This is a genomic window from Leisingera sp. NJS201 (assembly GCF_004535885.1).
In the GTDB taxonomy this organism is placed as follows: Bacteria; Pseudomonadota; Alphaproteobacteria; order Rhodobacterales; family Rhodobacteraceae; genus Leisingera.
Genome location: NZ_CP038234.1, coordinates 3,507,501 through 3,562,575 on the forward strand (window position 1 = coordinate 3,507,501; position 55,075 = coordinate 3,562,575).

General features: G+C 60.0%; 56 protein-coding genes, 1 tRNA gene and 5 pseudogenes (1 of these 62 running past the window's edge). 39 read left to right on the plus strand and 23 right to left on the minus strand.

The window, feature by feature from the left end:
• Positions 1-826 precede the first annotated feature (826 nt).
• Complete coding sequence (locus ETW23_RS17220; protein ID WP_134830744.1) at positions 827-1,552, minus strand: NAD(P)-binding domain-containing protein; 726 nt, start codon at positions 1,550-1,552, stop codon at positions 827-829.
• A gap of 1 nt (position 1,553) precedes the next feature.
• Positions 1,554-3,599: an NADH:flavin oxidoreductase gene (locus ETW23_RS17225; RefSeq protein WP_134830745.1), complete on the minus strand. Its 2,046-nt coding sequence runs from the start codon at positions 3,597-3,599 to the stop codon at positions 1,554-1,556.
• A gap of 139 nt (positions 3,600-3,738) precedes the next feature.
• On the opposite strand from ETW23_RS17225, the gene ETW23_RS17230 reads away from it, so the two are divergent.
• On the plus strand, positions 3,739-4,353 hold the full coding sequence (locus ETW23_RS17230; RefSeq protein WP_134830746.1) for a TetR/AcrR family transcriptional regulator: 615 nt from the start codon (positions 3,739-3,741) through the stop codon (positions 4,351-4,353).
• 129 nt (positions 4,354-4,482) lie between these two features.
• On the opposite strand, the gene fdhF is transcribed toward ETW23_RS17230, so the two are convergent.
• The 4 genes and pseudogenes from fdhF to ETW23_RS17250 form a co-directional block, all read right to left on the minus strand.
• On the minus strand, positions 4,483-7,257 hold the full coding sequence (gene fdhF, locus ETW23_RS17235; RefSeq protein WP_129369428.1) for a formate dehydrogenase subunit alpha: 2,775 nt from the start codon (positions 7,255-7,257) through the stop codon (positions 4,483-4,485).
• Between the two features lie 3 nt (positions 7,258-7,260).
• Positions 7,261-8,949: an NAD(P)H-dependent oxidoreductase subunit E gene (locus tag ETW23_RS17240; protein WP_134830747.1), complete on the minus strand. Its 1,689-nt coding sequence runs from the start codon at positions 8,947-8,949 to the stop codon at positions 7,261-7,263.
• 95 nt (positions 8,950-9,044) lie between these two features.
• Positions 9,045-9,952 (minus strand): annotated as a pseudogene (locus ETW23_RS17245) (LysR family transcriptional regulator).
• A gap of 53 nt (positions 9,953-10,005) precedes the next feature.
• Entirely contained in the window at positions 10,006-10,659 is a 654-nt protein-coding gene (locus ETW23_RS17250) for a winged helix DNA-binding protein (RefSeq protein WP_247676996.1), read from the minus strand.
• Positions 10,660-10,874: 215 nt separating this feature from the next.
• Here ETW23_RS17250 and ETW23_RS17255 point away from each other — a divergent pair.
• Together ETW23_RS17255 and ETW23_RS17260 are read left to right on the plus strand one after the other, a co-directional pair.
• Positions 10,875-11,138, plus strand: a pseudogene (locus ETW23_RS17255) (transposase); the annotation flags it as partial.
• A 177-nt stretch (positions 11,139-11,315) separates the two neighbouring features.
• Complete coding sequence (locus ETW23_RS17260) at positions 11,316-11,501, plus strand: hypothetical protein (protein WP_134830749.1); 186 nt, start codon at positions 11,316-11,318, stop codon at positions 11,499-11,501.
• Between the two features lies 1 nt (position 11,502).
• Here the strand turns inward: ETW23_RS17260 and ETW23_RS25440 are convergent, their stop codons facing one another.
• Together ETW23_RS25440 and ETW23_RS26155 are read right to left on the minus strand one after the other, a co-directional pair.
• A complete protein-coding gene (locus ETW23_RS25440) occupies positions 11,503-11,979 on the minus strand; it encodes an aromatic ring-hydroxylating dioxygenase subunit alpha (RefSeq protein ID WP_134830750.1) in 477 nt (158 codons plus the stop codon).
• Positions 11,980-12,082: 103 nt separating this feature from the next.
• Positions 12,083-12,879 (minus strand): annotated as a pseudogene (locus tag ETW23_RS26155) (IS3 family transposase); the annotation flags it as partial.
• A gap of 78 nt (positions 12,880-12,957) precedes the next feature.
• On the opposite strand from ETW23_RS26155, the gene ETW23_RS17280 reads away from it, so the two are divergent.
• A protein-coding gene (locus ETW23_RS17280; protein ID WP_134828802.1) for an IS3 family transposase occupies positions 12,958-14,087 on the plus strand; the annotation gives its coding sequence in 2 pieces (ribosomal slippage) (positions 12,958-13,192 and positions 13,192-14,087; 1,131 coding nt in all).
• Between the two features lie 128 nt (positions 14,088-14,215).
• On the opposite strand, the gene ETW23_RS17285 is transcribed toward ETW23_RS17280, so the two are convergent.
• Positions 14,216-14,509 carry a transposase gene (locus ETW23_RS17285; RefSeq protein ID WP_134830753.1) on the minus strand — a complete coding sequence of 98 codons (294 nt, stop codon included), beginning with the start codon at positions 14,507-14,509 and terminating at the stop codon, positions 14,216-14,218.
• 155 nt (positions 14,510-14,664) lie between these two features.
• Between ETW23_RS17285 and ETW23_RS17290 the strand changes: the two genes are divergently transcribed.
• The gene (locus ETW23_RS17290) at positions 14,665-14,883 is read left to right on the plus strand and encodes a hypothetical protein (RefSeq protein ID WP_134830754.1); all 219 of its coding nucleotides are present in this window, start codon (positions 14,665-14,667) and stop codon (positions 14,881-14,883) included.
• Positions 14,884-15,557: 674 nt separating this feature from the next.
• On the opposite strand, the gene ETW23_RS17295 is transcribed toward ETW23_RS17290, so the two are convergent.
• Positions 15,558-15,633 (minus strand) — tRNA-Arg (locus tag ETW23_RS17295).
• Between the two features lie 328 nt (positions 15,634-15,961).
• Here ETW23_RS17295 and ETW23_RS17300 point away from each other — a divergent pair.
• The 4 genes from ETW23_RS17300 to ETW23_RS26170 all read left to right on the plus strand — a co-directional run bounded on the left by ETW23_RS17300 (position 15,962) and on the right by ETW23_RS26170 (position 18,348).
• Positions 15,962-16,507 (plus strand): GNAT family N-acetyltransferase, encoded by a 546-nt coding sequence (locus ETW23_RS17300; RefSeq protein WP_254695058.1) that lies wholly within the window; start codon positions 15,962-15,964, stop codon positions 16,505-16,507.
• Between the two features lie 71 nt (positions 16,508-16,578).
• Positions 16,579-16,779: a hypothetical protein gene (locus ETW23_RS26160; protein WP_254695059.1), complete on the plus strand. Its 201-nt coding sequence runs from the start codon at positions 16,579-16,581 to the stop codon at positions 16,777-16,779.
• A gap of 2 nt (positions 16,780-16,781) precedes the next feature.
• Positions 16,782-17,222: an adenylate/guanylate cyclase domain-containing protein gene (locus tag ETW23_RS26165; protein ID WP_254695060.1), complete on the plus strand. Its 441-nt coding sequence runs from the start codon at positions 16,782-16,784 to the stop codon at positions 17,220-17,222.
• Between the two features lie 364 nt (positions 17,223-17,586).
• Complete coding sequence (locus ETW23_RS26170) at positions 17,587-18,348, plus strand: tetratricopeptide repeat protein (RefSeq protein ID WP_254695061.1); 762 nt, start codon at positions 17,587-17,589, stop codon at positions 18,346-18,348.
• A 74-nt stretch (positions 18,349-18,422) separates the two neighbouring features.
• Here ETW23_RS26170 and ETW23_RS17310 read toward each other — a convergent pair whose 3' ends face one another.
• The 5 genes from ETW23_RS17310 to torT form a co-directional block, all read right to left on the minus strand.
• A complete protein-coding gene (locus ETW23_RS17310) occupies positions 18,423-19,268 on the minus strand; it encodes a hypothetical protein (protein ID WP_134830755.1) in 846 nt (281 codons plus the stop codon).
• A gap of 148 nt (positions 19,269-19,416) precedes the next feature.
• Complete coding sequence (locus ETW23_RS17315; protein WP_164982665.1) at positions 19,417-20,715, minus strand: hypothetical protein; 1,299 nt, start codon at positions 20,713-20,715, stop codon at positions 19,417-19,419.
• A 24-nt stretch (positions 20,716-20,739) separates the two neighbouring features.
• Positions 20,740-22,104, minus strand: coding sequence for a TfuA-like protein (locus ETW23_RS17320; RefSeq protein ID WP_134830756.1), 1,365 nt, complete (start codon positions 22,102-22,104; stop codon positions 20,740-20,742).
• Positions 22,101-23,306 (minus strand): YcaO-like family protein, encoded by a 1,206-nt coding sequence (locus ETW23_RS17325; RefSeq protein ID WP_134830757.1) that lies wholly within the window; start codon positions 23,304-23,306, stop codon positions 22,101-22,103. The genes ETW23_RS17320 and ETW23_RS17325 overlap by 4 nt, the downstream gene beginning before the upstream one ends.
• Positions 23,307-23,448: 142 nt before the next feature.
• Complete coding sequence (gene torT, locus ETW23_RS17330; protein ID WP_134830758.1) at positions 23,449-24,501, minus strand: TMAO reductase system periplasmic protein TorT; 1,053 nt, start codon at positions 24,499-24,501, stop codon at positions 23,449-23,451.
• A gap of 92 nt (positions 24,502-24,593) precedes the next feature.
• Here torT and torS point away from each other — a divergent pair, with 92 nt between their 5' ends.
• Positions 24,594-27,521 carry a TMAO reductase system sensor histidine kinase/response regulator TorS gene (gene torS, locus ETW23_RS17335; protein WP_134830759.1) on the plus strand — a complete coding sequence of 976 codons (2,928 nt, stop codon included), beginning with the start codon at positions 24,594-24,596 and terminating at the stop codon, positions 27,519-27,521.
• On the opposite strand, the gene ETW23_RS17340 is transcribed toward torS, so the two are convergent.
• Positions 27,502-28,194, minus strand: a complete 693-nt coding sequence (locus ETW23_RS17340) for a response regulator (RefSeq protein WP_134830760.1) — start codon at positions 28,192-28,194, stop codon at positions 27,502-27,504. The two genes, torS and ETW23_RS17340, sit on opposite strands and share 20 nt — an antisense overlap.
• A gap of 186 nt (positions 28,195-28,380) precedes the next feature.
• Between ETW23_RS17340 and ETW23_RS17345 the strand changes: the two genes are divergently transcribed.
• The 4 genes from ETW23_RS17345 to ETW23_RS17360 all read left to right on the plus strand — a co-directional run bounded on the left by ETW23_RS17345 (position 28,381) and on the right by ETW23_RS17360 (position 33,429).
• Positions 28,381-29,328, plus strand: a complete 948-nt coding sequence (locus tag ETW23_RS17345) for an ABC transporter substrate-binding protein (RefSeq protein WP_129369391.1) — start codon at positions 28,381-28,383, stop codon at positions 29,326-29,328.
• Between the two features lie 69 nt (positions 29,329-29,397).
• Positions 29,398-30,429, plus strand: a complete 1,032-nt coding sequence (locus ETW23_RS17350) for a glycine betaine/L-proline ABC transporter ATP-binding protein (RefSeq protein ID WP_129369390.1) — start codon at positions 29,398-29,400, stop codon at positions 30,427-30,429.
• Complete coding sequence (locus tag ETW23_RS17355; RefSeq protein WP_134830761.1) at positions 30,426-32,390, plus strand: proline/glycine betaine ABC transporter permease; 1,965 nt, start codon at positions 30,426-30,428, stop codon at positions 32,388-32,390. The genes ETW23_RS17350 and ETW23_RS17355 overlap by 4 nt, the downstream gene beginning before the upstream one ends.
• Positions 32,391-32,394: 4 nt before the next feature.
• On the plus strand, positions 32,395-33,429 hold the full coding sequence (locus ETW23_RS17360; RefSeq protein ID WP_134830762.1) for a GlxA family transcriptional regulator: 1,035 nt from the start codon (positions 32,395-32,397) through the stop codon (positions 33,427-33,429).
• Positions 33,430-33,643: 214 nt separating this feature from the next.
• Here the strand turns inward: ETW23_RS17360 and ETW23_RS17365 are convergent, their stop codons facing one another.
• Positions 33,644-34,552, minus strand: a complete 909-nt coding sequence (locus tag ETW23_RS17365) for a LysR family transcriptional regulator (RefSeq protein ID WP_254695062.1) — start codon at positions 34,550-34,552, stop codon at positions 33,644-33,646.
• A gap of 121 nt (positions 34,553-34,673) precedes the next feature.
• Between ETW23_RS17365 and ETW23_RS17370 the strand changes: the two genes are divergently transcribed.
• The 3 genes from ETW23_RS17370 (at position 34,674) to ETW23_RS17380 (ending at position 37,250) form a co-directional block, all read left to right on the plus strand.
• Positions 34,674-35,639: a glutathione S-transferase family protein gene (locus ETW23_RS17370; protein ID WP_134830764.1), complete on the plus strand. Its 966-nt coding sequence runs from the start codon at positions 34,674-34,676 to the stop codon at positions 35,637-35,639.
• A gap of 62 nt (positions 35,640-35,701) precedes the next feature.
• Positions 35,702-36,514 (plus strand): hypothetical protein, encoded by an 813-nt coding sequence (locus ETW23_RS17375; RefSeq protein WP_134830765.1) that lies wholly within the window; start codon positions 35,702-35,704, stop codon positions 36,512-36,514.
• Positions 36,515-36,578: 64 nt separating this feature from the next.
• Positions 36,579-37,250 carry a DsbA family protein gene (locus tag ETW23_RS17380; protein ID WP_134830766.1) on the plus strand — a complete coding sequence of 224 codons (672 nt, stop codon included), beginning with the start codon at positions 36,579-36,581 and terminating at the stop codon, positions 37,248-37,250.
• On the opposite strand, the pseudogene ETW23_RS26175 reads toward ETW23_RS17380, so the two are convergent.
• Together ETW23_RS26175 and ETW23_RS17390 are read right to left on the minus strand one after the other, a co-directional pair.
• Positions 37,249-37,350, minus strand: a pseudogene (locus tag ETW23_RS26175) (ATPase); the annotation flags it as partial. The gene ETW23_RS17380 and the pseudogene ETW23_RS26175 sit on opposite strands and share 2 nt — an antisense overlap.
• A gap of 64 nt (positions 37,351-37,414) precedes the next feature.
• On the minus strand, positions 37,415-38,230 hold the full coding sequence (locus ETW23_RS17390) for a response regulator (RefSeq protein WP_134830767.1): 816 nt from the start codon (positions 38,228-38,230) through the stop codon (positions 37,415-37,417).
• Positions 38,231-38,322: 92 nt separating this feature from the next.
• Here ETW23_RS17390 and ETW23_RS17395 point away from each other — a divergent pair, with 92 nt between their 5' ends.
• Genes ETW23_RS17395 through ETW23_RS17410 form a run of 5 tightly spaced genes read left to right on the plus strand, consistent with a single transcriptional unit; the run spans position 38,323 to position 42,303 of the window.
• Positions 38,323-38,523, plus strand: coding sequence for a NepR family anti-sigma factor (locus ETW23_RS17395; RefSeq protein ID WP_129369383.1), 201 nt, complete (start codon positions 38,323-38,325; stop codon positions 38,521-38,523).
• Complete coding sequence (locus tag ETW23_RS17400) at positions 38,516-39,073, plus strand: RNA polymerase sigma factor (protein ID WP_129369382.1); 558 nt, start codon at positions 38,516-38,518, stop codon at positions 39,071-39,073. The genes ETW23_RS17395 and ETW23_RS17400 overlap by 8 nt, the downstream gene beginning before the upstream one ends.
• Positions 39,070-40,482 (plus strand): sensor histidine kinase, encoded by a 1,413-nt coding sequence (locus ETW23_RS17405; RefSeq protein WP_254695063.1) that lies wholly within the window; start codon positions 39,070-39,072, stop codon positions 40,480-40,482. The genes ETW23_RS17400 and ETW23_RS17405 overlap by 4 nt, the downstream gene beginning before the upstream one ends.
• A gap of 8 nt (positions 40,483-40,490) precedes the next feature.
• Complete coding sequence (locus ETW23_RS26180; RefSeq protein WP_254695064.1) at positions 40,491-40,841, plus strand: hypothetical protein; 351 nt, start codon at positions 40,491-40,493, stop codon at positions 40,839-40,841.
• Positions 40,819-42,303: a phospholipase D family protein gene (locus ETW23_RS17410; protein WP_134830768.1), complete on the plus strand. Its 1,485-nt coding sequence runs from the start codon at positions 40,819-40,821 to the stop codon at positions 42,301-42,303. The genes ETW23_RS26180 and ETW23_RS17410 overlap by 23 nt, the downstream gene beginning before the upstream one ends.
• Before the next feature lie 106 nt (positions 42,304-42,409).
• Here ETW23_RS17410 and ETW23_RS17415 read toward each other — a convergent pair whose 3' ends face one another.
• On the minus strand, positions 42,410-42,535 hold the full coding sequence (locus ETW23_RS17415; protein ID WP_129369379.1) for an entericidin A/B family lipoprotein: 126 nt from the start codon (positions 42,533-42,535) through the stop codon (positions 42,410-42,412).
• A gap of 10 nt (positions 42,536-42,545) precedes the next feature.
• Positions 42,546-43,034, minus strand: a complete 489-nt coding sequence (locus tag ETW23_RS17420) for a hypothetical protein (RefSeq protein WP_129369378.1) — start codon at positions 43,032-43,034, stop codon at positions 42,546-42,548.
• A 322-nt stretch (positions 43,035-43,356) separates the two neighbouring features.
• On the opposite strand from ETW23_RS17420, the gene ETW23_RS17425 reads away from it, so the two are divergent.
• From ETW23_RS17425 to ETW23_RS17435, 3 genes are all read left to right on the plus strand, one after another.
• Positions 43,357-43,851 carry an MgtC/SapB family protein gene (locus tag ETW23_RS17425; protein WP_247676854.1) on the plus strand — a complete coding sequence of 165 codons (495 nt, stop codon included), beginning with the start codon at positions 43,357-43,359 and terminating at the stop codon, positions 43,849-43,851.
• A gap of 174 nt (positions 43,852-44,025) precedes the next feature.
• A complete protein-coding gene (locus tag ETW23_RS17430; protein ID WP_134830769.1) occupies positions 44,026-44,193 on the plus strand; it encodes a NepR family anti-sigma factor in 168 nt (55 codons plus the stop codon).
• Positions 44,190-44,738 (plus strand): RNA polymerase sigma factor, encoded by a 549-nt coding sequence (locus ETW23_RS17435; RefSeq protein WP_129369376.1) that lies wholly within the window; start codon positions 44,190-44,192, stop codon positions 44,736-44,738. The genes ETW23_RS17430 and ETW23_RS17435 overlap by 4 nt, the downstream gene beginning before the upstream one ends.
• A 258-nt stretch (positions 44,739-44,996) precedes the next feature.
• Here ETW23_RS17435 and ETW23_RS17440 read toward each other — a convergent pair.
• Positions 44,997-46,016, minus strand: a pseudogene (locus ETW23_RS17440) (IS110 family transposase).
• Positions 46,017-46,266: 250 nt separating this feature from the next.
• On the opposite strand from ETW23_RS17440, the gene ETW23_RS17445 reads away from it, so the two are divergent.
• The 11 genes from ETW23_RS17445 to ETW23_RS26200 all read left to right on the plus strand — a co-directional run bounded on the left by ETW23_RS17445 (position 46,267) and on the right by ETW23_RS26200 (position 51,351).
• On the plus strand, positions 46,267-46,992 hold the full coding sequence (locus tag ETW23_RS17445; RefSeq protein WP_129369375.1) for a Crp/Fnr family transcriptional regulator: 726 nt from the start codon (positions 46,267-46,269) through the stop codon (positions 46,990-46,992).
• A 328-nt stretch (positions 46,993-47,320) separates the two neighbouring features.
• Positions 47,321-47,569: a hypothetical protein gene (locus tag ETW23_RS17450; protein WP_129369374.1), complete on the plus strand. Its 249-nt coding sequence runs from the start codon at positions 47,321-47,323 to the stop codon at positions 47,567-47,569.
• A gap of 171 nt (positions 47,570-47,740) precedes the next feature.
• A complete protein-coding gene (locus ETW23_RS17455; protein WP_129369373.1) occupies positions 47,741-47,902 on the plus strand; it encodes a DUF1328 domain-containing protein in 162 nt (53 codons plus the stop codon).
• Between the two features lie 55 nt (positions 47,903-47,957).
• Positions 47,958-48,239, plus strand: a complete 282-nt coding sequence (locus ETW23_RS17460) for a hypothetical protein (protein ID WP_134830770.1) — start codon at positions 47,958-47,960, stop codon at positions 48,237-48,239.
• A gap of 187 nt (positions 48,240-48,426) precedes the next feature.
• Positions 48,427-48,612: a PLD nuclease N-terminal domain-containing protein gene (locus ETW23_RS17465; protein ID WP_129369371.1), complete on the plus strand. Its 186-nt coding sequence runs from the start codon at positions 48,427-48,429 to the stop codon at positions 48,610-48,612.
• A gap of 125 nt (positions 48,613-48,737) precedes the next feature.
• A complete protein-coding gene (locus ETW23_RS17470) occupies positions 48,738-49,175 on the plus strand; it encodes a hypothetical protein (RefSeq protein ID WP_134830771.1) in 438 nt (145 codons plus the stop codon).
• The gene (locus ETW23_RS17475) at positions 49,162-49,563 is read left to right on the plus strand and encodes a phage holin family protein (protein ID WP_129369369.1); all 402 of its coding nucleotides are present in this window, start codon (positions 49,162-49,164) and stop codon (positions 49,561-49,563) included. The genes ETW23_RS17470 and ETW23_RS17475 overlap by 14 nt, the downstream gene beginning before the upstream one ends.
• Positions 49,550-49,903, plus strand: coding sequence for a hypothetical protein (locus ETW23_RS26185; RefSeq protein WP_254695065.1), 354 nt, complete (start codon positions 49,550-49,552; stop codon positions 49,901-49,903). Before ETW23_RS17475 ends, ETW23_RS26185 begins: the two co-directional genes overlap by 14 nt.
• A 5-nt stretch (positions 49,904-49,908) precedes the next feature.
• Positions 49,909-50,316, plus strand: a complete 408-nt coding sequence (locus ETW23_RS26190; protein WP_254695066.1) for a hypothetical protein — start codon at positions 49,909-49,911, stop codon at positions 50,314-50,316.
• A gap of 52 nt (positions 50,317-50,368) precedes the next feature.
• Positions 50,369-50,827: an AI-2E family transporter gene (locus ETW23_RS26195; protein WP_254695067.1), complete on the plus strand. Its 459-nt coding sequence runs from the start codon at positions 50,369-50,371 to the stop codon at positions 50,825-50,827.
• Positions 50,800-51,351: an AI-2E family transporter gene (locus ETW23_RS26200; RefSeq protein WP_254695068.1), complete on the plus strand. Its 552-nt coding sequence runs from the start codon at positions 50,800-50,802 to the stop codon at positions 51,349-51,351. The genes ETW23_RS26195 and ETW23_RS26200 overlap by 28 nt, the downstream gene beginning before the upstream one ends.
• A gap of 43 nt (positions 51,352-51,394) precedes the next feature.
• Here the strand turns inward: ETW23_RS26200 and ETW23_RS17490 are convergent, their stop codons facing one another.
• On the minus strand, positions 51,395-52,741 hold the full coding sequence (locus ETW23_RS17490; protein WP_254695069.1) for a mechanosensitive ion channel domain-containing protein: 1,347 nt from the start codon (positions 52,739-52,741) through the stop codon (positions 51,395-51,397).
• Positions 52,742-53,402: 661 nt separating this feature from the next.
• Between ETW23_RS17490 and ETW23_RS17495 the strand changes: the two genes are divergently transcribed.
• From ETW23_RS17495 to ETW23_RS17505, 3 genes are all read left to right on the plus strand, one after another.
• On the plus strand, positions 53,403-53,798 hold the full coding sequence (locus ETW23_RS17495) for a hypothetical protein (protein WP_254695070.1): 396 nt from the start codon (positions 53,403-53,405) through the stop codon (positions 53,796-53,798).
• A 256-nt stretch (positions 53,799-54,054) separates the two neighbouring features.
• Positions 54,055-54,252 (plus strand): CsbD family protein, encoded by a 198-nt coding sequence (locus ETW23_RS17500; RefSeq protein ID WP_134830773.1) that lies wholly within the window; start codon positions 54,055-54,057, stop codon positions 54,250-54,252.
• Positions 54,253-54,426: 174 nt separating this feature from the next.
• Positions 54,427-55,075 carry the 5' portion of a sodium:proton antiporter gene (locus ETW23_RS17505; protein WP_254695071.1) on the plus strand. It continues 500 nt past the right edge of the window, so only the first 649 of its 1,149 coding nucleotides appear in the window; the start codon lies at positions 54,427-54,429; its stop codon lies beyond the right edge, outside the window.

A 55,075-nucleotide genomic window follows, 5' to 3' on the forward strand; every position in this document is an offset into this window, starting at 1 on the left:
ACCTCTGCACATCACTGGTTGCTTTAACAAAACACTCAAACACGGGGGCTTGAGACGCCTTGCGATCCGACCCGGCTAGGAACCGGAACTGCAACCAATTATTCTCTGTCTGTTGTGCTTGGTTTCAAAAGAAACCGAAGCCGAACAAGACAGTGAAGCTGACACTCAATCATCGGAAGCGAACTTCCTATGAGCGTTGATATACAGACGTTGATCCATCGAAACGAACCAAACCGCCCACATATCTCTTCAGTTATCCATCAATGTCAAAGAGCAGCACCAAGAGGCCAAAAACAAGACCGATGCGCCAGTATTCCCCAGCGCGCCCGCCTGTCAGATCTATCAAAGTGCCTCAGTCTCTCCTGAGCGTCCGGCCGCCTCTCCAGCCCGTCCCACCGTCTCTCCGGTGTGTTTCCCGTCCCGTCCTGCGTTCCCGCCGTCCCGTCCGGTGTGTCTCAGCAGCATCTCGTCGCTGCCGGTGAAGGGGGTTCTAAGGTTAGACCAACAAACCCGCAAGCCAAAAAACAGCAAAAACCGAACTTTCCGAAGAGAAAAGATGAAAATAAAACAAAATCAACAACTTACATGCCAAAAAAGTCAGCAATACTGACCCGGATGCTGCGGCCGCAAACGCCTCGGAACACCCAAAACACCCCGCCACGGGACTTACCCACAGACCAGCCCAGCTTATCCACAGACCCGCCGCCAGGAATCACAGCAAATCACCCCGGAAAACGAGTCGCCACGGACAAAGCCCGAAAGAGAACAGCACAAAACAAAAAGACGGCCCAAACAGGACCGCCTTCCTATTCAATCAGTTTGCCCTTCAGCCTTCGAGGTTACTCAAACCCTTCGAAAGGCTGCTGCGAAGTCCGGCGTCCTCCATATGCAACCGCAGCCGCTGGTTATAGCCTCCCGGGGTGTTCAGTGCTTCGATCAGATCCGCGCAGCCCGAAGCCTGCAGGCTGGCCGACACCAGCATCCGCAAAAAGGTCTCGCCCTGCGCCTTGTCTGAGACCCGATCGCCGAGCCATTCCGCGGCATCCCCCACCAGGCGCGCCGCTGGTGAGAGCACAGCCTGAGCTGACAGATACGCATTCAGTTCTCCCTCATCCTTAAGCACAAAGATCTGATTGTCCGGCTCGAAGAGACTGCCAAGCAGCGCGGTATTCCCCAGCGCCATGACCGGAGAGCCGCCCTGTGCGATACCCGGAAAGGGGATCATAACTGCAACGGCTTCAGCCGGCGCGGTCAGTTCTGCCACGCGGCCAAGATCCGCACCGGCCATGAAGGAGACCACCTGCTGATCTTCGCGGAAGGCCAGCTCCTTCAGAATGCCCTCAGCAGACTCAGCCATCAAGCCGAGGAAGATCACATCGCTGGCGTCGATCACTGCCTGGTTTCCGGTAACGGTCACGTCCTCGAAAGCCTCAGCAAGCGCTGCGGACTGTGCCTTGCTGCGCTCCGAAACCGTAATCTGGTGGCCCTTGCCGGCCAGTCCCCGCACCACGGCAGAAGCAATGGTGCCGCATCCCAAAAATCCCAAACGCATATCAGATATCCTTCATCAGCCGCAGCGCATCATAAACCGCCGCATGGGTGTTGCGGGCAGAAACCGCATCACCGATGCGGAACAGCTGGAACTGCCCTTGCGGGTTGGAGAATATCTTCTGCGGCCGGCCCGCAATCAGTGCGCCTTGTTCGATCTCACCGCGATTGGACGACTGTTCCTTAAGGTCGAAGTACAGGTCATCCAGCGGCAGCGTCCCGTAGTTGAGAACCACCTGATCATAACCGGCCTCATACACATGACCGCTGTAGTCTGTCCCGATGGAGGCCGTCAGCTTATTGCCGGTCCGCGCTACCTCCAGCAAGCGGCGGGTCACGGTGAAGGTGACGTCCTTGTCCTGCAGCGCCCGCATGTAAGGCACCAGGTTCATCGCCATGATGTCCGGGGCAAAGGTCCGGTCAGGAGTCATCACCTCGACCCTAGCGCCAGCATTGGCGGCGATCTCTGCTGCCATCAGCCCAGGATGGTCGCCGCTCTCGTCATAAACCAGCACATTTGCGGCCGGTTTCACGTCACCGGAAATAATGTCCCAGGCAGAGACAATATGCGAAGCCTCGCCACGTGTTTCGAACAGTTCGGTGTTTGGCAAACCTCCCGTCGCGACAACAACCACATCCGGATTCAGCGCTGTCACATCTGCGGCCTCAGCCCAAGTGCTGAAGCGGAACTCCACGTCCCGCGCGGCGCATTGAGCCATGCGCCAATCAATGATCCCGATCATTTCTGCCCGGCGCGGGTTCTGCGCTGTCAGGCGGATTTGGCCGCCCGGCTCTGCCGCAGCTTCAAACACGGTGACATGATGACCACGCTCTGCCGCCACCCGCGCAGCCTCAAGCCCGGCGGGTCCGGCACCAACGATCACAATCTTCTTGCTGGCCCTGGCAGGCGCAAATTCATGCGGCATCGTCAACTCGCGGCCCGTCGCTGCATTGTGAATGCACAGCGCATCCCCCGATTGATAGATCCGGTCCAGGCAATAGGTGGCCCCCACACAGGGGCGGATCTCATCCTCGCGCCCTTCCATGATCTTCTTCACCACATGCGGATCAGCCATATGGGCGCGGGTCATGCCAACCATGTCCAAAAGCCCCGCGGCAACCGCATGGCGGGCAGTTGCCACATCCGGGATGCGGGCGGCGTGGAATGTGGGCATGCCGGTTGCCTTCTTCACCTCTCCGGCAAAATCCAGATGCGGGGCTGATTTCATGCCCTGAACCGGGATCACGTCGGTCATCGCAGGATCAGTATGGATGCGGCCACGGATCACGTTCAGAAAATCCACCATACCGCTGCCCGCCAGGCGCTTGGATATCTCAAGGCCTTCTTGCGGAGTGATGCCACCCTTCTGCGCCTCATCCGCCGTGTAGCGCAGACCGACGATGAATTCCTCTCCGACCCGGTCCCGCACGGCCTGCAGCACGTCCATCGGGAATTTCATCCGGCTCTCCAGCGTCTGGCCGCCGTATGGCCCGTCCAGATCATTGGTCAGCGGCGACCAGAACTGATCCATCAGATGGCCATAGATCTGGAGTTCGATCCCATCCATCCCGCCTTCTTTCATCCGCTCTGCTGCATCGGCGAAATCGCTGATGATCCGGGCGATATCCCAATCCTCAGCCAGTTTCGGAAAGGCGCGGTGCGCCGGTTCGCGGTGCCTGGACGAGCTGACAGAGGGCAGCCAGTCGCCTTTGTTCCAGCCAGTGCGGCGTCCAAGGTGGGTAAGCTGGATCATCACGGCGGCGCCATGTTCATGCACCTGATCCGTCAGGCTGCGGATCCACGGCACCACCTCGTCCTTATAGGCAAGGATATTGTTGAAGACCGGCGGGCTGTCCTTGCTGACTGCAGCAGACCCGGCGGTCATCGTCAGCGCCACGCCCGCCTTGGCCCGTTCCGCGTGATAGGCGGCATAGCGTGCCTTGGGCATCCCGTCTTCCGGATATGCCGGTTCATGACTGGTGGTCATGATCCGGTTGCGAAGCGTCAGGTGCTTCAGCTGATAGGGCTGCAGCAGCGGGTCCTTGGACATGATGCGGATCTCCTGGAACGATGTCTGGGCAAGCGCGGCATTGGCGAGTCGCCAACCATTCTTGACATATATGTCAATTAAACATTCATACCTGTCAAGAAAAGTTGCACCCGCCCTGCCCCGCTGTTATGGCTGCCACATGGACACTCAGGACATTACCCGCACCAGGCTGGGTGACGAAGACTGGCTATCAGCCGCTTACGAAGTATTGACCGAGAGCGGCGTGGAAGCCGTGAAAGTGATGCCACTGGCCAAGCGGCTTGGCGTGGCCCGCACCAGTTTCTACTGGCACTTCAAAGACCGCGAGGCGCTGCTGGAGGCGATGGTGCGGCGCTGGGAGGAAAAGAACACCGGCAACCTGATCGCCCGGTCCGAGGCTTATGCGGAAACCATTGCCGAGGCGCTCTTCAACCTGTTTGACTGCTGGATTGATGCTGACCTGTTCGACTCCCGGCTGGATCTGGCCATCCGCAATTGGGCGCGCAATGACCGTGACCTGCAGGCAAGGCTGGACCAAGCCGATACCCGGCGCGAGAAGGCACTAACAGAGATGTTCATCCGCTTTGGTTTCGACGCCGGCGTCGCACTGATCCGCGCCCGGGCGATGATCTACACCCAGATCGGCTATATCTCGATGCAGGTGCACGAAAGCACGGAATACCGGATTTCACTTATGCCCGGCTGGGTTGAGGTTTTCACCGGCGCGCCGCCGTCAAAGCGGGATCTGGACCGTTTTCTGGCCCGCCACAGCTGATGTAACTTACCGCTCGGAGCACAGGCCGGCCGCCTGCCTCAAATGTTCCGCTGGATAACCTCAAACGCAAAACGGGCGCAAAGCCATCAGCTCCGCGCCCGTTCTGATCTCGCTCACACGCGGCCGGGATTACTCGGCAGCGATCTGGCTTTCTACCTTCTCAACCCGGACAGCCGAGAACTTGAACTCGGGGATCTTGCCATAGGGGTCGATAGCCGGGTTGGTCAGGATGTTTGCTGCTGCCTCGACATATGCAAAGGGCACAAACACCATGTCCTCGGCAATTGCCCGGTCAGCCCGTGCCATAATCTCAATCGAGCCGCGGCGGGTGGACAAGCGCACCATCTCGCCCGGCTCCACGCCCATCGCCCGCAGGGTTTTGGGGTTGAGAGAACAGTTCGCTTCCGGTTCCACAGCGTCCAGCACCAGGGAGCGGCGGGTCATCGACCCGGTGTGCCAATGCTCCAGCTGGCGGCCGGTGGTCATGATCATCGGATACTCCGCATCCGGTGCCTCATCCGGCGGGATCACCGAGGCCGGAGTAAAGCGGGCGCGGCCTTCGGGACGCGGGAAGCCATCGCCGAACACAATCGCCTGACCCGGGTCGGTCTCATGCAGCGACGGATAGGTGATGGTCTCGGTCTCCAGACGCTCCCAGGTGATGTTGTTCAGGGACTTCATGTTCAGCTTCATCTCGTTGAAGACTTCGCTGACGTCCTTGTAGTCCCAGGGCAGGCCGATGCGCTGCGCCAGTTCCACGGTGACTTTCCAGTCCTCACGCGCCTCACCCGGAGGCGCCACTGCGGGACGAACACGCTGCACCTGGCGGTTGGTGTTCGACACGGTGCCGTTCTTTTCATAGAGCGCCGAGGCCGGCAGGATGATGTCGGCATAGTTCGCCGTCTCGGTCAGGAAGATATCCTGAACGATCATCAGCTCCAGCTTGGCAAAGGCATCGCGGGCGTGATCCGCATCCGGGTCGGACATCGCCGGGTTTTCACCCTGAATGTACATGCCCTTGATATTGCCGGCATAGGCCTGGTCAACGATCTCGGTCACGGTGAGGCCCTTCTCGTTCGAGAAGTCGCCGCCACCCCAGACATCGGTGAAGGATTTGCGCACATCATCCGACGTCACGGTCTGATAATCCGGCAGGAACATCGGGATCAGGCCCGCGTCGGACGCGCCCTGCACGTTGTTCTGACCGCGCAGCGGGTGCAGGCCGGCACCCGGCTTGCCCACATTGCCGGTCATCAGGGCCAGCGAAATCAGGCAGCGCGAATTGTCGGTGCCGTGAATATGCTGGGAGATGCCCATGCCCCAGAAAATCAAACCAGCATTTGCACCAGCAAAGATCCGCGCCACACGGCGCAGCTGGTCCGGTTCGATGCCGCAGATTTCCGACATCTTCTCGGGTGTGAACTGCTTCAGATGCTCTTTTTCAGCTTCCCAGTTCTCGGTCCAGCGGTGGATGTACTGGCTGTCATACAGTTCTTCCTCGACGATCACATGCATGATCGCGTTGAGCATCGACACATCCGCGCCAGGGCGGAACTGCAGCATCTCGGTCGCAAAGCGACGCATGCCGACACCGCGCGGATCCATCACGATCAGCTTGCCGCCGCGTTTGGTGAACTGCTTAAAGTAGGTTGCCGCCACCGGGTGGTTTTCGATCGGGTTGGAGCCGATGATGATCGCCACATCCGCGTTTTCGATCTCGTTGAAGGTCGCGGTCACAGCACCGGAGCCAACGTTTTCGATCAGCGCCGCAACCGAAGATGCGTGGCAAAGACGGGTGCAGTGATCAACGTTGTTGTGTTTAAAGCCCTGGCGGATGAACTTTTGGAAAAGGTACGCCTCTTCGTTGGTGCATTTTGCCGAGCCGAAACCAGCAACCGATTTCGGGTCTTCATCGCGCAGCTTCATCAGGCTTTTGCCAGCCAAATCCATCGCCTCTTCCCAAGTCGCTTCGCGGAAGTGGGTGGAGAGATTGCCCGGGTCGACATTCAGGCCCTTGGCCGGCGCATCGTCACGGCGGATCAGCGGCTTGGTCAGGCGGTGCGGGTGGTGGATGTAGTCAAAGCCAAAGCGGCCCTTGACGCACAGACGGCCTTCGTTTGCCGGGCCGTTGATGCCCTCAATATGCTTGACCTTGCCATCCTTGACCTTGAGCGAAACCTTGCAGCCGACGCCGCAGAACGGGCAGACGCTTTCGGTCTCGCTGTCATAGTCTTTCAGGTCGCCCTGACCTGCATCGTCCAGTACCGCAGAAGGCATCAGCGCGCCGGTCGGGCAGGCCTGCACACATTCACCACAGGCCACACAGGTGGACGCGCCCATCGGGTCGGCAATGTCAAATGTCGGATAAGCATCGTGGCCGCGGCCGGCCATGCCGATCACGTCATTGACTTGAACTTCGCGGCACGCGCGGACGCACAGACCGCAGGAAATACAGGCATCCAGGTTCACTGACATCGCCACATGGCTATCATCCAGCAGCGGGATGCGGCCCTCTTCCAGCTTGGGGAAGCGGCTTTCAGTGACGCCGTTCAACTCGGCCATGTCCCACATGTGGGAGGACTTGTCGTGCGCCTCTTCCTTCTTTGGCTGGTCAGCCACCAGAAGTTCCATCACCATCTTACGGGCATTCTCAGCCCGCGCGTTATTGGTGGTGACAACCATGCCATCAGCAGGCTCGCGGATACAGGAGGCCGCCAGCGTGCGCTCGCCTTCGATCTCGACCATACAAGCCCGGCAGTTGCCGTCCGGACGGTAGCCCGGCTGCGGCTTGTGGCACAGATGCGGGATCTTCAATCCGCGGCCGTTGGCGACTTCCCAGATGGTCAGGCCTGCGTCTGCCGTGACCTGTTCGCCATCGAGTGTGAAAGTGATTTTATCGCTCATGGCTTATACCTCCTCGGGGAAGTGTTTGATAGTCAGGCGGATCGGGTTGGGTGCTGCCTGGCCCAGACCGCAGATCGAGGTATCGACCATCGCGGCACTCAGCTCTTCCAACAGCCCCTGATCCCACTTCTTTTCGCCCATCAGCTTCACAGCTTTCTCGCAGCCCACCCGGCAGGGGGTGCACTGGCCGCAGCTTTCATCTTCGAAGAAGCGCAGCATGTTCAGCGCCGCATCGCGGGCCGAGTCCTTGTCGGACAGAACCACAACAGCGGCGGAGCCAATAAAGGTGCCATGCGGCTGCAACGTGTCAAAGTCTAGCGGGATGTCGTGCATCGACGCAGGCAGCAGGCCGGAGGACGGGCCGCCCGGCTGATAGGCCTTGAAGGCGTGGCCATCCAGCATTCCGCCGCAGGCCTCGATAACATCGGTGATGGTGGAGCCGGCAGGCAGCAGATGCACACCTGGGTTCTTCACCCGGCCCGACACGGAATAGCTGCGCAGGCCCTTGCGGCCGTTCTTTTCAACCGAATTCAGGCACTCCGGCCCTTCGCGGTTGATCTTGCAGACCCAGTACAGGGTTTCGACGTTATGCACGAGGGTCGGACGACCGAAGACACCCACCTGCGCTACAAACGGCGGACGGTGGCGCGGCTCGCCGCGCTTGCCTTCGATGGACTCGATCATCGCGCTTTCTTCACCGCAGATATAGGCACCAGCCCCGCGGCGCAGATCGATGTAGCCTGCCTCGACGATACCTGCGTCTTCCAGCGCCTTGATCTCAGCAGCGAGGATTTCCAGCACCGCCGGATATTCGTCACGCATGTAGATAAAGGCTTTCTCGGCCTCTACCGCCCAGGCGGCCATCAGCATCCCTTCAAGGAAGACATGCGGGGTGCGTTCCAGATAGTAGCGGTCCTTGAATGTGCCGGGCTCACCCTCGTCGCCGTTCACGGCCAGGTAACGCGGGCCCTCGTTGGCGCGCACAAAGCCCCATTTGGTGCCGGACGGAAAACCAGCACCGCCCAGACCGCGCAGGCCGGCTTCTTTGACTTTCGCTTGAACCGCTTCCCAGTCACCGTTGGCACGCAGGTCTTTCAGCGTGGCGTAACCACCTTCAGCCTCATAAGCTGCAAAGGTTTCGTATTCGGGGACATGCGCGTGGGTATCATCCGCCGCGATCGCCGCTTCGACCTTTTCAACCGTGGCATGGTCGATGTGGTTGTGGCCAATCTCCAGCACCGGCGCGGTATCGCAGCGGCCCATGCAGGGTGCGCGCAGCACGCGGACCTGGGAGGCGTCCAAACCGTCTTCCAGCGCCTTCTGCAGCGCTTCGGCACCTGCCAGTTCGCAGGACAGCGAGTCGCAAACCCGGATGGTCAGAGCGGGCGGCGGGGTCTCGCCCTCCTTCACCACATCGAAATGGGCATAGAAGGTGGCCACTTCATAGATTTCCGCCTGGCCGGTGCGCATCTCCTCCGCCAGCGCCCGGATATGCGCGGCGCTGAGGCAGCCGTATTTGTCCTGAATCAGGTGCAGGAACTCGATCAAGAGGTCACGGTTGCGCGGGCGGTCACCCAGCAGCTCCTGAACCTCGCTCAGCGCAATGTCGTCAACCTGGCGGCCTTTGGGCGTCTTGCGCCCTTTGCCTTTGCCGGACTTCCATACGCCCTTGCTATCATCCAATGGTGCCATGGGGTCCTCCAGTCAGCACGTAATTCAACCCGAAATGCCATCAAGAATGAATATCGTCAAATCTAGAAAACCGATTGCACGATAAGCTGTGCTTATCACGCCATTTGCGGCATCCCATCGTCCACAAACGTCGCAACCACCTCTTTTAAAGCGCGCACAGTTGTGAGTTCCGGTGTCCGGTCCAGAGAAGCGATGCAAATCTGCCGGGTTTGTTCCGGCTTGTTCAACGTCAGCACCCGGGTTCCGCCGAGGTTTCCCAAGGCTTGCATCAACGCACGCGGCAGAATCGTCGCCACCGAACCTTCACGTGCCAGCACCATCGACGCCATGAAACCGTTGGATTCGGACACAATCTCCGGCTTCAGACCCAGATCGGCAAAGATCCGGTCCAGAATGCGGCGGTTCTGCATTTGCTGATCCAGCAAGCTGAGCGGCAGCTCTGCCGCATCAGCCCAGCTGATCGCATCGCCCCGGTCCGCCACCATCTGCTCCGGCGCCAGCAGAACATAGCTTTCCTCATAGAGCGGCTGAACTGTCACCAGATCCCGGCCCATGCTGTCGGAATAGGTAATCCCGGCATCAATTGTACCATCATAAAGGCGCTGCTGAATAGCCAGCGATGTGGTGACTTCGACGCGGGCCAGGATCCGAGGATAGGCCAGATGCACCTGATCCACCAGCTGCGCGGCCCAAGCGGTGGCGGTCGGCACCACCCCAGCACCAGAGTGCCAGTCACTTCGCCGCGGGATGCCGCAATCTCCTGCTCCAGCGCCTTGGCATCGTCCAGGATCGAGCGCGCCCGGCGCACAATCATCATGCCTTCCTCGGTCAGCCCTTGAAACCGGTTGGCCCGGCGCACGATGGACAGACCCAGGCGTTCCTCCAGATTGCGGATCCGCATCGAAAACGCGGGCTGCGAAATACCGCAATCAGCAGCGGCCTTGGCGAAATGCTGATGCCGCGCCAGCGCCGTCAGCAGCTGAAGGTCTTTAAGTTCGATCATGACCGAACCTTACGCTGCCGCTGCCGCACCGCGCAATGGGATCTGCTGCGCCCTCAAGAGCCGCTGCGCGCTTCGGCCTGACGAACAGCGACGCCGAATAATTCGGTCAATTCTTCCAGGGTTTCCGCAGCGCTGTGCAACCGTCTGGTTAGATCCGGGTGCCCCGCCAATGCCTGCAGCAGCAGGCGTCCACGGATATCCTGCAGTCTCTCTGACACATGGCAGCCTTCCTCAGTCAAGCTGTAGGTGACTCCGGAGCGGCCCGCCCCTTGCTTGCGGGTCAGCCCGGCAGAGGCAAGTTTGCGCAAGGAATACTGGATGTTGGGAATGTCGGTCCGGTTGGTGGCCCGGGCCAGTTCCTTGATCGTTTTGGACTGGCCGCCCTTGCCGATCAACTGCAGCAGAGTAATCTCTGCACTTGCCAAGGACACGGTGCTGAGCAGCTCAAAACTGCCAGCTTGCCATCGGGTCAAACCCTCTCCCGCCCTTTGAATCGCCATCTCCAGCATATGCAACGGGCCATCCGGCGACATCTCAACAGCCGTGTCAGCGGCCAGGCCGGCAGTCAAACAAGATAAAGGGGAACGGTCGACTTTGTTATCCAACGAACAACTCCGGAAAAAATAAATTATAGCTGCCCTGAAAAGGCATGAAGACAGCGGATCAGAAAATGTCTCTGCCCAAAGCCGCCTGTCTGGCAACGGCATGCAGTCAATCCCTGCATGTAGCGGCGGCGTCGGAAGTCCTTCTGAAAAACCTACTCAAATTACCCGCAACATATCCAACCAATTCCAAGAGATTTCAATACCCGGCGTCGCCATCTGTTGCGCAACACCAAAGGTGGCCTGAAAAATCTGAACAGCCGAGTTAGGTGGATTTTCCGCTCCTGATCCGGCAGCGTTGCCGGGACGAAGGAGTGAAAATGGCTAGACGGCCACGGCGAAACCTCAGCCCTGCCATTAAGGCGAAAGTCGCTTCGGCAGCATTGAAGGGCGACAAGACGATGAGTGAGCTGGCGACGCATTTAGGCGTGAATCCGAACCAGATCAAGCAGTGGAAGGGTCAGCTTCTGGATGGCGTGACGGATGTCTTTGACGACACGCCGAAGACTTCCAAGGAGCCGGATGTCGATGTCAAAGCGTTGCATGCAAAGATTGGCCAGCTGACGCTGGAGAATGATTTTTTTGAATGAGCGTTCGCCAAAGCCGGTCTGTTGGGGAGCGGTGACTTTGCGACACATCTGGAAGAAACCACCGCAGTTGTCGGCCCGATTGCAAAGCAAGCCACACAAAAATGACGGCAATCCGGTACGCCGGGCAATACCTCGGCGTACCGTCTGCAACACCAGACGGAGGCTGAAATTATGAAAAATTGGGCCATTGAAGCAACGAGCCTGGTGCTGTTTCTGCTTTTGGGGGCGGCCTGTGTCTGGGCAGCGACCCAAATCACCGGGTTCTCGTTTGACCCGCTGGGATCCAAATTCGCCGCTTGCTTCATCGCAAGTCCGCCGCATAATCAATCCAACCAGATGAGCCACATCCTCTCTTAGCTCAGACAACCATCTGTCCCAAAAACCCTGACGACGGACAGTAGCATTCGTTGAAATTCTCGGCAACGACCTTCCAGTTGGCCGATGCCAGCCGCCCGGTCAGCGCCGCCCGGTGGTAGCTTTCATGGTTCGGCGCATAGTCCCGGATCTCCGGAACCGCCTCTGCCGCCAGCTCCACAAAGGGCATAGCCTCTGCATCCAGGTTGACCAGCACCAAGCCAAAGAACACCTCCACCCGCACCTGGCGCAATCGGTGCTGCGCTTTGTCGAAACCGGTGAAGCTCGTTGCATTGGGCGCGGCACGCAGCTGGCCCGTGGTGTCATAGGTCCAGGCGTGGTAGGGACAGGTCATCTTCTTGGCGCAGCCCTTCCCCTCCAAGAGTTCATGGCCGCGGTGGATGCGGACATTGTAGAAGGCCCGGATCTCCCCGTCCTGGCCCCGCATTACGATGACGGAAGTGCCGGAGACATCTTCCACCACGTAATCGCCCGCATTGGGGATATCATTTGCATGGCCGATCAGCAGCCAGCAGCGGCGGAAGTGAGCTACTCCCCAATTGTTGGACAGGTTCTGGCGTAATTTAAGCTACTCTCTGCTCCTGCTGATCGGGTTGGGTTTTGTGTTTTCTCAGCCAATAGACCACGGCCGGGGGTTTGCCGCCAAGGGCGGAATGTGGGCGTTTTCGGCTGTAGAACTCGATCCACTTTCCGACGCCGACCTTCGCCTCTGATCCGGTCTCCCAAGCATGCAAGTAGACGCATTCGTATTTCAGGCTCCGCCAAAGCCGCTCGACGAAGATGTTATCGAGGAACCGGCCTTTGCCATCCATCGAGATGCGCACACCGGATCGCCACAGCCTGTCCGTCCAGGCGAAGGACGTGAACTGGCTGCCCTGATCTGTATTCATGATCTCGGGCGGGCCGAACTTGTGGATGGCCTCGTTCAGCGCCTCGACACAGAAGTCCGCTTCCAGCGTGTTCGAGATGCGCCAGGCCAGCACCTTGCGCGTGTGCCAGTCAATGATCGCCACCAGATACAGGAACCCCTTGCGCATTGGCAGATAGGTGATGTCCGCCGCCCAGACCTGGTTCGGGCGCCCCACCCGCAGACCACGCAGCAGATAGGGGTAGGTCTTGTGCCCCTTCGCAGCCCTGCCCCCTCTCGCACATGCTTTGCATGTGCTGCCGGGCAGCGGGTGTTGGGCTTCTGGTAGATCGGCATGAGCCCCATCACCCTCATCAGCCGCCTGATCCGCTTTTCGTTCACCAAATGACCTTCATTGCGCAGATGCCAAGTCATCTGCCGCACACCGAAGAACGGCGTTTCCAGGAACTGTTCGTCGATCCGGCGCATCAGCATCAGGTTCAGAGCCGTCTCGCCTTTGGGCTGATATGGACCTGCTTCACTTTTGTTCCGGTTTTCTGCGAGCAATGCTCGCCATAGAGGAGACCGGAAATGGCACCCAAACACAGTGACGATTTCAAACGCGAAGCGGTTCGGATCGCGACAAGCAGCGGGCTGACGCGTCGCCAAGTCGCGTCGGATCTGGGGGTCGGCCTTTCGACCTTGGGCAAATGGATACGTCAGTTCTCGGACGATCCTTCTACCGCGACCCAGGATTCTGAGCTTCGGCGCGAGAACGAACGCCTACGCAAAGAAAACCGCATTCTTCGGGAGGAGAGGGAGGTGTTAAAAAAGGCGGCAATCTTCTTCGCGGGTCAAAAGCAATGAGATTTCAGTTCATTGCGGATTACCGCGGGGATTTGCCACGCAGCCATTTGTGTCGCCTGATGCAGGTGACGGATCGTGGTCTTCGGGCCTGGCGGCACAGGCCGCCGTCACGCCGCCAACGTCGGGATATGGTGCTCTTGGCGCATATTCGAGAGCAGCATCGCTTGAGCCTGGGCAGCTACGGTCGTCCGCGCATGACGCAGGAACTCAATGAACTGGGCATCCATGTCGGGCAACGCCGTGTGGCGCGGATCATGCGTGATAACGGCATCCAGGTGCTGCGCAGCCGCAAGTTCAAGCGCACGACCGACAGCAATCACACCTTCAATATCGCGCCCAACCTGTTGCGTCAGGATTTCACCGCAAGCGCCCCGAACCAGAAGTGGGCGGGAGACATCACTTATATTTGGACCCGCGAGGGATGGGCCTATCTTGCTGTGATCATCGACCTCTATTCGCGACGGGTGATCGGCTGGGCCCTGAGCAACCGCATGAAACAGGATCTGGCCTTGCGCGCTTTGGACATGGCGATTGCCCTACGAAAGCCGCCCCCGGGCTGCATCCACCACACTGATCGCGGCGCCCAATACTGTGCCCACGAGTATCAAAAGCGTCTGCGCAAGCACGACTTGGTGCCGTCGATGAGCGGAAAGGGAAATTGCTATGATAATTCGGCCGTCGAGAGCTTCTTCAAGTCGCTGAAGGCCGAATTAATCTGGCGCCGGACCTGGCAGACCCGCAGAGAGGTCGAACTGGCCGTCTTCGAATACATCAACGGCTTCTACAACCCACGCCGACGGCATTCGGCCATCGGCTGGAAATCACCCGTGGCTTTCGAAAAGATCGCCGCCTAACATGAGCTACACACCGGAACGAAAACGGTGCAGGTCCAGATAATAGAACGACGACCGCGAGATCGACAGCAGCTTGCACTGCTTGCTAATGGGCAGATTGGCATTGGCAGGCTCGATCATTTTCCTCCTCACTTGCCGATCCACGGTTTGAGCTTTCGTGACAAAAAATCGTTGGCAACGGCCAGCTCCCCAATCTTGGCGTGCAGCTCTTTGACCTGTTCTTCGTCAATCTCCTGGGGCTTCCTGCCGCCGCGCTTGAACACGCCGGACGCGCCCTCCAGAAGAGCCCGCTTCCAGCTGTGGATCATCGTTGGGTGAACGCCAAACTGGCTCGCCAGCTCAGCAACAGTCCGCTCGCCCTTCAGAGCCTCAAGCGCGACTTTCGCTTTGAAATCGGGCGAATGGTTCTTCCGTTTCGACATCTCTGATCTCCTCTTCGTCGAAGATCAGCAGACAGCAAATCGCAGCTTACGTCAGTGTCCGAAATTCAGGGGGTAGCTCAGCGCCCCTGGAAGCCGGACGCCCTGCGGGACCTACCGGAAAAGATCCCTTCACCGACCCCGATCTCCCCCTTAAAATGGGGTTGATCGGTCGTGTTATCGGCCACGGTGAAGAAAAAAAGGGCAACATTGCCTTTATCGCCCTAATCCTTGCAGTGTTGCTTTTGTTGGGGTGCATTGGCGCATTGCTAAATGTAGATGATAAAAGCGACACTCAAGTTTTGACGGGCATGATCACGCCAGTGTTCGGCATCATTACGGGCGTTATCGGCTTTATTACCGGCACCAAAAACTAACTGAGCCGATCGTCGAAGAGTAACCAGTCCGCCATCTACCTGGCTTTCCCTTATGCGATCCGACAAAGTCCTGGAAAGTGGACCTTAGCCAGAACTGATTGTCATTGCTCGGGAACACGCGAGTTTGCACTTGCAGCGATTGTCTCCTCTAGCGGGCCGCGCCGCAGCACTGAGTCATTGTGGCGAGTGACCGCAATAGGCCGTCCACGCCGAACGGCCCAAGTGAGCCAATTTCAACAGCTACAGCTATTGTCAGTGCGTCTGCAAATTCGTCGTAGAAAATTGCGCCAGCGCGCTGACCCCAATCCGCTTTTCCAGTTTTAGATGCCTACAACCGATAGCAGCCACCTACGCCGCTGCTTTTTTTTGAGAACCAACGGGATTTTGACAAGCCAATCACCCCTGGCCGTCAGGGTGAGGGCACTGCCTTCCCCTTCGGGCAACCCTATTAGACAGGGCCGTGTCCTCGGTTGCGCCTGCGGGCCGCACCAACCCTGTCGAATAGGAATGCCTCGCCCTCTCCCTCGTTCGCCACGTGGCAGATCAGCTGGAACAGGCGCCTTCGGCGTCTGACCTGCAAGTCAGCCGCGAGCGTATAGAACCGATGGAACGGGGAATGGAACGACTATGGGTGCCAAATGGCAAAACTATGCGTCGTCCTACAAAGAAGATAATGGCGGACCGAGGAGGATTCGAACCCCCGACCCTTGATTCGTAGTCAAGTACTCTATCCAGCTGAGCTATCGGTCCACTGCCGCGGGGTGTAATCGCAGCTCCGCACAGGCGCAACCCCAAAAGAGATCAATGCCCGTATTTCTTGCCTGCCTTTCCCGCCAAAGTGCACAGGCGGTTGAGCACTGCCAGCTTCTGCAACCACAGCCCGGCTAAATGTGGTATAAGGCCAAAGCTGACGATCTCGCCACCGCCCCTGAGCTAGGGGAGGCAACACTTAGAAACGGAATAAGGGGACAGAAAATGCCGGACCGGCAGTCCGCAGAGTTACAGCTCAGGCCGCTGGAAGCGGAAGACCTCGCCACTATGGCCGGCTGGTTTCAAAATGTGACCGACCTGGCCTGCTTTGACCGCGCTGCCCGGTCCCCCTCAGCCTGCCTGCCAGTGCGCAGGCCTGGATCCCCCTGCCGGTACTGCGCCGGATACCAGCAAGTGCTGGTTTGCAATTGTTACAAATACCAATGCACTGTGCGGTATTGCCGGGCTGGAAAGCATCTCCATGGTCAACCGGGACGCCATCATTGCGCTTTTCATTGAGCAGTCCAAGCGCCGGCAGGGCATCGGGATCCGGTCGCTTGCGCTGCTTCTCGACTTTGCATTCCGTCAGATCGGGCTAAATCGCATTACATCATATTACCGTGCCGACAATACCCGCAGCGAGGAACTCACCACGCGCGCAGGCTTCGCAACCGAAGGCAGGATGCGAGCAGCCTGGTATGCAGAAGGCCGGTACTTCGACATGATCACAGTAGGCCTCCTCAGGGAGGAATGGGAGGCCAGCCGCAGGGTTCTCGCGCAGGAACTTGACGCCAGTGTGAAGGCAGGCTTCCACGGCGCGGAGATTACAGGCTGGGCCTGGCCGCCGGGCCCGGCAGATCCGCCAGCAGGCTGACCGGCAGACCAAAAGGGCAGAACCGGCTTCTCCGGCAGTTCTTGCCGACACTCACAGGAGGAGGACAGCTTGTGAGCGGCCATAGTAAAAAAACAACGGTCCGGCGCCAGCTTGGAGCAGTGCTGTTTGCCGATGTTGTCGGCTATGCCCGGCTTATGGGCAATGACGAAATCGACACATACAGCGCACTGAAATCCCTGCTGGAAGAACTGGAAACAGCATGCAATGCGCATGACGGTCAAGTGGTGGCAGTTCGCGGCGACGGGTTCTAGCGTTGTTTGAAACAGCGACGAACGCGGTGAAATTCGGTGTCGAGCTGCACCGCATTGCAGAGCAGAACAACAGTGCACGGCCAGAAGACCAGCAGCTTCGGTTTCGGGCCGGTGTGCATATGGGCGAAATCCTGGTCGATGACCGCGGCATTCACGGCGACAATGTCAACATTGCCGCCCGGCTGCAGGAAATTGCCGAACCGGGCCGGGTTTTTGTCAGCGGGTCGGTTTATGAACAGATCCGCAACCGCTTGCGCTTCGGTTTTGAATTTCTTGGCCCGCAGCGCCTTAAGAATATTGCGGACCCGGTGCCCTCCTATTGTGTCCGCAGCGAGGTCGCCGGAGCGGCCATGGCTGCCACCCGGCGCCCTCCGGAGGCTCAGCCTGCAGGCCGGCCGCCCCTGGCATACCATCCGTCGCCGTGCTGCCATTTGCCAGCTTGAGCGGCGACCAATCCGACAACTGGTTTGCGGACGGGCTGACAGAAGACATCATCCTGAACCTGTCCAAATTCAAAAATCTCTTTGTCATAGCCCGCAATTCTGCCTTTTTCTTCAAGACCCGTTCGATGCCCCACAGGAAGCCGCGCGTGAGTTAGGGGTACGCTACGTCGCACGCGGCAGCGTCCGCCGGGCCGGAGCAAGGGTACGGATCGCCATTGAACTGATTGACGCGGATTCGGGGCGGACGATCTGGGGCGAGCGCTATGACCGGAACATTGACGATATTTTTGCCATCCAGGACGAGGTAACCGATGCAATCGTTGCAGCAACGGCCGTTCTGATCGAAGCCCAGGAGCGCAAACGGATGGCGCAGGCAGCACCGGCAGATCTTGCTGCCTATGGCTTTGTTCTGCGCGGGCAGCAGTTTATCTTCCGCTACACCAGGCAGGATAACCGCGAAGCCCAGACCCTGTACGAACGCGCCCTTGCGCGGGATCAGGATTATGCCCGGGCCTCGGCCGCACTATCACGCACCCTGAACATTGATTGGCGCTATTCCTGGGCCAAGGACGCCGAACACGCATTGGACACAGCCCTGTCTTACGCCCAGAAAGCAGTTGAGCTGGACCCGACCGATGCCCGCGGTTTCGGTGAGTTGGGATTTGTACATCTTTACCGGAAAGAGCATGACGCAGCGATCGGCGCTTACCGGCGCGCCCTTGCACTTAACCCGAATGATGCCGACCTTCTGTCGGACTACGCCGATGCGCTGGCCCATTCCGGTGACAATGAAACAGCCATCGAAAGCCTGCAACAGGCGATGCGGCTGAACCCCTATTTCCCCGATCAATACCTCTGGCACCTGGGTGGCGCCTACTACAACCTCAAACACTATGAGGCGGTTATAGAAACGCTCACCAAAATGAATAACCCGACCGAGGGACAGCGGATGCTGGCCGCCAGCTATGCGCAGATGGGCAAGATGGAACTGGCCCGGGATATGGCCGCCCGGCACCGCGAAGCACATCCGAATTTTTCACTCGAACGCTGGACCAAGGTGCAGCCTGACCGGCTGGAAGAAGACACCCAGCACTTTGTTGAAGGCCTGAAGAAAGCAGGTTTCTAAAAGGCTGGCGCCCAGGACAGGAACGCCAACCCTTTCTTATCAAGTCACAGCAAACCTCTGCCAGATACTCAATCTCAGTCGCCGGACCCGCGTGCTTTTGCGCCGCTGACCTTGGCACCGCTGACTTTGGCTCCACTGACCTTCGCGCCGCTAACTTTCGCGCCGCTCACCTTGGCACCGCTGACCGAAGGTCCGCCGTCGCCGAAATAGACATCCAGCAACACCTGTTCCAGCCTTCCGGCCATCACATCCATCCGGATCGAGTAATCGGCCTGATCATAATCCCAGACCCGGATGTCGTTTGCGATCTGGTACTCGGCCGAGGCAACGCCGGTCACCGAAGGGTTCAGCGGCGCCCGGGAAACCTGAACCTGATCGGCAGGCGATTCTGGACCTGTCGCGCTGTCACCGTCGCCATGCACAAGGAAAATCACCGGCTCCGGCAACTCAAAATAGGTGCCCTCATAGGAAAACCCGTAGATACGAGCAAGATTCGCATCATCGCTCAGCTGATCGCCAAGCAGGTTGTTTCTGCCCTGGCCTTTCTGCCGCCGTTTTTCCGCCCTGGAAAATTCCTGCTGCCCGGCATCATAATCACCAACCTGCTTCCACAATCCTTGGCGGGGACCGTGGGCAACCTCAAGTATGGTACCTTTGGGAAACTGGCACTGATGAAGCCAAGGATTGCTACGTCCTGATCCAACTCTATAGAGGCCATTTTCAGTCTTTTTATTCTGGGCCATAACCAGAACTTTGTCACCAGGCACAACAGTTTCACTGCCTACTTCTGTACCTTCCAATTTCGGCATATCATCAACCGTCCCGACCACAGCCCCTGCAATTTTGGGGACAACTTTCATGTCGTCGATCAAACGGCCAAATAACAACACTTCAGAAAAACTCAGCAAAGACTCGGCCACTGTACACACTCCTGTGGCTATGAAAACAACTCAGGATGACAATTCAAAAATGGACACGTCCGGAATTTCTGCAGGTTCTGATGCCTTGAATGTCCCCCTGAGAGGTAAAATAGCACAAAAAGAATAGAATTTGTAGACAATCAGCCTGTCAGCCGCCGGGCACCCTTGTCCGCACGGAATTGGCATGGCTGTCCTCATCCGCTTCGGCCAGTCGCGGTCCAGCCTGGGCAAAGCCAATTCCCCGCATGCGGAAGTTGCCTTCTATGATTGAGTGGAAGGCGCCTCCGGTTGTTTCTTGGTCAACAATCAGCAACGCCTTCTCCACCGCCGCATAGGTCAGGTTTTCGGCATCCAGCATGCTCCACGCCGCCGCCAGATAGGCGCCCAGAAAGTCACGGGCTTCCAACAGCGATACCCGGAACCCTTCGGGATCAAGAGCATAGCGCGCATCAAACAGCGCCTGCATGACATCGCTGTAATAGGGGGTTTCCTCCAACTGATCAGACAGATCCTCCATTTCAGGTGTGATCAGACCATGCACCAGCAGCCGCTCGTGAAAGATATCGACGAGGATATCGAACATCGCCCCCGTCAACGGTTCGGACAGCGCGTGTTCACTGCTCCAGCCGGAAACAAACTCCTGCAGCGACCGGGTATTTGCCGCCATCCGGATTTGCGCATTCCCAGCGAGTTCGGCGAAGCGGTTCAACTGATTGAACGTGTAAAGATTGCCCTTGGTGTTCTCCAACAACTCCTCGACAACCGACCCGAAGTGAAGCGAGGCTATCAGCGCCACCATATCAGCTGCAGATTCGTGAAATCCAAAATACTCGCCCGGCACATCATCCGAGACCGGCATACCCGCAACACTGTAGATGATGGCATGGCCGATTTCGTGGGCGACCACATCAAAATTCAGGCTGTAGGCGCGGTATTCGCCTCCATGCTCCCAGGTGCCGCCGGTTTCCAGAAATCCCCAGCCGATATGCGCGTTGTCCAGGCTTGGCAGCAGCGACAGCTCCAGCCGGTCATAATCCCGCGCAAAATGCCAGGGGATCGGGTGCCCGAAATACGCCTCCCACACATCCAGCGTGAAATGGGCGGCGGCAAACAAATGCACCGCCTCAAAACCGGGATCCGAAGGCAGAACATGCGTAAAGTGGCCATCTTCATCCGGCGCCGGCGGTTCCTGCACCTCTCCATGCCAAGGCGGCAGATACATGCCAGGCCCCGACGGGCCAGGGACTATGGCCCCAAACGGAATGGTTTTGCCCAAAGGGTTGACTGTATACATCCGCGGTCCCGACGGCCCCGGCCCGATTGAACCGGGCGGCGCGGAAATCTCGACCAGTTCCGGTTCCGGATCCGCAGTCCGGAACGGAGATTGCGGAAACAGGAGAAACCGGGTTCCCGGCGCTTCTTCAGCCATCTCAAACATGTCGTCCATGAGCCCTCCAAATTTGCGGAGGTTTCACCGTATATGCCCTGCCTGGTCTCTGCTTTGCGGTGCAGACTGTGTTTTGTCCTTTTGATGATACATGAATTCACGCCGGATCAGCGCATAGAATTCATCCAGGTCTCTCAGGCCGATACCCGCAGCATATTCCCCCAGATCTTCAGGGGTCCCCCGCTGCAGGCGTGTTTCGAAATACCAGACGACCCAGCGCAACCGGTCCTGTTCAGGCTGATCGCTGCCCCGCTGGTCCAGCTCAGCCAGCCGCTGCGACTTGGAAATCGCCCGGGACTTCAATTGCGCATAGGCGCCTGCCTGCCGGAGCTCTGCCAGCAGGTGCAGATCCAACTGCTTGCCCAAGGTGTTCACAGCAGTGCCAGCCAGCGCTGTTTCCCCAAGCAGCGCTTCATACCCGTCAGCAGTCAGCCCGTTTTCTGCCAGCCACTGTTGCAGGTCGCGACTGCGGAAAAGCTGGAGCGTTTCCCGGTGTCTGCTCAATTGCTCTAATATCTCTTGCCGGTCCGGGCGCAGCCCCTTCCGCCTCGCATTCTCCAGCGCCAAACAGCGCGCTGCAGCGCGGATCCGGAATTCACCAAAGCGCACAGGCTCCAGGCGCAACTCATCCAGCACCTGCAAGTCCGCGTCCGGCAGGCTGTACGCCTCCGCTTCGATCCGCTGCACCAAACCCTGCCAGGCAAGCGAGCGTTCAACTTTTTCAGGCGGAATGGAAACGGCCTTGCCCTCCGTCGCCTGAAAGGCCGCCATACGGATCAGCATCATCTGCGCGTCCTCGCGCTTGGCGTCCACCCGCCCGGTTTCAAGCCAGGCCGAAAACTTGCCAAGCCAGGATGCGTCCGCAAGTCCCGCAAGGATCTGTTCCCAGGTCCTGTCGTGGTAAAACAGTTGCTTGGCCGTTCTGAGCAGCTCCGCAGCCTGATCCGCTTCCAGCACCGCGTCAGCGACCGCGCGCGCCACGGTTGCCCGGATCGAGACCATCGGTTCGCTTAGCGGTGCAAAGCCCAATTCTGCCGGGCTGTGCAGGACCGCGACTTCGTCATCGTCGCAAATCTCACCCGCAGCATAGGCTTCATAGATGTCTCCAATGCCCACCATCCCGAACGCAGACAGCTCAGCCGCCCTCAGCGCCCCCATGCTGGCGCTGCCAAACACCGCGATCCCCTGCTCCAGCGCCCACAGGATTTCCTTGTGCCAGACCGAGGGCACGCCTTCAAAATACCCGTCGATCAATCCGATGACAGATGCACCTTGACGGGCGGCCCGGTAAATGTCGCCTTGACCAGCCGGCGGCAGAACAGTGGCATTCAGCAGGCTCAAGACCTCCTCAGCGCTGATTGTCGGGCCTGCAAAAACAATTGCCGTCAAACCTGCGCCTCCGCTGTTCTCAGGGCCCTCGGGCCTGCTATGAAATCCGGATCGTCATGCGGCGCCTCCAGGCCCGGGATCACCGCACGCACCACAGAAATTCCCAGACCCGGACGCGACAAGTCGACCGTCAGAACTTGCTCTATCCCTGCATCCCCCAGCCGGTTCAGGAGCCAGGCCAGGTCATTTTCGAAGGACGGCGCTGAGTAGGACGGGCAATCATGCAGCCGGTCCACCGGTTCGGATCGAGCCAACAACGCCCGGACATAATGCGCGCGTTCTGCCGACGCCTTGGGGGTAAACTCATCCGGATCCAGATCGTCGCGCGCACCGGAGATATAGGTCAGCCGTGTCTGGGCCGCCTCGGTCAGCGCCCTTAGCAGGGCAATGGCCCGGTCCGGGTGGCAGCCGCTGCCAATGCCGATATGGCCGGGCCGGCTGCCGGCTTCGCAAATCATGCAATGAAACGCCGCCACCCCGGTGTCTGTCGCGATACTCCAGATGCCGGCGTCCACTCCTGCTGCAGCAAACTGTTCCAGCGCCGCACGGCAACGCGGGTCGTCTATAGTTTCGGGACCGATACGCGGGCCCGGCGGTGCATGATGCCACAAAGTGATCGCATCCCTTTCAATCAATTCGCAAATCGCGTGGCAGGTGGCTTCTGCCAGACTGTTGCCGGACGCAAGACCGTTGGTAGTGCGCGGAAACGCACCCTGCCCGCCGCAGGGCCGCGCGGTGTAATCGGTATCCACCATTTCATAGGGCAGCCAATACGCCTTTTCAGTTATCAGGTCCGTTCCTTCAATCCACAACATCGGCTGGTGCGGATCAAAGCGGCCTCCGGTCACGCGGGGCAGACGATCAACATCCATCACCAATGCGTCTTGCCGCAAGTCGTGATAGCTGGCCGCCCGCAGAGGCAGCGCGATCCGTTCCGCGTGCCAGGTCTCAATCGCTTCCATCACGCCCGAGGCCTGTGCCGCTTCCAGCGTCAGCCCCTTGCCCAGCGCCACCGCGACTGAACGGGAATTAGGCCGCGTCACCATAACGGTTGGCAGGCCGATCCGGTCCAGCCCGGTCAGATTGGCAATGCGGGTGATGCCCATACCGGCAAGATGCGGCCGGACTGCAGCCAGCGTCTGCGCCGGATCGCACAGCCGGTGGGTGTCCAGAACATATCCCTTCTGCTGCGCCTTTGGCATGGGGCAGGCCTCACTGTCATGACTGCCACAGAACATCTGCTGGCCGCCTATTGGTATCCCGCAATATTCAGATAAGGATGCTGGATCACACGCCGCCGGTCAACAAAACTGCCGCCTGCCGGACTAGCCTGCTGCAACACCGTCACCGCTGCGGATGAAAATCAAACACCGGGACAAAACTTGCCGGCGCCAGGGATTGCTCCAGCATATCCCCGCGCTGCGAGTTCTGATCAAAGACCTGGATTTCCGGCCCGGTATGTTTGACGCTCAGCTTTCCCTCTATAGCCCGCACCGCCATTTCCACCGCCAGCCGCCCTTGCAGAACAGGGAAGTCCGTGGGTGCTGCAATGATCCGGTCACGCAGAACACCCCGGTAGACGGCGTGGGTCATGTAGTCAGACACGACCAGAACCTTCCCCTGCAAACCACGGGCACGCAGGACCGACACCGCGGCCTCGGCAGCAGGCGCAGACCCGGCGATGTAGTCCAAGTCCTGCGCCTCATCCAGCGCCTCTTCGACAAGGCGGACCTGAATCTCCCGACCGGTGTCCCCGTATTTCGTCACCGCGACCACCGCCGAGCTTTCCGCCAGTGCCGCGCGGAACCCTTGCTCAACAAATTTCACCCAGCCCGCATTCTCCGGACCGGGAAACCAGGCCACTTTCACTGGCGGCGCGCCTTTGGGGTGCCGCGCCGCGATGATACGCCCGGCCACAGCGCCCATTTCCGTCCAGGACACACCGACCTTGGCAGTGATCCCCGCATCGGCGATGTCATTCACCGCTGCAATTACCGGAACCTTTGCCGAAATCCGCTCCACCGTTCCGGTCAGACCCGCAAATGAGACCGTCCCCAGGATCAGCGCATCTGCCCCCGTCTCCACACAGTCTTCGGCCTGGCGGATCTGCCGCTGCAAATTCGGATACCCGCCGGCCTCAACCAGTTTAAAGGAAACCCCCAGCCGTTCAGCCTCAGCCACCATTCCGTAGTTGACGCTCAGCCAATAGGCGTCCTTCAAATGCGGATACGCGATGCAAAGCCGCCACATCTGCGCCGCCCGCTCCAACGGCTGATAATCTGCGGCCTCGTATCCGCTTTCGTAATCGAACGGGGTTCGCGGAACCTGCAGGCGCCAGCTGTCCGCGGCGGCTGCAGTGCAAAGCCCAGAGAAGAACAAAAACCAGAGTGCGCGCATGAAAATCCCTTCCAGACACTGAGGATAGGCAGCAGAACGCAAAAGGGAAATTCAAATTTGCACTACAGGCAAATGCGCGCGACAGTCCAGGGATGTTGAAAAAGCTTGGTCTTGGCGGAAAATTAAGCCTCGCATTCGTCGTCATTGCAGGACTGCCCACCCTTGCGGGCATCCTTGGCCTGGTTGAACTGCGGGTGCTTGCACGCCGCCAGGCAGAGGTGATCAGCCAGACCATACCTGCCATAGCCGAAGTCCGCGGCATGGCCGAAGAAAGCACCCGCATCATTGCCATCGCCCCTGAGCTGGCCGCAGTTGACACCCAGTCCGAGCGGGAAAACCGGGCAAAATTCCTGTCCGCCCAAGTCCAAGCACTGACCCGGCGGCTTGAAGCGCTGGAGACAGCCGGCGGCACAGGATCCGCCCGGCTGCGTGACACGGTGACGGAAGCGTCCCGCGTGCTGCCGCTGCTGAACGCCCTGGTCGAAACCCGCATCGCTCTGCACAGCGAGTTCAACCAGTTGGCCGGGCAAAACCTATCCGCTGCGAACAACCTGCTCAGCATGGCCGACACTTTGGTGGCAAACGCCGAGATGGGCACAACTGCAGTTATCTCAAGCCTTTACGGTCCAGGTTCCTCCCCGATTGAGGAGCAGGCCCGTACCGATACGCTGGACAAGCTGATCGAGGTTGACCTGTTCCAACTGGGCCTGATGTTCGAGCTGCGCTCGCAAACTGCTGAAATCGGGCTGCTGATCAACCGGATCGAAGACGCCGGCGATGAAACTGAACTGGGTGAGATCGAGGCAACGCTGACCAGCCGGCTGCTCGTCGTGTCCCGCCGGATCAAGGCGATCCGCGACCCAGGGCGGCGCCAGCAGGCCGAGGGCTATGCCGCGCAATTGCGTACCGTCTCAGAGCAGGACATCGGGCTGTTTGTGCTGCGCGACAGGATTCTGGCCACCGAAGCCCGTATAACCGCGCTCCAGCAGGGCCTGCAGGCTACCGCATTGCGGCTTGGCGACGAGGCCGCAGCCGTTGCGGACCAGGCCCAGGCACGGGTGATCCGGTCCGGCAATGCTGCCGCTCTCGACGTCCAACGGGCCCAATTGCGCAACGGCTTTGCTGCGATTGCAGGGTTTGTGCTGTCGCTTGCAGTCCTGTGGTTTTATGTGCGCGGCAGCATCACCCGGCGCCTTAATCAGCTGTCGGGCACAATGGCGGCCCTGATGCGCGGCCAGCTGGACCACCGGGTAAGACCGCGAGGGCATGACGAAATCGCCCGGATGGAGGCCGCGGTGGAAGTTTTCCGCCAGCAAGCCATCGACAAATTGGAACTGGAAAGTGTCCGGGACCGCAATGAACAGGAACTTCGCGAACACCGCAACAATCTGCAGGTCCTGGTCAATGAACAGACCGAGCGCCTGCAGGAAGAAGTCGAAGCCCATGATGAGGCCCGCCGGAAAGCGGAAACCGCTGACCAAGCCAAATCCGAGTTCCTCGCCATGATGAGCCATGAAATCCGCACGCCTATGAATGGCGTGCTTGGCATGCTGCGCAGCCTTTCGGACGATGGCCTGCCGCCTACGCAGATGGAGCGGCTGCGGGCAGCGCTGGTCTCCGGCCAAAATCTGCTGAAGATTTTGAATGACATTCTGGACTACTCGAAAATCGAAAGCGGCGCCCTAAAGCCGGAGATAAGCACATTTTCCCTGCGGGAACTGGTCACCGACATCGTCGTGCTGCTGCGGCCCGGCGCAGACAGCAAGGGCGTCCACCTGTGGCTTGATGCCCCCGGAAACCTGCCAGAGGCCGTGCAGGGCGATGCCGCCAAGCTCCGTCAAATTCTGTTCAACCTGCTTTCCAACGCCCTGAAATTTACTGACGACGGCGAGGTCATTCTGCGGATCCGGATCAACGATACTGCCAGCGGACGCCACCGGGTGACCTTTGAAGTCAGTGACACCGGCAAGGGCATATCGGCGGAAGCAAAGACCAGAATCTTTGAGGCCTTCGAGCAAGAGGACACAGATACCGCCCGCAAATTCGGCGGCACCGGGCTGGGGCTGGCAATCAGCAGACATTTCGCCGAAACCATCGGTGCCAGGTTGTCGCTGGAAAGCACCTCCGGCGTGGGATCCGTTTTTACACTGTCCCTGGAATTGGAACCGGGCAACCCCGCTGATCTTGTGCTTGAAGACCCGCCCGCACCGGCAACAAAAGCCGAACACCCCCTGTCTGTGCTAGTGGTCGAGGACAACGAAATCAATCAGATGGTCGCGCGAGGGTACTTGGAGCGTATGGGGCACAATTGCCAATGCACCGGCAGCGCCGAAAGCGCGCTGGAACTGCTGCCCGGCTCCGGTTTTGATCTGGTGCTGATGGATGTGAACCTGCCGGGCATCAGCGGCACCGAGGCCACCCGCCGCCTGCGTGCCCTGCCCGACCGGCGGATTGCCGAACTGCCGGTCATCGGCATTTCGGCGCATGTGCAAAAGGACCAGATCGAGACTCACCTGCAGGCCGGCATGAACGGCTTTGTCGCCAAGCCGGTCTCCCCCGAACGGCTGGCCAAGGCATTGGACAGCGTCATGCAAGGGCGCGAGGGCGCGATCTATTTATCGGCCCGCCAGGCAGTTCTGGAACAGCCGGACCGCCGCGCCGGCCTTCAGAAACAGATGCAGGAAAACATACGGGACCTTGGCAAAGTGCAAGCTCTGGACATCGCAAGAATATTCAAACAGGAGCTTCCGCGAAGCCTTGCACAGATGACTGCGGCTTTGGAAACGCAAGATTTCGGATCACTTGCAAAACAAGCGCACCGCGCCAAAGGGGCTGCCAGCACCTTTGGCCAACAGGATCTCGCGGCGCTGCTGGCAGCGTTGGAAGCACACTCGGAAAATGGGGAACTGAACGCAGCCCAAGACCAGCTGGACAAGCTGGCAGCCTTGGTCCCGCACATCCTGGAGGCGCTGGCCGCAGTGCTGCGCGAGTGCGAAACCGTCAGTTCAAAGGCGCCGTGAACACATAGCCCTCGCCATGCACGGTGGTGATCACCCGCGGATTGGCGGGGTCCTCCTCCAGCTTGCCGCGCAAACGCCGGATCAGCACATCCACGGTACGGGGATTCGCGCCGTATTGCCGGTGGGTGACCCGGCTCATCAGCGCATCGCGCGAGGCCACCTCGCCTGCCCGGCTGATCAGCATCTCCAGCACTTCGAATTCAGCCCGGGTCAGGGAAATGCTGTCACCCTCGACCGTTTGCAGATGCCGAGCCGCGACGTCGAACTGGAACCGCCCGAATTTGTAGATCCGGCGCGACAGACGCCGGACATCCTGCGTCCGCCGCAGCAGGTTTTTCAGCCTAGCCAGCAATTCACGCCGGTTGAAGGGCTTGCAGACATAATCATCCGCGCCAAGCTCCAATCCGACAATCCGGTCAATCTCATCATCCCGGCCGGTCACCAGGATAATCCCCAGCTCAGACTTGGCACGCTGTTCCCGGGTAATCTGCAGCCCGTCTTTTCCGGGCAGGTTGATGTCGACCAGCAAAAGGTCAACGTCCTGTTCTTCCAGTATAGTTTCCGCGTCTTCGGCAGTTTCAGCCTGCGAAACACTGTACCCTTGGGCATCCAGATAACTGGCGAGAGTGGCCCGGGTGACGGGCTCGTCCTCAATGATCAAAATATGCGCCATGATTTTGAAACCCCCGAAAATATTCCTACCGGTTAACAAATTTTAACATACCTGACCAGCCTGTTCATCCCGCCGGGCTGACCTGTTCACAACTGCTGCCTAACTTCTTGTCTCGAAAGCCCGGCTTTCAAAACGCGGAAAGGCTCAGGCCATCAGGACCAGGGCTGCGACAACAGGGAGACACACATGAGATACCGGCAATACCTAATGGCCAGCGCTGCGGCCATGATGATGACGGCCCCGATGGCGATGGCCGAGGATTCCTCGGACCCTATCATTATTCCGATCCACAACTGGTCGAGCCAGATCGTGATGAGCCACGTTGTCGGACAAATCTTTGAATCAATGGGCAACAGTGTCGAATATGTGTCGACCGACAGCCAGGCAGTCTATGAATCCGTCCGCCTTGGCGATGTGACCCTGGAACTGGAAGTCTGGGAAGGCGCCTTTGGCAAGTCCTTCAACGAGGCGCTGTCCAAAGGCGGCCTGCATGACGCAGGCGACCACAATGCCGTGACCCGCGAAGACTGGTGGTATCCGGCCTGGACCAAAGACGCCTGCCCTGGCTTGCCAAGCTGGGAAGCGCTGAACGACTGCGCTGCGGCTTTTGCCACACCTGAAACTGGCGACAAGGGCCGTTTCCTGGGCGGTCCTGTTGACTGGCTCAAGCACGACGCCGAGCGTGTTGAGGCGCTCGGCATGAACTTCACAGTTGTGAACGCAGGGTCTGCCTCGGCGCTTTGGGCCGAAGTTGCTGCTGCGGAAAGGACCAAAAAGCCGGTGGTGATCTTCAACTGGACGCCGAACTTTGCCGAAGCTGTCTGGCCAGGTGAATTCGTCGAATTCCCCACCTGGGTCGAAGGCTGCGACAAGGACCCGTCCGTCGGCCCGAACCCGGACGCCACCTATGACTGCGGCAATCCGGCCAACGGCTACCTGAAGAAAGCCGCTTGGGACGGCATGAAAGAGAAATGGCCGGCGGCCTATGAAACGCTGACCGAAATCAGCTTTACCAACCCGCAAATCGCAGAAATGGCCAAGCTGGTCGACATTGACGAGATGGAGCCCGAGGACGCCGCAGCTGAATGGCTGGCCGCGAATGAGGGCCTCTGGAAGCCCTGGACCGGTTCCTGATTCCCCCTTCCGAACCCTTATTCCGGGGCAGCGCGCTGCCCCGGTTTCAATGCCAATGAAAGAAAAGCCATGACCGCCGCCACCCCCGTCATTTCCTGCAAAAACGTCTGGAAGCTGTTTGGCGCCCAACCGGAACAGTATCTGAAGTCGCTGACCGGCAACCCCGGCTTTGATGAGATCCGCCAGGCTGGCTACATCGCAGCTGTGCGCGACGTCTCTCTGGATATCGCCAAGGGGGAAATGCTGGTGATCATGGGGCTGTCAGGTTCCGGCAAGTCCACCTTTGTACGCTGCCTGTCCCGACTGATTGATATCACCGGCGGCGAGGTTCAGGTTGACGGTCAGAACATCGGCGAGATGTCCGAGAAAGAGCTGATCGGCCTGCGCCGCAACAAGATGGGCATGGTGTTCCAAAGCTTCGGTCTTTTGCCGCACCGTACCGTGCTGGACAACGTGGCATTCCCGCTGGAAATGCGCGGCCAGGATCGCCACGCACGCCGCGCCCGTGCGCTGGAGGTGATCGAACTGGTAGGCCTGTCAGGGCGCGAGGATTACTTCCCGCGCGAACTATCCGGCGGCCAGCAGCAACGTGTCGGCATCGCCCGAAGCCTGGCAATTGAACCTGATATCTGGTTCCTGGACGAGCCGTTTTCAGCCCTCGATCCGCTGATCCGCCGCGAGATGCAGGACGAATTCCTGCGTTTGCAGGAAATGCTGGGCAAGACCATCGTCTTTATCACGCACGACTTTGACGAGGCCCTGCGCCTTGCCGACCGGATTGCCATCATGAAGGACGGCGTGGTTGAACAGTGCGACACCCCCGATCAGATCGTGCTGAACCCGGCCACCCAGTATGTTGCGAAATTCACCGAAGAAATTGAGAAATCCCGCGTGGTGCACGCCGGTGTTTTGGCACGCGAGGTGAATGGGCACAGCCTGACCGGCACGCCGATCGGAGAAAAACAGACCATCGCCGAACTGGCGCGCCTGCTGGTCAATGACAACCGCGACTTTCTGCCGGTTGCCAACACCGCAGGCAGCCTGATCGGTGCGATGAACCGCCAGGAAGCGCTGGACGTGCTTCTGGGAGAGCCGTCATGACAGATCAGACGATGGTTCTTTCTGGAAGACCTCAGACATGGACACGCGCCAGAACCGGCTGGGCGCTGTTTGCGCTGGCCTTCGTTCTGGCGGCGGGCAATGCCGTGCTGCCGGCAGGGCTGGTACGGCCGCCTGAATGGCTGGTGCTGCCTTTTGCCGACTGGATCAACGCGATCTTTAACTTCCTGCGCGATGATCTTGGACTTATCTACCTGACCCGCGCCTTTGCTGATGGGGTTGAATGGCTGCTCGATGTGACCGCCAACTTGCTTTACGGCAAGAACCGCTGGCCCCGCGTCGGCCCCATTCCGTGGACCGTGATTGCCAGCATCGGCTTTGTTATCGGCTATGCGTTACAAGGTTGGCGGCTGTCGCTGCTGACCGGCGGCACCTTTGTCTGGATCGCCGTCATGGGACAGTGGAAATGGGCGATGGAAACCCTTTCGGTTATCGTTGTCGCGGCCCCGTTCTCGATCCTGTTCGGCCTGGTCATGGGGGTCCTCGCCTGGCGCTCGAAGAGCTTTGAGCGGATCCTGAATCCAATCCTCAACATCGCGCAAAGCCTGCCGCATTTCGCCTATATGATTCCGGTTGTGGTCTTCATCGGAGTCGGCCCCAAGGCGGGTGCCATCGTCACCATCATCTTTTCGGTGCCGCCGATGATCCGCATGTCCTTGCTGGGTTTGCGCAAGGTCCCGCATGAGGTGATTGAAAGCGGACACATGTGCGGCTCAACCCGCTGGCAGCTGCTGCGCCACGTCCGCATCCCCACCGCCCGGACCGAGATCCTGGTCGGTGTGAACCAGGTCATCATGCAGTGTCTTGCGATGGTGGTCCTGGCCAGTTTCATCGGCATGCCGGGGCTGGGCCAGAAGCTGCTGCAACTGCTGCAGGCGTTGAAGATCGGCCGCTCGGTCGAGATCGGAATCACCATCGTGCTGCTGGCCGTCATGCTGGACCGTTGCACCAAGGCCTGGGCGACCAAGCAGCCTGAGCATTTTGAAAAAGGCATCTCCTTTGCGGTCCGCAACAAGTTTCTGCTGATCGCTGCGGGCCTGTCGCTGGCCTGCATCCTGCTGGCACAGTTCATTCCAGTAATGGACCAGATCGGCCGCCGCGACGCCTTCACCATCTCCAAGCCGATTGATGCCGTCGCGGACTGGTTCATCGTGCTGATAGATCCGGTCACCCAATGGCTGCGCTGGTTCCTGATCACCTGGGTGCTGATCCCGATCCGCGATGCCTTCCTATGGATGCCCTATGCCGCAGTGCTGGCGCTGCTGGCCGCCGCAGGCTGGGCCATCGGCGGGCTGCGGTCAGCTTTGGTATGCGTTGCTTTCTTCGGCCTCATCGCCATGTCCGGCTGGTGGGACCGTGCGATGATCACTGTTTATACTGTCGTCGTCGCGGTCTCGATTGCGACTGTGCTGGGTTTTCCGCTGGGCATCTGGGGATCGTTTCACGAGAAACGTGCCGCCCTTGCCCTGCTCATCTGCGACACATTGCAAACCTTCCCCAGCTTCATCTACCTGATCCCGGTGGTCATGCTGTTCGGGGTGAACGATGTGGCGGTGATCGGCGCCGTGGTCCTGTTCGCAGCCGTGCCGCTGGTGCGCTACACCATTGAAGGGTTGCGCCAGGTGCCCGAAACCCTGATCGAAGCCGCTGATATGGCCGGTGCTACACGGATGCAAACCCTGTGGAAAGTCCGCCTGCCGATGGCGCTGCCTACCATTATGGTCGGGGTGAACCAGTCGGTGATGTTCTCGCTGTTCATGGTGATCATCGCCGCCTTCATCGGCACCCAGGATCTGGGCCAGGAGATGCAGCGTGCGCTGTCTTCCACCGATGTCGGCAAAGGGCTGGTGCTTGGTCTTGCCGTCGCTTTCATGGGGCTGATGGTCGACCACCTGGTCACTACCTGGGCGAAGACCAAGAAAGATGCGCTGGGGCTGGAGTGACATCATGACTATCCATTCCAACGACTTTGGCCCCGCCCCATCCACCCGCATAGGCTTTCTGCTGTTTCCAGGCTTTCCAATGGCCTGCCTGGCCTCGGCAATGGAGCCGCTGCGCGCCGCCAATGAAATCGCCGGGCACCAGGTGTTTTCCTGGTCCTTGGTGACGGAAACCGGCGCGGACGCAGCGGCTTCAGCCGGGGTCCTTTTTCCAGCAGATGCCAGCCTTGCCGGGATCAAAGGGCTGGACTGCCTGTTCCTGCTGTCCGGCCCGGAAGGTGAATTCGAAGATCCTGTCTCAGGGCATGGGCGGCTGCGCTACTTATCGCGGCATGGTGTGACCTTGGGCGCAGTGTCCGGTGGTGTTTTCCCGCTGGCGCGCAGCGGGGTTTTGTCCGGACGGCGCTGCGCTGTTAACTGGTGTTACCGCAGCGCCTTTGAGGCCGCCTTTCCCGATTGCCCGGCTGTTGACCGGCTGATTGTGCGGGACGGCAATATTCATACGATCTCTGGTGCGACCGCCATGTTCGACCTGTCACTGGAGCTGATCGGCAATGCTCTCGGTGCAGACGCCAAAAATGAAATCGCCTGCCTGTTCCAGCATCCCGTCATCCGCAACGGCAGCGCCCGTCAGAAGGTCCCGGTGCTGCAAAGCGACCGCACCGTCGACCAAATGCCACCCGCAGTAAAAGAGGCTATGGCGATCTTCTCGGAGAATTACGAAACACCGGTGTGCATCCGCGACGTGGCCCGCATGGCCGGCATCTCGCCGCGCCAGCTGGAGCGCAGTTTTCGCGCCGCTACCGGCCTCAGCCCCGGCGAATACTACCGCCGCCAGCGCCTGAAGGCCGCCCGGCAGATGGTGCTTCATTCATGGGATACCGTGTCCCGCATAGCCCATGCTGTTGGCTATGCCAGCTCCTCGACCCTGACACTGCATTACCGGAAGTTCTATGGAGTCACACCGGTTCAAGACCGCAAACACGCTTTGCAGCCGCCCGGCCGCCGCCAAGTTCAAACAGCGCCACCGGGCGGCCTCTAAGCAGGCTTGGCCGTTCATCCAGCTGCCGCCGGACCATAACTGAAAGCGCCGTGTAAGGGCGCGCGCTGCTTGCCCTACTGGGCAAAAGCACAGGCGTCGTAGCCCTATGGTTTCCGCTGCCAGAGTTCACAGCATTGAATGAACAAGCGAATTGGCCTCATTGATGCCTATTCCGCTAGTAAAAGGATCTCGGCGGGCAGCACTTTCGCGGCTTTCACACACAGGCTTCCCGGTCCCAGGGCGGCACCTCACCGCCAAGATGTTCCAGGATGAAATCAATGAAAACCCGCACCTTGGCAGGCAGATAGCGGCGCTCCGGATAGATGGCATAAAGGGTCTGCGACGGCAGCAGGCAGTGCGGCAGCACCCGCACCAGCCGACCCGCCGCCAGATCCGGACCGGCAGTGAAGGTCGGCAGCCGGCCGATGCCAGTGCCGCCTAGGATCGCCTCCCGCAGCGCTTCGCCGTTGTTGACGCTGTAGCTTCCGCCGGGCCGGAAGGTCTCCAATTCGCCGCCGCAGTTAAAGACCCATTCCTGAAAATCCCGGCTGTAGGAATACTGGAGGCAATTATGGCTGCGCAGATCGCTGACCGTTTCCGGCACACCATGGCGCTCCAGATACGCCGGGGTGGCAACCAGGGCATTGTGCAATGGCGCAATCTTGCGTGCCACCAGCGCGGAATCTGCCAGCGTGCCGCCGCGCAGCGCCAGGTCGAACCCGTCCGCAAACAGGTCCGCCAGCCGGTCATCCATCACCATGTCCACCGAGACGCCAGGATAGCGCGCCAGAAAGCCAGAGATCAGCGGCGCCACGTGCAAGCGCCCGAAAGCCATCGGCACATTCACCCTTAGACGCCCCTTGGGTGCCTCCTGCAGCGCCAGCACGCTGTCCTCGGCCTCCTGTGCCGCCTCCTGCGCCCGGACCGCATGGGCATAGAAATGCTCTCCTGCCTCGGTCAGGCTGACATTGCGGGTGGAGCGGTGAAACAGTTGCGCGCCCAACCTCTTTTCGATCTGGGTGATCCGTTTGCTGACCGCGGACTTGGTCACCCCCAGCCGCCGTGCCGCCGCGGCAAACCCCTGCGTTTCGGCAACCGCCACGACCACCGGGATGTCTCCCATTCCTTCCATTTTCCTCTCTCTCCGGACCGGTGAGTTTTTCTCAACATTAGGTTTCATCTTACCCGGATTATCGCGCAGCTGGAAACCGATTACCTTTGCCGGGTCATCAAGGAGACGAGCCATGGCAAAGATGCTGATCGACGGTGTGCTCACCGAAAAGCCGAAACCGGGCAACGGGGTATTCCGCCGCATGAGCAGCGGCTTCCGCGGATGGATCGAGCCGCGGACGGATGCGGACTTTCCGGCCGAAGCAGGCCGCTACCACCTGTATGTCTCCATGGCTTGCCCCTGGAGCCACCGCACCACGATCCTGCGTGCGCTGAAGGGGCTGGAGGAGATCATCACCGTCACACAAATGGCGCCGCTGGCAGGCCCTGACGGGTGGCAGATCGACACCGCGGGGCATGATCCGGCAGCCGGGGTCCCAAGAGATGAGTACCTCTATCAGGTCTATCAGCGGGCGGATCCCGGCCACACCGGCCCGGTCACGGTGCCGGTTCTGTTTGACAAGAGCACCGGCCGCATCGTCAGCAACGATTCCGGCGATATCATTCGGATGCTGAATTCAGCCTTTGCCGGGCTGGCGGGCACCGCCCCGGATTTCTATCCGCCGGACTTGCAGCAGGACATCGACCGGATCAGCGCCGAAATCTATGACCCGGTCAACAATGGCGTCTACCGCGCAGGCTTTGCCACCACCCAGGCGGCTTATGACGAGGCGATCACCGCCCTGTTCGGCAAGCTGGATGAACTGGACGCCCTGCTCGGCACCCGCCGCTATCTGACCGGGGAGCGGATCACCGAAGCGGACTGGCGCCTGTTCACCACCCTTGTCCGGTTCGACCCGGTTTATGCAACCCATTTCAAGACCGACCGCAAGCGGATCGCCGATTACCGCAACCTCGGCCCCTACCTGCGCGACCTCTTCCAGGTCCCAGGCGTGGCCGCCACGATCGATATGGAGGCCATCCGCCAGCACTATTTCCTGAGCCACCGGCACATCAACCCGCACGGGATTATCTCTGCCGGCCCGGAACAGGATCTGAGCCAGCCGCACGGGCGGGATGGCACAGCCTGCCCCGCCTGAGCCCATCACCCCGCAACCCGACCGGGGACACTGCCCCGGGCACTGAATTGGAGAACTCCACTATGAAACTGCTTTCGAAACTTGCCGCAGCCGCAGCCGTGCTGTGGCTCCCCGCCCAAGGGCTTGCCGGCGCTGAGGACACTGCCGGCCTGCTGAAACTGGAATACACCGATGGCCGCCCGGCCTCGCTTGGCGTGGAGGACGTGAATGCGGTCCTGAACAGCGTCGGTGTCCGCGTAAGCACCGTTGCGATCCCGGATCAGGCGCTGCCGGTCCTTGAGGCCTCAGGCAGCCGCGCCATCACCGCCGAGGAGGAGGCGCAACTGATCTCTGCCTTTGCACTCAGCCGCGAAGATCTGCTGGCGGAAATCGCAGCTGCGGGACGGCAGCCAACGGTCGAAAACGGCGGCTCCCTCACCACTTCGGAACCGGGTGTTGCGCCCTACCCCAAGGTCTATGACATGAACAAGATGGACGCGGAGACCCGGGTCTGGGTCCACAAGAAATTCGGACCGCTGCACATCAACCATGCAGAGGGCGGCACCGGCATCGACGAGGTGATGACGATTGCCTCCGGCGGCCCCTGGGTCTGGTTCTTTGAGCTGCCCGGCGATGTCATCGGCAAGCTGACCCTTGGTCACGTCGGCCCGGAGGGCGAGGCGTGGCGCATCAGCTATCCCGGCATCCGCCCGCACGGCGGTTTCCTGAATCCCGAGTATGGTCTGGTTGTCGCTTATGCGCACGGGCCCGAGCAGTTCGAGATCCATTTTGATGCGGACAATGCGGCCGGTTCCCGCCTGAACGGCACCAATGCCTGGATCGACTTCTCCGGGGACAAGCCGGTGCTTCTGGATACCCCGCTGAGCGGCAACTGACGCATCTGCGGCTGCCGGCGCCTGACCTGCCGGCAGCCCTTTTCCTTCTCATCGAGGTGAAATGATGAAATCCCCCGTTCTGACCATCGACTTCTTCCACGACACCGTTTGCGGCTGGTGCTTTGTGATGTCCTCTAAGCTGCGCAAGCTGGCCGCCGAATTTCCAATCCGGGTGCGCCATCGCACCTTTGTCCTGCAGGACTCGCCCGCCAAACTGGCCGCAGCCTTCGGCTCAGCCGACAAAGCTAAATCCGCCATTCTGGGCCATTGGGAGCGATGCGCCGAACATGACAAAGGCAACCGCATCAACGTGGAGGGGATGCGCCGCCAGCGCTTCCCCTATCCCACCGGCCTGCTGAGCGCCAAAGCCTGCAAGGCCGCAGAACTGCAGACCGGGGACGCCGGGCACTGGGACTATTTCGATGCGGTGCAGGCCGCGCATCTGACGGAGAACCGCAATATCGCGGACGAAGGCGTGCTGCTGGATGCGGCCCGTTCCTGCGGGCTGGATGCCGGACGGCTGCGCAAGGACATGCACAGTGCTGATGTTTCGCAATTGGTTTCCCAGGACCGGCAGCTGGCCGCCTCCTGGCGGATCAGCGCGGTGCCGACTCTGGCGGTTTCCGGCGGCAAATGGCAGCTGCGCCATGGCTCGCTCGCCCAGATGCGCGCAGAGCTGGCTTTGGCTGTGACCGATGTGGCGGCTCAAGCCCCAGCCGGCAAAAATCTGCGGTGAGCAGTGCCCCCGGCATCTTGGGATAGGCAAAGACGCTGGGCCATTCACTGGCGGCGAGGTTGGTTGTGCCTGCAATTGAGGTGCGCTCGTAAAAGCGGCTGGCCCCGCATCTTACCCGGTCCGCAATCCGGACCGGGCCATGCGCTTCACATCCCCGGACCTGATCAGGCTTTCAGCGTTTCGGTCGAGGAAAAAAACATCGCCTGGCTCACTGCCGAACGAACCTGATCCTCGGTGTAGGGTTTTGAGATCAGGAAGGCCGGCTCCGGCCCTTCGCCGGTCAGCAGGCGTTCGGGGTAGGCCGTGATGAAAATCACCGGGCGGTCGCCATGCTTGGCCAGAATGCCGTTGACCGCGTCGATGCCGCTGGAATTATCCGCCAGCTGAATGTCCGACAGGATCAAATCGGCCGGGGCCTCGGACGCCAGATCCAAAGCACGGGCTTCGGTTCGGGCAATGCCTGTCACACTGTGGCCCATTCCGGTCACGATGGCCTCAAGGTCCATTGAGATGATCGCTTCGTCCTCAATGATCATGATCCGGCCGGAAGTGGCGCGCGACATTTCTTCGTAAGCGATCGCAATCAGTTCTGAAGCTTCGTCATCGCTCACCCCCATGACGATGCCGGTATCGGCTGCACTGAACTCCTCGATCGTGTGCAGCAGCAGCGCTTCACGGGTGTTCGGCGTAAGCCGCCGCATGTGTCTCTGCGCCTTCGCCGCCAGGCTTGTATCGCCTTCTTCTTCCCCGGCGGGCGCGCCGGAAGAGGACCAGATCGCATGAAAGACGCGGAACAGCGCAACTTTGGGTGAAAGTTCGCTATCGTAATCACTTTCGCCAGCCAGAATGGCTTCAAGCGAAGCCAGCGCATATTTGTCGCCGCTGCTCTGGCTGCCGGTCAGCGCCCGGGCATAGCGGCGCAGGTAGGGCAGGTTTGCGCCAATCTGGCTGGCGATCAATTCTCCCGAGTGAGCAGTCATTTTGCGTCGTCCCTTTTTTTGCAATACATATGGAACTATACGCGCCTCAACGCGTTTGGTTCCAGAAACTGCGCAAAAAACCGATGGATTGCATGACACAGCCACGACGCGCCCGGCCGCGCAATGAACAGGCCGACCGCGAAATAGACGAAAACCTCAAGCGGGCCTTCGATGAGATCGCGAGTGAACCGGTGCCGGACCGGTTTACCGATCTGCTGAAACAGCTGAAGGAGAAAGAGGCGCACGCACCCCGCGCCCCGGACCAGCCGGAGGAGAACCGCTCCGATGACTGACTCCGCGCATGACCCGAGAGAGGACCTGGTCAACCACCTGGGCGCCCTGCGCGCTTTTGCCCTTAGCCTTGCCCGCAATGGGGCCACAGCCGATGATCTGGTGCAGGACACGCTGGTCAAAGCCTGGACCAATATCGACAAGTTCAAAACCGGTACCAACATGCGGGCCTGGTTGTTCACCATTCTGCGCAACACCTATTATTCGCTGCGCCGCAAGCGCAAGCGCGAGGTGGAGGATACAGATGGCGCGTTGTCCGGCGCCCTGGCGCAAAAGCCCGATCACGACGGGCGGCTTCACATGCGCGATTTCAACGCCGCCTTTGCGCAATTGAACGACGAGCAGCGCGAAGCTTTGGTGCTGGTTGGCGCAGGCGGATTTTCCTATGACGAAGCAGCAGAAATGTGCGGCGTGAAGACCGGAACTGTCAAAAGCCGTGTAAACCGTGCCCGTGCCCGCCTGGCAGAGCTGATGGAACTGGATGAAGAAAGCAAAATGGAACTGACTGATACGGTCACGGCTGGGATCGTCGCCCAGCAAAGCGCCGCATGATCAAAGTCCCGCGGCTGCAGGGCGGCAGCCTGCTGGTACGCCTGGCCGCGCTGATGACATTTGCGCTGTTGCCGCTGGGCCTGATCGCTCTGTACCAGACCAACGCCGTGGTGGCAGAAGCCAACAGGCTGTCCCATGCATCATTGCTGGCACACACACAGCAGGCCGCCGCCAAGGAGCGTGAACTTTTACAGCGGGCCGGCGGCGCGACAGAAGGCCTGGCCGCAGCCATCCTGCCAGTGTTCGGCAGTGATGACCGCTGTGCAAACCTGATGAAATCGTTCACCCAGGGCCAGAACCCGTTCACATTTGCCGCCTTCATCACGCCCGGCGGCTCGATGGAATGCACCTCGGACGGCAGCATCGGGGATGTCTCCGAGAAGTGGCTGTTTCTCAAAGCCCGGCAGGCTGCTCGCCTCTCGTTTGCGGCGGGCCAGGAGATACTGGGCGGAAGCGGTCCCCAGCTGGTGGCAACCAGCCCGGTGCAGCGCGACGGCATCCTGCTGGGCTACGTCTCCATCGCGGTTCCGCATCAGCTGACCAAATCACTGTCCGGCACCAAATGGGCCGAGCAGGGTATCCGTTTTGTCACTCTGGACGCGCAGGGGGAGATCCTGTCCGCAAGCATTCCAGAGCAGCAAGCCGCACAGGCCCTGCCGGTTTCAGTACCGCGCCGGGAACTGCTGCAGCGCACCGGCGACACGTTTTTTGAAGACGCGCGCTCTGGCCAGGAACGTTTCTTCGCAGTGAGTGAAATTCTCCCCGGGCAAGTTTCCGTAGTCGGCAGCTGGCCGGTGGAAAATGCCATGACCGTAAGCGCCAGCCCAACCTCCTGGATGACGCTCGCTTTCCCGGTCCTGATGTGGCTTGCCGGGATTTCGGTTGCTGTCCTCGGTCTTCAGCAAATGGTGATCCGCCATCTCAGCGCGTTGCGCAGGGCAATGCGGCTGTATGCGCTGGGAGAGCGGGATGACCCAAGCCTGAAACTCAACAGCCCTCCGCGCGAGTTTGAGGAAGCCCGGCTGTCTTTTAACCGCATGGTGGCGATTCTCAGCGAAGCAGAGCGGCGGCGCGAGCTTGACCTTGAGGAAAAGACCATGCTGCTGCGCGAGGTGCATCACCGGGTGAAAAACAACCTCCAGCTTGTGGCGTCCATAATGAATATGCAGGGCCGGAACGCGCAGACCCCCGAAGCCCGGAGGATGCTGGCACAGCTGCAGCGGCGGGTGCGCGGCCTGGCGACGATCCATCGCAGCCTGAACACCAACCCCGACATTTCCACCGTGGACAGCCGGGAGCTGATCAATGAGCTGATCGCGGAGATCGGCACCATGAATGCAGGAACCGGACAGGACATTGCGATCGAAACGAACCTTGCACAGATGCCGCTCAGCCAGGATCAGGGGTAACCTTGTCAATGCTTGTATCGGAGGCGATGACCAATGCGGTCAAATACATTGGCGTGCCCGACGGGGGACGGCCGGAAATCAGTGTCAGTTTGCGCGAAACCGCCAAGAATTGGCTGGAGCTGGAATTGACCAACACCAAAGGGCAACCTCTGCTGGATCCGGCGGAGGAAATCGGCGGAACTGGCATCGGAACACGGCTGATGGCAGCGTTTGCCACTCAGCTTGACGGCGAAGCCGTCACGCATGAAAAAGAGCACAGTTTCACGTACCGGCTGGGCTTTCCCGCCGTTGCAGGAGCCGTACCACCAGCAGCGCCGATGCCGGAACAGGAGCAAGATGAAGCAGAACCCGCCGCCTGAACTCCGCCGCGGTGATTTTGAAGTTCTGATCACCGCGGAGCAGGCCTGGCCCGCGTTTGAGCGCGCAGTCCTGGATGCCCGGAGCGAAATCACCGCCAGCTTCCGCCTGTTCGATTTCGCCAACCGCCTGCTAAGCCCCGAAGCGCTGGAAACCGGGGAAACCTGGGCCGATCTGATTGTTGACGCATTACAGCGCGGGGTTCGGGTCCGGCTGATTGTAAGCGACTTTGATCCTGTCATGGCCGCGCCGCTGCATGCCGCCGCACAAGACACGTTGAAACAGGCGCAAGGGATCGCGGCCCGGCTTGAACCGGATCAGGCTGCGCGGCTATCGGTCTCGGCCGTTCTGCATCCGGCGCGGGCGGGTCTCTTGCCGCGGCTTGCCTTTTCTCCGTTCGTGATGCGCAAACTGCGCAAGCTGCCTAGACGTCTGCGGCCTGCCGCGGCCAGCCGTCAGGGTGTGCCGCAGCTTTACCCGGTTTCGCAGCACCAGAAAGTCGCGGTGATCGACCGTGAGGTTCTGTATATCGGCGGGCTGGATCTGAACCGGCGCCGTTATGACACGCAGAAGCATGACCAGCCGGCGCATGAAACATGGGCCGATGTGCAGCTGATGCTGCGCGGCCCCGAAGCCGCAGAAGCCGCAAGCCATCTGGAGCGCTTTCAGGACGAAATCGCCCTGCGCAAGCAACCGCCCGATGGCAAGCATATCCGTCGCACGCTGTCTGCACCTCGCCGCGCCGGTTTCTGGGCCTTGTCACCGAGGACGGTCCTGAAGGAGATTGAGGAGGACCACCTGGAGGCCTTCGCACGAGCCCGGCAGCTGATCTATCTGGAAACCCAATACCTGCGCTCCAGCGTTATTGCGCGCGGGCTGGCCGATGCCGCACGCCGCAACCCGGACCTGTCGCTGATCCTGATCCTTCCCGCGCTGCCCGAGGAGGTCGCCTTTGATGAAAACCGCGGATTGGATGCGCGCTATGGCATGGCGCTGCAGGCCGAAGCGCTGCAGGAGATAAGCGCCGCCTTTGGTGCGCGCGCCTGTATTGCCAGCCCGGTGCAGCGGCGCATGGCAGCCCGCGAAGCGCCTTCGGTGCTGGCGGGATCTCCGATGATCTATCTGCACAGCAAGGTTCTGCTCACTGACCAGGATTTCGCCATGGTGGGTTCAGCCAATCTGAACGGGCGCTCAATGCGATGGGATACTGAGGCAGCGCTGCGGATCACGCAGCAAGACAGGATCAGGACGCTGTGGCATGCGCTGACGCGGCACTGGTGGCAAGAAGAACTGCCGGCTGAAGCGTTGGATCCGGCCCGTGCTGCCGCTTGGTGGCAGAACGAAATCCGCCGCAACAAGGTGCGCCGCCCCGAGGCGCGCCGCGGACTTTTGGTTCCGCATGACCCCGATAGGATGTCGGAACTGCGGCAACCATTGCCGGGGGCAACTGAAGACATCGTCTGAACCGCCACCAGTCCCGTTGCCTGGCGCTTCAGCACAACCGGCGCAAAAAAGGCCCGGCGCCGATAAGCCGCCGGGCCAATAAACATCCAGGAAGTACAGCAGCTCTCTACTGTGCTTCTTGGGATTCTTCGGTGATTTCATTGCCGAGATTCGACACGTCCCTGCCAAAGCCTTCGGTGGTTTCACAGGCGGCCAGACCGGCCAGTGCGAATAGTGCGAGAATGATGCGCATAGTGTTTTCCTTACTTCAGTTTCGACGCAACGTTGCCTGCAAAGGCATCGATGATGGCGGTGTAAAACACCTCGCTGTCTACAGCGACGGCGGCCGGGTCAGTGCCTTCGGGGTAATATGTGTTCAGCTGGTCAGCTGAAACGGTCAGGTCGTAACGCATGTCCTTGGATGCGTCGGGCATATCAATGTCCACATCGCCTTTCAGCATCCATTCTCCAACGCCCAGAGCCTGTTCGAAATTGCTGGCCAGCATGACGGAGTCGATCTCAACATGGATTTCCGCCGCCTCTTCAGCATCTTCATCCGCGATTTGGCCGACAAGGCGCTCCGCCAGGGCGGTTTCCAAGTCTGTTTCCAGGCTGGTCCAGACTGCGGCTGCCGGATAATTCTCGATCGCGCTCAGGTCTGCCGTCACGTCTATTTCGGAGACTTTTGAGCCGGCTGCAGCTGCCGTCGCCATAGCCGTAACAAGGGCGGTGGTGCGGATCAGATGAGTCATGTTTTAAGCTCCTTACGTTTCTGCCCCTTCTTGGGGATGCACCGAAGCAACGCGCGGGCTTCTTGAAAGGTTCCTGAATTGGCTGGAGAAACTTTTTAAATGATCGGATTCCCGCAAGTTTTCCTATAATGATAGGCCCTTAGGCACAGGGAACTGAGTAAGGGTGCAAGCGCTTGCTCGCGCAGGTGAGCATTGGAACCGGCGCTTGGCAGCGCGCCCGCATGGGAGCCCGGCCAGGGAACTCGGCGCCGTTTCAGGCGTTTGCCAGTCGTGCCCCTGCAGCCGCGCGGGGACCAGGAGTAATGTCGGGAGGATCGGCTGAATGGACATATTCGCAGGTGCAGGAAGCTCTTCAACACAGCTGGACTGGGCCTTACAGCTGGACTGGGCATTGCGGCTGGCCGTTGCCCTGGCAGGCGGTGCGCTGCTGGGGCTGGACCGGGAATTGCGCCACCGCCGGGTGGGCATCCGCACTTACATGATGGTTTCGCTTGGTGCTGCCGCTTTTGTTATCTTGGGTCTGGAATTCGGCCGTCAGATGCAAGCCGAGGGCCTGTCTTCCGATCCGACCCGCGTGGCCCAGGGGCTGATGGGCGCTATTGGCTTTATCGGTGCGGGGGCGATCATCAAGGGTGACAAGCGGGTCGGCGGCATTACTACGGCAGCCAGCATTTGGGTTGCCGGAGCGGTTGGAATGGCGGCGGGCCTCGGCTTCACTGTGATGGCTTTTCTCACGGCGGGGCTGGCGGCCCTGCTTCTGTCGGTCAGCCGTTTAATGACACACCGTGGCGCAGATGACCGGCCTGACATCAAATGACTCTCCTGGGGAGTTTCCGGCTGGGAGCAGGCGGGCAAGCCAGCGTAAACGCGCCTATTGATATCTGCGGCGGCCAAGGTGCTCGTCCAGCCGACTCCTGTTTTATACGGCACCGGCAGGAACCATTCCCATCTTGACGCGTTGGCTTCCGGTGAGCGTCGAGCAGAGGGAAAAATGGCAAACCTAAAACACCACCAACAAGTGCCCAGTGCTGCGGACCATATCGACCGCAATTTGAAGAAGGCCTTTGACGAACTGGCAGCGGAACCGCTGCCCGAGCGGTTCACCGATCTGCTTGAGCAGCTGCGCAAAGCTGAGCTTCCTAAGAAGGACATCCAATGACAGCTGATCCGCGCGATGAGTTGACCGAGCATCTCGGCGCGCTGCGCGCCTTTGCGCTCAGTCTCACCCGGAATTCCGCAACCGCCGATGATCTGGTGCAGGACACGCTGATCAAGGCTTGGACCAACATCGGCAAGTTCAAAACCGGCACCAACATGCGGGCTTGGCTGTTTACCATTCTGCGCAATACTTTCTATTCACTGCGCCGCAAGCGTAAGCGCGAAGTGGAGGATGCCGACGGATCGCTGGCTTTGGCGCTGGCCTCCAAGCCCGATCACGACGGCCGCCTGAACATGCGCGACTTTATGCAGGCCTTTGACCAGCTGCCTGACACCCAGCGCGAAGCCCTGACCCTGGTGGGTGCGGGCGGATTTTCCTATGAGGAAGCCGCAGAAACCTGCGGTGTCGCAGTCGGCACGATCAAAAGCCGGGTCGGACGCGCCCGTGCATCCCTTGCGGATCTGCTGCACCTGAAAGATGACGAGGCACTGGAGCTGACCGACAGCGTGACAGCCGGGATTCTATCCAAGACTCCCGCTGCCTGAATGTCCTGTGTGGATAGCTGCTGCAAAGCAAGACATTTTTGAAGCTGATTTCGGCACTTGTCAGAAGCAGACGTGTGTCCGGCCTGTTTGTGCGGCACATGTGGCCGCTGGCCTTGATGGTTTCCGCAACCCGAGTCCCAAACCGCTCTGCGGGCAATTAGGTGTCCCTGACATTCGACGGGGTGTCTCGGTTGACGGGCTGACTGTGCTCCATCATTTCAATGGTCTTGCTGTCTCGTGTGTTCTGTTCTCCTCGGTTTAAGCAGTGTGCGGTCTGTAGTATTCGTTCCTTGTTAGGACGGCCCAAATGATCCGCGCCGTCTTGTTTGCCATTGCAACTGTGGCAAGGCGGGTTGGTTTGCGTTCAAGCAATGCTCGGGCCCACGGATCAACGCGCTCCGGATGTGCTTTCAATTGCCTCAGTCGAGACGTCATTCCTGTGACCAGCAGCCGTCTGATGTATCGGTCCCCCATCTTGGAGATGCGGCCTAGCCTTTCCTTGCCGCCACTTGACCGGTTGAGCGGTGTCAGGCCCAGCCAGGCGGCAAATTCGCGACCGTTTTTGAATTGGCTGGCGTCTCCGGCTGTTGCAATGACCGCTGACGCCGTGACCGGCCCGACGCCGGGGATTGTGCGCAACAACATCACGCGAGGGTCCTGCCTGGCTTGGAGCTGCAAGCGCATCTCGTACCAGCGAACACGTAGGTGCAGTGCAACAAGCTGGTTGCTGAGGTTGCTGAGCACATCAACGGCCACCTCAGGAATACCGGGTTTGTCTCCATCCAACACACCCTTTGCAAACTTGATCGCGCTGCCGATCCCTTGCGCAATCACGATACCAAATTCAGCCAATAAACCGCGCAGCATATTGCTCAGCTGGGTTCTTTGCCGGGCAATCAGATCGCGGGCGCGGTGAAGAAACAGCACAGCTTGCTACTCTTCCGATTCGATCGCTACAAAACGCATGGTCGGGCGCGTCACCGCCTCGCAGATGGTAGCGGCATCAACCGCATCGGATTCGCCCCGCTTCACATAGGGCTTCACATACATCGCCGGGATCAGGCGCACTTCATGGCCCAATTTACTCAACTGCCGCGCCCAATAATGACTGGATCCGCAAGCCTCCATCCCAACCAGACAGGGTGGAAGTTTCTCAAAGAATGCGAGCAACTGCGCGCGTCGCAGAGCTTGATTGAAAGCGACTTCGCCATTCTCGCTCACGCCGTGGACCTGAAAGATACTCTTGGCCAAATCGAGGCCGACTGTTGTAACCTGCATTGGGTAGCTCCTCTCATAAGCAGTAGATAACAACTGCAGTATGGCGCATCGCGACGCCGATTGGAGCAGGAGCTATCCACACCATCCGGTCTGTGTGTCAGTACTGCGCTGCTCCTGGCGGAGAGCGCGGTCTTGTCCTGCTTCTTTTTTCTTCCCAGAGGCCGGACCAACGGACAATAGTGGCGCAGGTGCATCCGCTGGGCATCCGCACAGGCAGAACGGAGCCGCGCCTTTGCCGGTGAGGCTGGTCATGACAACCAATTGCGAAAACTGCCCGCTGCGCAGGCAGTCCCTGTTCCTGGAGTTCTCGCCGGAAGAGGCCGACTTTATGCAGCGCTTCAAGACTGGTGAAATGCAGGCAGGCCCCGGAACCCACCTGCTGACCCAGGGGGAAAAATCACCGCAATTGTTCACCGCCCTGTCTGGCATGGGGCTGAAATACAAAATGCTAAGCGATGGCAGCCGCCAGGTGGTCGGCTTTGTGATGCCCGGCGATTTCCTGGGCCTGCAGGCCGGGGTGATGGGGGAAATGGGCCACTCGGTCGAAGCGGTGACGGATATGACGCTCTGCGTGTTCAACCGGGCCGGCATCTGGGATCTGTTTACCTGCCACCCCGAACGCGCCTTTGCTGTTGCCCATCTGGCTGCGGTCGAGGAACATTTCCTGGGCGATGCGCTGGCCGCTGTCGGTCAGCGCCCGGCCTATGAGAAGATCGCCTGGGCAATGGCCCGTTTCTTTCGACGTGCCGAAGGAACCGGGCAGGCCCGCAAAAATACGGCGCCCCTTCCCTATACCCAGCAAGATATTGCAGACGCTTTGGGCCTTTCTCTTGTCCACACCAACAAACAACTTGCCGAATTGCGCAAGAATGGCGTTCTGAGCTGGCAGCAAGGTACGCTGACGATCCATGATATGGAAAAGTTGGAAGAGCTGGCGGGTGAGGAAAGCCATGTCCGTGAACGCCCGCTGGTCTGATCCCTCGCATTGCCAGACTGGCGCCCCGCAGCGCATTTGCGCAGGCGAATGAGCCACAGAATTTTGCGCTCCGCGCATTTCTTGCGGAACATTTCCGCGTGCTGTGCGTCTTTCAACAGTTAGCAGCCTGAAAACGCTGCAGGGCCCGTCCCCGATTTGGTCCATTCACTGGACCCCTGCCTTTAATCCGGCAGGGGTCCTTTTCTTTTTCACTTAGCGCGTTGAGCCTTGAATCGACTTGCATTTTTGCTGTGCCGGGCGGTTTTTTACGGAACCTTTCCGCTCGCGGGCGCGTTAGCCGGATGAAGCAACCCGAAAGGACAGTATCGTGAAACCTCCTATTATTCTTGCCGCAGTCGCTGGCATCCTTGTGCTGGTATTTGGCATCTATATGATCGACATCGATCAGACCCAGGATACCCGTCTTCCTGATGTGGAGGTCTCCGTCGAAGGCGGTCAGCTGCCGGAATTCGACGCCGAGGTTGGCGACATTGAAACCGGCACCAAAGAAGTGACCGTGACCGTCCCCACCGTCGACATTCAAAGCCCTGAAGAAGACGCCAGCGACGGCGGCTGATCAAGCGTCCCGGTTTCACAAAGCGCAGCGCCGGCCGCTGCGCTTTTTCTTTTGCTAAGAATCCGCAGCATTGCAGTCATGGCAACGGAAATCCGGAACCATTCGCCCGCTCAGCCGTTAACTTGCCAGATGGCGCTCTTCGCAGCGCGCAAACAATGAAGGGAAAGAGCCATGCTTGGTTGGGCAATCACGTTTCTCGTCGTGGCACTCGTCGCCGCAGTTCTTGGATTCAGCGGCATCGCGGGCGCATCCGCCGGGATCGCACAGATCCTCTTTGTGATTTTCCTGGTGCTCTTTGTCCTCTCGATCATTGTCCGCCTGATAAAAGGCTGACCTGACCCGCCGCACGCACACAGCAGAATGGCAGCTAGTAAAAGGAACCCGACACATGACCAACACAGCCGAAGCACAGCAGAAAACCAAAAGCAGCGCCGCATCCACTTCAGACAGCGAGTCCGGCAACCTCGCAGGACGCGTAAAAGAGCAGGCCGCTCAAACGGTTCAGCAGGCGCAAGAGCAGATTGACGCCGGGCTTCAGTACAGTTCCGGTGAAATGCAGCGTCTGACCAAAGAGGGACAAGCATTTGTCAGGAAAAACCCGGGCCTTGCCATTGCCGGCGCCTTGGGCGTTGGGGTGCTGCTGGGCCTTGCCATGCGCAGCCGTTTTTGACCCTGCCGCCCGCAGGGGCCGTCCGAATTACTCGAAATTTGCCAAAGCCGCGCAGCCAGCGCGGCTTTTTTGCGGCTGGCCGGCCGCCATCCCTAAAAGGGTCACCTTCCATTTTTGCCCTGACAGGGAACCTTTTGCCGGTTCCGCGCGTTTTCCCTTCAGAACAACAAACCGAAGGGAGCAAATCATGGAATATGGAATTATTGGCCTGCTGGTGCTGGCCGCCGACATTTATGCGATCATTCAGATCCTGTCTTCTGGCGCCTCCACCGCAGCCAAGATCCTTTGGACGCTGGTGATCCTCATTCTGCCCGTTGTGGGATTTATCATCTGGCTGATTGCAGGTCCAAAGTCCTCTGCCGCGAAAATCTGACTCGGCTGCTGCAGCCATTGTGCGGCCCGGGCTTCGGACGCCGGGCCGTTTTCATTCGACCAAGGGAACAAAAAGCGTCAGCGCGCGTTTTCCCCTAGAACCCCGAGACCAAAGAGGCAGATGATATGACCGATACTTCTGATCTGGAATCGCAAGCCCGCGCCCAAGCTGCCGATCTGGGCCGCAAGGCCAAGGGTGCGGTTAAAGGCACGGTTCGCGATGCCGCAGACGCCGCGCAGTCGCAGGCCGCCCGCGAGGTGCAGGCTACAGCGGATGCCGCTGGCGCCGCAGCGGATGCTTTTGCACCGGGCTCCATGCAGTCGCAGGCCGCGCAGATGGTTGCCGGCCACCTTGAGGACGCCGCCCACCGGGTGCGCAGCTTGGACATTGAACAGTCTGTGCGTGATGTCAGTGCCTTTGCGCGCCGCAATCCGCTGCTGTTTTTGGGCGGCGCGGCACTGGCCGGGTTCGCCGCCACCCGCTTCCTCAAGGCAAGCGAACCGGACGGCCGCAGCAACGGTCCGGCAGATATGACGCAGGAGGCCGGGCATGGCACGTCATGATCTGCGCCAAGCGCCGGATATGTTCCTGGAAGCTCTCCGGCATTTCACGGCACTGCTGCGCAGTGAGGCCGAGCTTGCCAAGAGCGAGCTGAAGGAGAATGCCGCCCGCGCCGGAACCGGGCTGGCTTGTTTCGCTATTGCCGCTCTGGTGGCACTGGCTGGACTGCATGTGCTTGCGGCAGCGCTGGTCGCCTGGATTGCATCCGCAGGCCTGTCCGCCGGATGGGCCGCGCTGATCGTCGGCGGCGGGCTGATCGCCATTGCCCTGGGTCTGCTGCTGTTCGGAAAGTCGCAGCTCAGCAGCGAGGCGCTGCTGCCATCGCGCACCATCAGCAATGTTAAAAAAGATGCCGCCAGCATCAAGGAGGCCGCAAATGCCCGCTACTGAAGAGATCGAACAACGCGTGGACGCAAACCGCCTCCGGCTGGCAGAAAGCTTGTCCAGCCTGTCCGGCACCGTTGCGCCGCAATCGGTGACCGAACAGCTTTCGGCAGCGGCAAACGGCTATGGCGGCGAACTGGGGCGCCAGGCAATTACCGCAGCCAAGCGCAATCCCGCAGCCCTGGTTCTGGCCGGGGCTGGGTTGGCCCTTCTGTTCACCGGAACCGGCAGCAGCAGCCGCCCGCGCACCGCCGCCAAGCCGGCCGCCGCCGTTCCCCCGAAGCCGCTTTTGCCGGTTTTGACGCGCGTGTCGCCGCGGCAGATGCCGCCATTAAACAGGAGATGACCGGTATGAGTGAAGAAACCCTCCGCGCTGGCAAGATGCGCGAGACACTGGACGCAGGGCTGGACGCCCTGCCCGCAGCTGCCCGCAAGCGGGTGTTGAAGGCGCGCACTGCTGCCCTGCAGGCGCAGGAGAAAGTTGAATCGCATACCGCCAAAGCCGCGGCCCGCTCGCGAACTTTTTTCGATCAGAACCCGCTGGCCGCCGGGGCCATTGCCCTAGGCCTGGGCGCACTGATCGGGGCCTTGCTGCCTTCTACCCGCCAGGAGGACGAGTTGCTTGGCGCCCGCCGTGATGCGCTGGCCGCCAAAGCCGAGGCCGCCCTCCGCGAGGAAATGGACAAGCTGCACCGCAAGGCCAGCGCAAGCCTCGATCCGTCAGATACCGACCCGGCACCGCATGCGGCTTCTGTCTGACGGCAATGCCAGGATATCTAAAGACCACACTCAGCGGCCGGGGGTCCGGGTGATGCTGATGATCCTCACGATCATCAGCATCACAGCGGCATTGCAGCACGCACAGCAGATCCTGGCACCGATGAGTTTTGCTCTGGTGCTGGGCATCGTTGTGTCGCCGCTTGCTGACAAGCTGGCACGCTATGGCGTGCCGCGGCTGGTGATTGCCTTGTCTCTGCTGCTTGCCTGCACATTGTTTGTAGCCACCGCCGTACTGCTGATCGAGCCGGTCGTGAATGCCCTGATCGAGGAACTGCCGCGCATCAAGGCGGTCATATCCTCACTGATCGACAAGGCCTCTTCCTTGCTGCGCGGGATAGAGACCATCAGCGAGGAAATCGAAAACACCGTCGGCGCTGAAACGATGGAGCCCCAAACCGCCATCCCATCCGTGGGGACGCGCTATGGCTGGCGCCCAGCTTTCTCTCTCAAGTGTTCATCTTCGTGGGCACGCTGTTCTTCTTCACGCTGACCCGGGACGATCTCTACCGCCTCACCGGTCCGTTGTACGGCCGGCTCAAGCATGCCGACAAGGCCGTGGCCCGCTATTTTGCCGCGATCACCGTGGTGAATGCTGGTCTTGGCGTGGTGACTGCAGGCATTTTCTTGGCTTTGGGGCTGGAATACGCCGTGCTCTGGGGGCTTGCGGCGGCCCTGCTGAACTACGTTCTTTACCTTGGCCCGCTGCTGATGATTCTGGGGCTGGGTATTGCCGGCGCCCTGCAATTCACCGGTGCCCTTGCGGTGGCGCCGCCGGTGCTGTTCCTTATCATTAACCTGACCGAGGCGAATATCGTCACGCCATTACTGGTCGGCAACCGTCTGGCAGTGAACCCGTTGCTGGTCTTTCTGGCCATTGTTTTCGGCCTGTGGCTGTGGGGTCCCATCGGTGCATTTGTGGCGCTGCCGCTTCTGTTGTGGCTGGGAGTTATGCTGGATCCGCGCCACAGCCTGCCTGCAAAGACGGCTGAGGATCCATTGCACAATATTATGTGAGTGGAATATGCCCGCACCGCCAGGTGCGGGCGGCAGCCGGTCCTTACTCGGCGCGCTGCTGCGCATCCAGCAAGTTCTCCACACCATCCAGCCCCTCACGCTCCCGCTCGGCGGCCCCGGTCACCGCCGGTTCCGCCCGCGCCGGATCGGCGGCCTCGGGCAAATCTGCGCTGCTGGCCGCTGGCGGGGTTTTCCGGGTGTCAACGCGCTTCGCCGGGGCGGCAGCAGCGGCGTCTTGCGCCCCGTCCAGACGGACCCGGTAGATTGGCTCGGGCAGGCCGAATCCCGCGCCTTCCAGCGCCATTTTGGCTGCCCGGATCGCCTCACCGCGCGCCTTGGCGAAATCCACTTGGGTCTGATCTACCCAGCCGGTGAAGGTCAGGATCACATTGGAATCCCCGACTTCGCTGATCCAGGCGCCAACCTCCGGATCTTCCAGCACAAATGGCTGCGCCTCGAGTGCGGCCACGGCTGTGGACAACGCCGCTGCCAGATCAGCGTCGGCATCCACACCCAGATCAAAGCCGAAACGGCGATGCGGATCGCGGGTGAAATTCACGATGCGCCCCTTAAAGACAGTGGCATTGGGAATTCGGATATGGTTGCCCTCGGGAGAGATCAGGATGGTTGCCCGCGAAGTCAGCCGCGCCACCGTTCCCTGATCGCCCTGAATGTCCACGTAATCATTGGGCCTGAACGGCTGGCGCAGGCTAAGCAGAATGGAGGCAATGAAGTTCTCCACTGTGTCACGCACCGCAAAGCCAAGCGCCAGGCCAACTACCCCCGCCGCCCCCAGCACGGCACCAATCAGCGCCGTTGCGTTCATGATATCAAGCGCCAGAACCAGCCCCGTCAGAATGAACATGATACGCGCAACCGCCCGGTAGACATCCGCGATAAAGGGGTTGGGTGCCAGCCGGGTCCAGATGCCGATCCGCGTCGTCAGCAGCCAGCCTCCTGCCGCCACCAGAAAGAAGGCCGTCACCGCAACCAGAAAAATCGGCCCGTTCGCCAGCAGATTCCGCGTGCGGGCGGCAATCCGGTCCACCGCGGGGGCCAGCCTCTCTTCGAGCGTGCCGCTGATTTCGGTTTCGTTCTCAATCGCCACCACACCGGCCACGCGGTTGACGATCTGCGTCAGCCTGTCTTGCGCCGCATTGTCGATCACCTGGCCGGTGATACGGACAACACCTTCGGAAACCGATACTGTCACGGCCCCATAGCCTTCAATTTCAGCGAGCAGTTTTTCGATCCTGCTCAAAATCGCGCTATCGCGCACTGCCGCGTCGCCGACTTCGATCAGGCCGTCGGTCTGAACCGGATCAGTGGCGGTCTGTGCCTGGCCGCTGGCCGTTCCAAGGCAGAGTGCAGCCGCAGCAACCAGGCACACTAAAAACGCCTTCAGTCCATGCCCAAGCGTCAGGATGCGCCCCTGATGCCGCCCGGTACAAATCTTTCTACGGTTCAAATCCGCATCCTCCCGATCAATTCCAAGGCAGTTGCACCACTCGGCGGCCATCGCTGCGGCAGGTCCGCACTGTTATGCAGGTGACGGTTCGCCTGCCGGAGCAGTGCGCTCTCCGCATCCGGCTGCTACAAACGGTCCGCAGGCAAGACGCTGGATGACTGGCGACCTGGATTGTCCTCATACAAAAATCCATAAAGCAGTCCCCCTGGCTTTAAAACGTCTGGAGGCAACCGCGCCGTTCGGCTTGGATCACGTTGCAAATCCGCCATATGACGCCCGGATATCCCGCGCTGGCCAAGGGGCATAGCCCCTAACGTGCCGCCCGCTGGAGTGAAGTGTCCTGTGACAATTGGCTTTACCCGCCGTTGCGGCCGAAGCTTTCAGGGAAGACTTTCCTCTTCCAACCGCACCACCCCAGGGCAATGCACGACAACCAATATTTATCAACAGGTTAGCCGACACCCTCCCTTGCCCGCCTTCGGGTTCGCCATCCCGCGGCTGTGTCCGGACAGAAAAACACTCTGACGGCATTTTTCGAGACTCGATATGTCATAGTTTAATGCCAGCTGCCCGGCGCAATGCCATGGCTCCTCTACAAGTGAATGGAGACCTTATGGGTACTGAAACTCGCGGCGCGGAAGCGCCGGTATTGATCCTGACAAAGAACGCTCTTGAAGCGCTTGACATAAGCGACTATCTGATCCGCCGCGGTCTGGATACCGTTTTGAGCGAAACCAAAATTGAGCAGTGTTCCGCATTTTTCGATGACAGCCAGCCGCCGCCCCGGCTGGTGTTCTTTGCCTTCCCGCTTAGTGAACCGGCGGCGCGTGACTGGCTTTTCACAGCTCTGTCAAAAAATTGGCCTGTCATCCTGGTGAATGGGGACACCACCGAGCCGGAACTGCAGTCCCTGCCCATGCTTTCTCGCCCGTTCAAGACATCCCACCTGGATGCTGTGATGGAGATGGTCAGCGAATAATGCATTCCGGCACAATTAATGAAGGTCATGCCCGGCTTCGAAGGGAGACACGCTGCCACGACGGCAGAGACCGCCCGGCAGCCAGCCGGTCCTGAAACTCCAAGGTGGCCACTGCCGCACGCCGTCTGTGGATTGCTGCCGATGCAAGTTTCACGGTCTGCACGGAACCTTACGGCCTCGGCAGCGTTTTCTAATTGAGAGCGCGTCACCGCGGCACACCCCCGGTTTCCGCCCGATCTTGAAAGGAGAACACGACATGGACGACGACCGTTTCACCGGCAATTGGACCGAACTCAAGGGCCGCCTGCGCGAGACCTATGGCGACCTGACCGACGACGAACTGGAACAGGCCAAGGGCGAGCGCGAACAATTGGAAGGGCTGCTTCAGCAGAAACTGGGCAAGACCAAGGACGAAGTCCGCCAAGCTGTCGACCGCATGCTGGAGAGCATCTGATATAGGCGCAGACCGCATAGCATTTTTCACGCTATGCGGTGAGTACCGCCTATCAGGTACCAAAGCCGTGCGGCCATCTGGTGGCAATATTCTTAGGCCGCACGCTCTCCTGCAATTCAAAGACCGGTCCGCCAGACTGCCTAAGACTGGTCTGGCGGCGCAAAATGCTGCTCAATGGCGCTCATGGACCACGCTGAATTCTTTGGCTTAGCCTCCTATCACCTGATGCTTGCAGCCATGGGTGTAGTGATCATTCTTGCTCATTGGTCACCGCGCTTCTTTTCAACCCGAGAGCCTGCCGCCGCACCGCTTCTCATCCTGCTCGGAATGGCGGCTTACTGGCTGGTTCCTGGCCTGCCCCAGCTTCCAGACCCGCGCGCTCACCCGAAGCCTTGGGAAGTTGTCAGCGAGCTGACTGTGATTATTGCGCTGTTTGCAGCCGGTCTCCGCCTCGACAGCCTGAGGCCATGGAAAAAATGGAGCCCGACGGTCCGGCTTCTCCTCATCGGGATGCCGCTCACAATCCTGGCGGTTGCCGTGCTGGGGTGGGGCTTGGGCGGCATGACTGCTGCCGGCGCAATACTCCTGGGTGCCGTGCTGGCCCCGACAGACCCGGTGCTTGCGGGTGACGTGCAAGTCGGTCCGCCGATGGAAGGCAACGAACACCCGGTGCGTTTTACTCTGACAACTGAAGCGGCGCTCAATGACGGGCTCGCCTTCCCCTTTGTCTACCTCGGCCTCATTGTTGCCGTGCAGGGGTTGAACCCTCAGGCATGGCTGGCTGACTGGCTTATTATTGATGTCGCGTACCGTATCTCAACAG

Bases quoted from the DNA above. Each gene is read 5' to 3' on its own strand.
- ETW23_RS17220 (WP_134830744.1), bottom strand. From the start codon at position 1,552: ATGCGTTTGGGATTTTTGGGATGCGGCACCATTGCTTCTGCCGTGGTG.
- ETW23_RS17225 (WP_134830745.1), bottom strand. From the start codon at position 3,599: ATGTCCAAGGACCCGCTGCTGCAGCCCTATCAGCTGAAGCACCTGACG.
- ETW23_RS17230 (WP_134830746.1), top strand. From the start codon at position 3,739: ATGGACACTCAGGACATTACCCGCACCAGGCTGGGTGACGAAGACTGG.
- fdhF (WP_129369428.1), bottom strand. From the start codon at position 7,257: ATGAGCGATAAAATCACTTTCACACTCGATGGCGAACAGGTCACGGCA.
- ETW23_RS17240 (WP_134830747.1), bottom strand. From the start codon at position 8,949: ATGGCACCATTGGATGATAGCAAGGGCGTATGGAAGTCCGGCAAAGGC.
- ETW23_RS17250 (WP_247676996.1), bottom strand. From the start codon at position 10,659: ATGCCGTTGCCAGACAGGCGGCTTTGGGCAGAGACATTTTCTGATCCG.
- ETW23_RS17260 (WP_134830749.1), top strand. From the start codon at position 11,316: ATGAAAAATTGGGCCATTGAAGCAACGAGCCTGGTGCTGTTTCTGCTT.
- ETW23_RS17285 (WP_134830753.1), bottom strand. From the start codon at position 14,509: ATGTCGAAACGGAAGAACCATTCGCCCGATTTCAAAGCGAAAGTCGCG.
- ETW23_RS17290 (WP_134830754.1), top strand. From the start codon at position 14,665: ATGGGGTTGATCGGTCGTGTTATCGGCCACGGTGAAGAAAAAAAGGGC.
- ETW23_RS26170 (WP_254695061.1), top strand. From the start codon at position 17,587: ATGGCGCAGGCAGCACCGGCAGATCTTGCTGCCTATGGCTTTGTTCTG.
- ETW23_RS17315 (WP_164982665.1), bottom strand. From the start codon at position 20,715: ATGGACGACATGTTTGAGATGGCTGAAGAAGCGCCGGGAACCCGGTTT.
- ETW23_RS17325 (WP_134830757.1), bottom strand. From the start codon at position 23,306: ATGCCAAAGGCGCAGCAGAAGGGATATGTTCTGGACACCCACCGGCTG.
- torT (WP_134830758.1), bottom strand. From the start codon at position 24,501: ATGCGCGCACTCTGGTTTTTGTTCTTCTCTGGGCTTTGCACTGCAGCC.
- torS (WP_134830759.1), top strand. From the start codon at position 24,594: ATGTTGAAAAAGCTTGGTCTTGGCGGAAAATTAAGCCTCGCATTCGTC.
- ETW23_RS17340 (WP_134830760.1), bottom strand. From the start codon at position 28,194: ATGGCGCATATTTTGATCATTGAGGACGAGCCCGTCACCCGGGCCACT.
- ETW23_RS17345 (WP_129369391.1), top strand. From the start codon at position 28,381: ATGAGATACCGGCAATACCTAATGGCCAGCGCTGCGGCCATGATGATG.
- ETW23_RS17350 (WP_129369390.1), top strand. From the start codon at position 29,398: ATGACCGCCGCCACCCCCGTCATTTCCTGCAAAAACGTCTGGAAGCTG.
- ETW23_RS17355 (WP_134830761.1), top strand. From the start codon at position 30,426: ATGACAGATCAGACGATGGTTCTTTCTGGAAGACCTCAGACATGGACA.
- ETW23_RS17360 (WP_134830762.1), top strand. From the start codon at position 32,395: ATGACTATCCATTCCAACGACTTTGGCCCCGCCCCATCCACCCGCATA.
- ETW23_RS17365 (WP_254695062.1), bottom strand. From the start codon at position 34,552: ATGGGAGACATCCCGGTGGTCGTGGCGGTTGCCGAAACGCAGGGGTTT.
- ETW23_RS17370 (WP_134830764.1), top strand. From the start codon at position 34,674: ATGGCAAAGATGCTGATCGACGGTGTGCTCACCGAAAAGCCGAAACCG.
- ETW23_RS17375 (WP_134830765.1), top strand. From the start codon at position 35,702: ATGAAACTGCTTTCGAAACTTGCCGCAGCCGCAGCCGTGCTGTGGCTC.
- ETW23_RS17380 (WP_134830766.1), top strand. From the start codon at position 36,579: ATGAAATCCCCCGTTCTGACCATCGACTTCTTCCACGACACCGTTTGC.
- ETW23_RS17390 (WP_134830767.1), bottom strand. From the start codon at position 38,230: ATGACTGCTCACTCGGGAGAATTGATCGCCAGCCAGATTGGCGCAAAC.
- ETW23_RS17395 (WP_129369383.1), top strand. From the start codon at position 38,323: ATGACACAGCCACGACGCGCCCGGCCGCGCAATGAACAGGCCGACCGC.
- ETW23_RS17400 (WP_129369382.1), top strand. From the start codon at position 38,516: ATGACTGACTCCGCGCATGACCCGAGAGAGGACCTGGTCAACCACCTG.
- ETW23_RS17405 (WP_254695063.1), top strand. From the start codon at position 39,070: ATGATCAAAGTCCCGCGGCTGCAGGGCGGCAGCCTGCTGGTACGCCTG.
- ETW23_RS26180 (WP_254695064.1), top strand. From the start codon at position 40,491: ATGCTTGTATCGGAGGCGATGACCAATGCGGTCAAATACATTGGCGTG.
- ETW23_RS17410 (WP_134830768.1), top strand. From the start codon at position 40,819: ATGAAGCAGAACCCGCCGCCTGAACTCCGCCGCGGTGATTTTGAAGTT.
- ETW23_RS17415 (WP_129369379.1), bottom strand. From the start codon at position 42,535: ATGCGCATCATTCTCGCACTATTCGCACTGGCCGGTCTGGCCGCCTGT.
- ETW23_RS17420 (WP_129369378.1), bottom strand. From the start codon at position 43,034: ATGACTCATCTGATCCGCACCACCGCCCTTGTTACGGCTATGGCGACG.
- ETW23_RS17425 (WP_247676854.1), top strand. From the start codon at position 43,357: ATGGACATATTCGCAGGTGCAGGAAGCTCTTCAACACAGCTGGACTGG.
- ETW23_RS17430 (WP_134830769.1), top strand. From the start codon at position 44,026: ATGGCAAACCTAAAACACCACCAACAAGTGCCCAGTGCTGCGGACCAT.
- ETW23_RS17435 (WP_129369376.1), top strand. From the start codon at position 44,190: ATGACAGCTGATCCGCGCGATGAGTTGACCGAGCATCTCGGCGCGCTG.
- ETW23_RS17445 (WP_129369375.1), top strand. From the start codon at position 46,267: ATGACAACCAATTGCGAAAACTGCCCGCTGCGCAGGCAGTCCCTGTTC.
- ETW23_RS17455 (WP_129369373.1), top strand. From the start codon at position 47,741: ATGCTTGGTTGGGCAATCACGTTTCTCGTCGTGGCACTCGTCGCCGCA.
- ETW23_RS17460 (WP_134830770.1), top strand. From the start codon at position 47,958: ATGACCAACACAGCCGAAGCACAGCAGAAAACCAAAAGCAGCGCCGCA.
- ETW23_RS17465 (WP_129369371.1), top strand. From the start codon at position 48,427: ATGGAATATGGAATTATTGGCCTGCTGGTGCTGGCCGCCGACATTTAT.
- ETW23_RS17470 (WP_134830771.1), top strand. From the start codon at position 48,738: ATGACCGATACTTCTGATCTGGAATCGCAAGCCCGCGCCCAAGCTGCC.
- ETW23_RS17475 (WP_129369369.1), top strand. From the start codon at position 49,162: ATGGCACGTCATGATCTGCGCCAAGCGCCGGATATGTTCCTGGAAGCT.
- ETW23_RS26185 (WP_254695065.1), top strand. From the start codon at position 49,550: ATGCCCGCTACTGAAGAGATCGAACAACGCGTGGACGCAAACCGCCTC.
- ETW23_RS26190 (WP_254695066.1), top strand. From the start codon at position 49,909: ATGAGTGAAGAAACCCTCCGCGCTGGCAAGATGCGCGAGACACTGGAC.
- ETW23_RS26195 (WP_254695067.1), top strand. From the start codon at position 50,369: ATGCTGATGATCCTCACGATCATCAGCATCACAGCGGCATTGCAGCAC.
- ETW23_RS17495 (WP_254695070.1), top strand. From the start codon at position 53,403: ATGGCTCCTCTACAAGTGAATGGAGACCTTATGGGTACTGAAACTCGC.
- ETW23_RS17500 (WP_134830773.1), top strand. From the start codon at position 54,055: ATGGACGACGACCGTTTCACCGGCAATTGGACCGAACTCAAGGGCCGC.